57 protein-coding genes and 5 pseudogenes (2 of these 62 cut by a window edge) are annotated in these 53,366 nt (G+C 72.8%); 35 read left to right on the top strand and 27 right to left on the bottom strand.

Going from position 1 to position 53,366, the window contains the following annotated elements; translation table 11 throughout:
- A protein-coding gene (locus AB0H71_RS01435) for an LLM class flavin-dependent oxidoreductase (RefSeq protein ID WP_357013648.1) crosses the window boundary here: on the top strand, positions 1–266 show its end. The gene continues 778 nt to the left of window position 1, outside the view; 266 of the gene's 1,044 nt are visible here — the last part of the coding sequence; the start codon falls outside the window, past its left edge; the stop codon is at positions 264–266.
- Between the two features lie 34 nt (positions 267–300).
- Entirely contained in the window at positions 301–981 is a 681-nt protein-coding gene (locus AB0H71_RS01430; RefSeq protein ID WP_357013645.1) for a DedA family protein, read from the top strand.
- 97 nt (positions 982–1,078) lie between these two features.
- Here AB0H71_RS01430 and AB0H71_RS01425 read toward each other — a convergent pair whose 3' ends face one another.
- The 3 genes from AB0H71_RS01425 to AB0H71_RS01415 all read right to left on the bottom strand — a co-directional run bounded on the left by AB0H71_RS01425 (position 1,079) and on the right by AB0H71_RS01415 (position 3,275).
- Positions 1,079–1,726 carry an enoyl-CoA hydratase-related protein gene (locus tag AB0H71_RS01425; protein WP_357013643.1) on the bottom strand — a complete coding sequence of 216 codons (648 nt, stop codon included), beginning with the start codon at positions 1,724–1,726 and terminating at the stop codon, positions 1,079–1,081.
- Between the two features lie 11 nt (positions 1,727–1,737).
- Positions 1,738–2,340 carry a helix-turn-helix domain-containing protein gene (locus AB0H71_RS01420; protein ID WP_357013641.1) on the bottom strand — a complete coding sequence of 201 codons (603 nt, stop codon included), beginning with the start codon at positions 2,338–2,340 and terminating at the stop codon, positions 1,738–1,740.
- Between the two features lie 188 nt (positions 2,341–2,528).
- Positions 2,529–3,275 (bottom strand): SDR family oxidoreductase, encoded by a 747-nt coding sequence (locus tag AB0H71_RS01415; protein WP_357013638.1) that lies wholly within the window; start codon positions 3,273–3,275, stop codon positions 2,529–2,531.
- A 112-nt stretch (positions 3,276–3,387) separates the two neighbouring features.
- On the opposite strand from AB0H71_RS01415, the gene AB0H71_RS01410 reads away from it, so the two are divergent.
- Positions 3,388–4,824, top strand: a complete 1,437-nt coding sequence (locus AB0H71_RS01410) for an MFS transporter (RefSeq protein WP_357013635.1) — start codon at positions 3,388–3,390, stop codon at positions 4,822–4,824.
- Between the two features lie 4 nt (positions 4,825–4,828).
- Complete coding sequence (locus AB0H71_RS01405; protein ID WP_357013633.1) at positions 4,829–5,392, top strand: helix-turn-helix domain-containing protein; 564 nt, start codon at positions 4,829–4,831, stop codon at positions 5,390–5,392.
- Between the two features lie 8 nt (positions 5,393–5,400).
- On the opposite strand, the gene AB0H71_RS01400 is transcribed toward AB0H71_RS01405, so the two are convergent.
- Positions 5,401–5,574 carry a CsbD family protein gene (locus AB0H71_RS01400; protein WP_357013630.1) on the bottom strand — a complete coding sequence of 58 codons (174 nt, stop codon included), beginning with the start codon at positions 5,572–5,574 and terminating at the stop codon, positions 5,401–5,403.
- 103 nt (positions 5,575–5,677) lie between these two features.
- On the opposite strand from AB0H71_RS01400, the gene AB0H71_RS01395 reads away from it, so the two are divergent.
- The 5 genes from AB0H71_RS01395 (at position 5,678) to AB0H71_RS01375 (ending at position 10,594) form a co-directional block, all read left to right on the top strand.
- Positions 5,678–6,436, top strand: coding sequence for a pyrimidine reductase family protein (locus tag AB0H71_RS01395; protein ID WP_357013629.1), 759 nt, complete (start codon positions 5,678–5,680; stop codon positions 6,434–6,436).
- Positions 6,437–6,457: 21 nt separating this feature from the next.
- Positions 6,458–6,964 carry a flavin reductase family protein gene (locus AB0H71_RS01390; RefSeq protein ID WP_357013626.1) on the top strand — a complete coding sequence of 169 codons (507 nt, stop codon included), beginning with the start codon at positions 6,458–6,460 and terminating at the stop codon, positions 6,962–6,964.
- Positions 6,965–7,180: 216 nt separating this feature from the next.
- On the top strand, positions 7,181–7,726 hold the full coding sequence (locus AB0H71_RS01385; protein WP_357013623.1) for a hypothetical protein: 546 nt from the start codon (positions 7,181–7,183) through the stop codon (positions 7,724–7,726).
- 139 nt (positions 7,727–7,865) lie between these two features.
- Positions 7,866–9,299 (top strand): alanine racemase, encoded by a 1,434-nt coding sequence (locus tag AB0H71_RS01380; protein WP_357013621.1) that lies wholly within the window; start codon positions 7,866–7,868, stop codon positions 9,297–9,299.
- Positions 9,269–10,594, top strand: coding sequence for a pyridoxal-phosphate dependent enzyme (locus AB0H71_RS01375; protein ID WP_357013619.1), 1,326 nt, complete (start codon positions 9,269–9,271; stop codon positions 10,592–10,594). Before AB0H71_RS01380 ends, AB0H71_RS01375 begins: the two co-directional genes overlap by 31 nt.
- Positions 10,595–10,765: 171 nt before the next feature.
- Here the strand turns inward: AB0H71_RS01375 and AB0H71_RS01370 are convergent, their stop codons facing one another.
- The 3 genes from AB0H71_RS01370 to AB0H71_RS01360 are packed head-to-tail and all read right to left on the bottom strand — an operon-like array spanning position 10,766 to position 13,552.
- Positions 10,766–11,803, bottom strand: coding sequence for a TIGR03857 family LLM class F420-dependent oxidoreductase (locus tag AB0H71_RS01370; RefSeq protein WP_357013616.1), 1,038 nt, complete (start codon positions 11,801–11,803; stop codon positions 10,766–10,768).
- A 14-nt stretch (positions 11,804–11,817) separates the two neighbouring features.
- Positions 11,818–12,882, bottom strand: coding sequence for a phosphotransferase (locus AB0H71_RS01365; RefSeq protein WP_357013615.1), 1,065 nt, complete (start codon positions 12,880–12,882; stop codon positions 11,818–11,820).
- Between the two features lie 58 nt (positions 12,883–12,940).
- Positions 12,941–13,552 (bottom strand): hypothetical protein, encoded by a 612-nt coding sequence (locus AB0H71_RS01360; RefSeq protein WP_357013612.1) that lies wholly within the window; start codon positions 13,550–13,552, stop codon positions 12,941–12,943.
- A gap of 119 nt (positions 13,553–13,671) precedes the next feature.
- Between AB0H71_RS01360 and AB0H71_RS01355 the strand changes: the two genes are divergently transcribed.
- The 4 genes from AB0H71_RS01355 (at position 13,672) to AB0H71_RS01340 (ending at position 16,653) form a co-directional block, all read left to right on the top strand.
- Positions 13,672–14,805, top strand: coding sequence for a histidine kinase (locus AB0H71_RS01355; RefSeq protein WP_357013609.1), 1,134 nt, complete (start codon positions 13,672–13,674; stop codon positions 14,803–14,805).
- On the top strand, positions 14,802–15,422 hold the full coding sequence (locus AB0H71_RS01350; protein ID WP_357013606.1) for a response regulator transcription factor: 621 nt from the start codon (positions 14,802–14,804) through the stop codon (positions 15,420–15,422). The genes AB0H71_RS01355 and AB0H71_RS01350 overlap by 4 nt, the downstream gene beginning before the upstream one ends.
- 67 nt (positions 15,423–15,489) lie before the next feature.
- Entirely contained in the window at positions 15,490–15,918 is a 429-nt protein-coding gene (gene arfB, locus AB0H71_RS01345; protein WP_357013603.1) for an alternative ribosome rescue aminoacyl-tRNA hydrolase ArfB, read from the top strand.
- Positions 15,919–15,987: 69 nt separating this feature from the next.
- Complete coding sequence (locus tag AB0H71_RS01340) at positions 15,988–16,653, top strand: alpha/beta fold hydrolase (protein WP_357013600.1); 666 nt, start codon at positions 15,988–15,990, stop codon at positions 16,651–16,653.
- A gap of 42 nt (positions 16,654–16,695) precedes the next feature.
- On the opposite strand, the gene AB0H71_RS01335 is transcribed toward AB0H71_RS01340, so the two are convergent.
- Positions 16,696–16,824 (bottom strand): hypothetical protein, encoded by a 129-nt coding sequence (locus AB0H71_RS01335; RefSeq protein WP_357013597.1) that lies wholly within the window; start codon positions 16,822–16,824, stop codon positions 16,696–16,698.
- Positions 16,825–17,363: 539 nt separating this feature from the next.
- Between AB0H71_RS01335 and AB0H71_RS01330 the strand changes: the two genes are divergently transcribed.
- Positions 17,364–18,122, top strand: coding sequence for a MerR family transcriptional regulator (locus AB0H71_RS01330; RefSeq protein ID WP_357013594.1), 759 nt, complete (start codon positions 17,364–17,366; stop codon positions 18,120–18,122).
- A gap of 158 nt (positions 18,123–18,280) precedes the next feature.
- Here the strand turns inward: AB0H71_RS01330 and AB0H71_RS01325 are convergent.
- Positions 18,281–19,266, bottom strand: a pseudogene (locus AB0H71_RS01325) (epoxide hydrolase N-terminal domain-containing protein).
- Positions 19,267–19,420: 154 nt separating this feature from the next.
- On the opposite strand from AB0H71_RS01325, the gene AB0H71_RS01320 reads away from it, so the two are divergent.
- The 3 genes from AB0H71_RS01320 to AB0H71_RS01310 are packed head-to-tail and all read left to right on the top strand — an operon-like array spanning position 19,421 to position 23,196.
- Positions 19,421–21,814, top strand: coding sequence for an AAA family ATPase (locus tag AB0H71_RS01320; RefSeq protein WP_357013591.1), 2,394 nt, complete (start codon positions 19,421–19,423; stop codon positions 21,812–21,814).
- A gap of 52 nt (positions 21,815–21,866) precedes the next feature.
- A complete protein-coding gene (locus AB0H71_RS01315) occupies positions 21,867–22,622 on the top strand; it encodes an immunity protein YezG family protein (RefSeq protein WP_357013588.1) in 756 nt (251 codons plus the stop codon).
- The gene (locus AB0H71_RS01310; RefSeq protein ID WP_357013586.1) at positions 22,615–23,196 is read left to right on the top strand and encodes a TIGR03086 family metal-binding protein; all 582 of its coding nucleotides are present in this window, start codon (positions 22,615–22,617) and stop codon (positions 23,194–23,196) included. The genes AB0H71_RS01315 and AB0H71_RS01310 overlap by 8 nt, the downstream gene beginning before the upstream one ends.
- Before the next feature lie 197 nt (positions 23,197–23,393).
- Here the strand turns inward: AB0H71_RS01310 and AB0H71_RS01305 are convergent, their stop codons facing one another.
- Entirely contained in the window at positions 23,394–24,575 is a 1,182-nt protein-coding gene (locus AB0H71_RS01305) for an FAD-dependent oxidoreductase (protein ID WP_357013583.1), read from the bottom strand.
- A gap of 112 nt (positions 24,576–24,687) precedes the next feature.
- Here AB0H71_RS01305 and AB0H71_RS01300 point away from each other — a divergent pair, with 112 nt between their 5' ends.
- Positions 24,688–25,413, top strand: coding sequence for a class I SAM-dependent methyltransferase (locus AB0H71_RS01300; RefSeq protein WP_357013581.1), 726 nt, complete (start codon positions 24,688–24,690; stop codon positions 25,411–25,413).
- Between the two features lie 447 nt (positions 25,414–25,860).
- Here the strand turns inward: AB0H71_RS01300 and AB0H71_RS01295 are convergent, their stop codons facing one another.
- On the bottom strand, positions 25,861–26,499 hold the full coding sequence (locus AB0H71_RS01295) for a TetR/AcrR family transcriptional regulator C-terminal domain-containing protein (RefSeq protein ID WP_357013578.1): 639 nt from the start codon (positions 26,497–26,499) through the stop codon (positions 25,861–25,863).
- Positions 26,500–26,551: 52 nt separating this feature from the next.
- Between AB0H71_RS01295 and AB0H71_RS01290 the strand changes: the two genes are divergently transcribed.
- Both AB0H71_RS01290 and AB0H71_RS01285 read left to right on the top strand, forming a co-directional pair.
- Entirely contained in the window at positions 26,552–27,376 is an 825-nt protein-coding gene (locus tag AB0H71_RS01290) for a TauD/TfdA family dioxygenase (RefSeq protein WP_357013576.1), read from the top strand.
- Positions 27,373–28,191, top strand: coding sequence for an SDR family NAD(P)-dependent oxidoreductase (locus AB0H71_RS01285; protein ID WP_357013573.1), 819 nt, complete (start codon positions 27,373–27,375; stop codon positions 28,189–28,191). The genes AB0H71_RS01290 and AB0H71_RS01285 overlap by 4 nt, the downstream gene beginning before the upstream one ends.
- Here the strand turns inward: AB0H71_RS01285 and AB0H71_RS01280 are convergent.
- The 3 genes from AB0H71_RS01280 to AB0H71_RS01270 all read right to left on the bottom strand — a co-directional run bounded on the left by AB0H71_RS01280 (position 28,188) and on the right by AB0H71_RS01270 (position 32,503).
- The gene (locus tag AB0H71_RS01280) at positions 28,188–29,486 is read right to left on the bottom strand and encodes an NtaA/DmoA family FMN-dependent monooxygenase (protein WP_357013570.1); all 1,299 of its coding nucleotides are present in this window, start codon (positions 29,484–29,486) and stop codon (positions 28,188–28,190) included. The genes AB0H71_RS01285 and AB0H71_RS01280 overlap by 4 nt on opposite strands.
- 144 nt (positions 29,487–29,630) lie before the next feature.
- Complete coding sequence (locus AB0H71_RS01275) at positions 29,631–30,068, bottom strand: hypothetical protein (RefSeq protein ID WP_357013568.1); 438 nt, start codon at positions 30,066–30,068, stop codon at positions 29,631–29,633.
- Entirely contained in the window at positions 30,065–32,503 is a 2,439-nt protein-coding gene (locus AB0H71_RS01270; RefSeq protein WP_357013565.1) for a nitrate reductase, read from the bottom strand. The genes AB0H71_RS01275 and AB0H71_RS01270 overlap by 4 nt, the downstream gene beginning before the upstream one ends.
- 103 nt (positions 32,504–32,606) lie before the next feature.
- Between AB0H71_RS01270 and AB0H71_RS01265 the strand changes: the two genes are divergently transcribed.
- Positions 32,607–33,068 (top strand): phage tail protein, encoded by a 462-nt coding sequence (locus AB0H71_RS01265; RefSeq protein WP_357013562.1) that lies wholly within the window; start codon positions 32,607–32,609, stop codon positions 33,066–33,068.
- An 88-nt stretch (positions 33,069–33,156) separates the two neighbouring features.
- Entirely contained in the window at positions 33,157–33,399 is a 243-nt protein-coding gene (locus AB0H71_RS01260; RefSeq protein WP_357013561.1) for a hypothetical protein, read from the top strand.
- Between the two features lie 6 nt (positions 33,400–33,405).
- Here AB0H71_RS01260 and AB0H71_RS01255 read toward each other — a convergent pair.
- A pseudogene (locus AB0H71_RS01255) lies at positions 33,406–33,540 on the bottom strand (SDR family oxidoreductase); the annotation flags it as partial.
- An 84-nt stretch (positions 33,541–33,624) separates the two neighbouring features.
- Here AB0H71_RS01255 and AB0H71_RS01250 point away from each other — a divergent pair.
- Positions 33,625–33,735, top strand: a pseudogene (locus AB0H71_RS01250) (ATPase); the annotation flags it as partial.
- Between the two features lie 204 nt (positions 33,736–33,939).
- Here the strand turns inward: AB0H71_RS01250 and AB0H71_RS01245 are convergent.
- Positions 33,940–34,866 (bottom strand): hypothetical protein, encoded by a 927-nt coding sequence (locus AB0H71_RS01245; RefSeq protein ID WP_357013558.1) that lies wholly within the window; start codon positions 34,864–34,866, stop codon positions 33,940–33,942.
- A 194-nt stretch (positions 34,867–35,060) separates the two neighbouring features.
- Between AB0H71_RS01245 and AB0H71_RS01240 the strand changes: the two genes are divergently transcribed.
- Complete coding sequence (locus tag AB0H71_RS01240) at positions 35,061–35,852, top strand: adenylate/guanylate cyclase domain-containing protein (RefSeq protein WP_357013555.1); 792 nt, start codon at positions 35,061–35,063, stop codon at positions 35,850–35,852.
- 62 nt (positions 35,853–35,914) lie between these two features.
- On the opposite strand, the gene AB0H71_RS01235 is transcribed toward AB0H71_RS01240, so the two are convergent.
- A complete protein-coding gene (locus AB0H71_RS01235) occupies positions 35,915–37,105 on the bottom strand; it encodes a Fic family protein (protein ID WP_357013554.1) in 1,191 nt (396 codons plus the stop codon).
- Between the two features lie 114 nt (positions 37,106–37,219).
- Here AB0H71_RS01235 and AB0H71_RS01230 point away from each other — a divergent pair, with 114 nt between their 5' ends.
- The gene (locus AB0H71_RS01230; RefSeq protein ID WP_357013551.1) at positions 37,220–37,624 is read left to right on the top strand and encodes a nuclear transport factor 2 family protein; all 405 of its coding nucleotides are present in this window, start codon (positions 37,220–37,222) and stop codon (positions 37,622–37,624) included.
- A gap of 162 nt (positions 37,625–37,786) precedes the next feature.
- Here AB0H71_RS01230 and AB0H71_RS01225 read toward each other — a convergent pair whose 3' ends face one another.
- The 3 genes from AB0H71_RS01225 to AB0H71_RS01215 form a co-directional block, all read right to left on the bottom strand.
- Complete coding sequence (locus AB0H71_RS01225; protein ID WP_357013550.1) at positions 37,787–38,356, bottom strand: hypothetical protein; 570 nt, start codon at positions 38,354–38,356, stop codon at positions 37,787–37,789.
- Between the two features lie 11 nt (positions 38,357–38,367).
- Complete coding sequence (locus AB0H71_RS01220) at positions 38,368–39,516, bottom strand: zinc-dependent alcohol dehydrogenase (RefSeq protein WP_357013547.1); 1,149 nt, start codon at positions 39,514–39,516, stop codon at positions 38,368–38,370.
- Positions 39,517–39,611: 95 nt separating this feature from the next.
- A complete protein-coding gene (locus AB0H71_RS01215; protein WP_357013545.1) occupies positions 39,612–39,956 on the bottom strand; it encodes a metalloregulator ArsR/SmtB family transcription factor in 345 nt (114 codons plus the stop codon).
- A gap of 106 nt (positions 39,957–40,062) precedes the next feature.
- Between AB0H71_RS01215 and AB0H71_RS01210 the strand changes: the two are divergent.
- From AB0H71_RS01210 to AB0H71_RS01195, 4 genes and pseudogenes are all read left to right on the top strand, one after another.
- Positions 40,063–40,698 (top strand): annotated as a pseudogene (locus AB0H71_RS01210) (energy-coupling factor ABC transporter permease); the annotation flags it as partial.
- Positions 40,684–41,043 (top strand): PDGLE domain-containing protein, encoded by a 360-nt coding sequence (locus AB0H71_RS01205; protein ID WP_357016084.1) that lies wholly within the window; start codon positions 40,684–40,686, stop codon positions 41,041–41,043. The pseudogene AB0H71_RS01210 and the gene AB0H71_RS01205, both read left to right, overlap by 15 nt.
- Entirely contained in the window at positions 41,040–41,795 is a 756-nt protein-coding gene (gene cbiQ / locus AB0H71_RS01200; RefSeq protein ID WP_357013543.1) for a cobalt ECF transporter T component CbiQ, read from the top strand. Before AB0H71_RS01205 ends, cbiQ begins: the two co-directional genes overlap by 4 nt.
- Entirely contained in the window at positions 41,792–42,505 is a 714-nt protein-coding gene (locus AB0H71_RS01195; protein WP_357013541.1) for an ABC transporter ATP-binding protein, read from the top strand. Before cbiQ ends, AB0H71_RS01195 begins: the two co-directional genes overlap by 4 nt.
- Here AB0H71_RS01195 and AB0H71_RS01190 read toward each other — a convergent pair.
- From AB0H71_RS01190 to AB0H71_RS01175, 4 genes and pseudogenes are all read right to left on the bottom strand, one after another.
- Positions 42,506–43,300, bottom strand: a pseudogene (locus AB0H71_RS01190) (citrate/2-methylcitrate synthase).
- Positions 43,300–44,214 (bottom strand): methylisocitrate lyase, encoded by a 915-nt coding sequence (gene prpB / locus AB0H71_RS01185; RefSeq protein WP_357013538.1) that lies wholly within the window; start codon positions 44,212–44,214, stop codon positions 43,300–43,302. The pseudogene AB0H71_RS01190 and the gene prpB overlap by 1 nt, the downstream one beginning before the upstream one ends.
- Positions 44,211–45,707, bottom strand: a complete 1,497-nt coding sequence (prpD, locus tag AB0H71_RS01180) for a 2-methylcitrate dehydratase PrpD (protein ID WP_357013536.1) — start codon at positions 45,705–45,707, stop codon at positions 44,211–44,213. Before prpD ends, prpB begins: the two co-directional genes overlap by 4 nt.
- Before the next feature lie 148 nt (positions 45,708–45,855).
- On the bottom strand, positions 45,856–46,674 hold the full coding sequence (locus tag AB0H71_RS01175; protein ID WP_357013534.1) for a DUF3349 domain-containing protein: 819 nt from the start codon (positions 46,672–46,674) through the stop codon (positions 45,856–45,858).
- A gap of 146 nt (positions 46,675–46,820) precedes the next feature.
- On the opposite strand from AB0H71_RS01175, the gene AB0H71_RS01170 reads away from it, so the two are divergent.
- Complete coding sequence (locus AB0H71_RS01170) at positions 46,821–47,147, top strand: hypothetical protein (RefSeq protein ID WP_357013532.1); 327 nt, start codon at positions 46,821–46,823, stop codon at positions 47,145–47,147.
- 165 nt (positions 47,148–47,312) lie between these two features.
- Positions 47,313–47,477 (top strand): hypothetical protein, encoded by a 165-nt coding sequence (locus AB0H71_RS01165; protein WP_357013530.1) that lies wholly within the window; start codon positions 47,313–47,315, stop codon positions 47,475–47,477.
- On the opposite strand, the gene AB0H71_RS01160 is transcribed toward AB0H71_RS01165, so the two are convergent.
- On the bottom strand, positions 47,478–49,376 hold the full coding sequence (locus tag AB0H71_RS01160; RefSeq protein WP_357013528.1) for a long-chain fatty acid--CoA ligase: 1,899 nt from the start codon (positions 49,374–49,376) through the stop codon (positions 47,478–47,480).
- 89 nt (positions 49,377–49,465) lie between these two features.
- Between AB0H71_RS01160 and AB0H71_RS01155 the strand changes: the two genes are divergently transcribed.
- Complete coding sequence (locus AB0H71_RS01155; RefSeq protein WP_357013526.1) at positions 49,466–49,855, top strand: group 1 truncated hemoglobin; 390 nt, start codon at positions 49,466–49,468, stop codon at positions 49,853–49,855.
- A gap of 7 nt (positions 49,856–49,862) precedes the next feature.
- Here the strand turns inward: AB0H71_RS01155 and AB0H71_RS01150 are convergent, their stop codons facing one another.
- Positions 49,863–50,465, bottom strand: a complete 603-nt coding sequence (locus AB0H71_RS01150; RefSeq protein WP_357013523.1) for a carboxymuconolactone decarboxylase family protein — start codon at positions 50,463–50,465, stop codon at positions 49,863–49,865.
- A gap of 4 nt (positions 50,466–50,469) precedes the next feature.
- A complete protein-coding gene (locus AB0H71_RS01145) occupies positions 50,470–51,069 on the bottom strand; it encodes a helix-turn-helix domain-containing protein (RefSeq protein ID WP_357013520.1) in 600 nt (199 codons plus the stop codon).
- Positions 51,070–51,171: 102 nt separating this feature from the next.
- Between AB0H71_RS01145 and AB0H71_RS01140 the strand changes: the two genes are divergently transcribed.
- The 3 genes in view from AB0H71_RS01140 to AB0H71_RS01130 are tightly spaced (at most 20 nt apart) and all read left to right on the top strand, a layout consistent with a single transcriptional unit that may run on beyond the window.
- Complete coding sequence (locus AB0H71_RS01140) at positions 51,172–51,462, top strand: 2Fe-2S iron-sulfur cluster binding domain-containing protein (protein WP_357013518.1); 291 nt, start codon at positions 51,172–51,174, stop codon at positions 51,460–51,462.
- Positions 51,463–51,472: 10 nt separating this feature from the next.
- Positions 51,473–52,222 carry an SDR family NAD(P)-dependent oxidoreductase gene (locus AB0H71_RS01135; RefSeq protein WP_357013516.1) on the top strand — a complete coding sequence of 250 codons (750 nt, stop codon included), beginning with the start codon at positions 51,473–51,475 and terminating at the stop codon, positions 52,220–52,222.
- A 20-nt stretch (positions 52,223–52,242) separates the two neighbouring features.
- On the top strand, positions 52,243–53,366 hold the 5' portion of the coding sequence (locus AB0H71_RS01130; RefSeq protein ID WP_357013513.1) for an aromatic ring-hydroxylating dioxygenase subunit alpha. Its footprint extends 145 nt past the window's final position; 1,124 of the gene's 1,269 nt are visible here — the first part of the coding sequence; it begins with the start codon at positions 52,243–52,245; its stop codon lies beyond the right edge, outside the window.

Below are 53,366 nucleotides of genomic sequence, written 5' to 3'. Positions count from 1 at the left end.
CGCTGCGCGCCGCCGAGACCGTGGACGAGGTGCGCGCCGCCCCCTCCGACGAGGCCGAGCGGCGGATCATCGACCTCCAGGCGCGGAACTGGTTCATCGGCGAGCCCGGCGACGTCGCCAAGCGGCTGCGCGCCTTCGCCGCCGAGCACGGCGTGGACGAGATCATGATCTCCGCGGCCGCCGGGCAGTTCGAGTCGGAGCCGCTGGACGAGAGCACCGGCCGGATCCAGACCCTGGAGCTGCTCACCGCCGCGCTGCGGGGCTGAACCGGGCGGAGGTGTCCCGGCGCGCCGAGGGGGAATGTCCGAAACGGGCGGTTCGTCCGCCGCCCGCGACGGAAGGAGCCCCGCCATCGAATCCGCCCCACCCGACGGCCTGGCAGGCTGGGCCGTCGACCTGATGGAACGGCTCGGCGGCCCCGGCGCCGGCCTCGCCATATTTTTGGAAAATCTCTTCCCGCCGCTGCCCAGCGAGGTCATCCTGCCGCTGGCCGGATTCGCCGCCCGGCTCGGCGACTTCTCGCTGGCCGAGGCGATCGTCTGGACCACGATCGGCTCGCTGCTCGGCGCCTGGCTGCTCTACGGGCTCGGCGCGGGGCTCGGGCACGAGCGGTTGCGCCGCATCGCGGGCCGGATCCCGCTGCTCGACCCCGGCGATGTCGACCGCTCGGCCGCCTGGTTCGGCAGGCACGGCGGCAAGGCGGTGTTCTTCGGGCGGATGATCCCCATGTTCCGCAGCTTCATCTCCATCCCCGCCGGGGTCGAGCGGATGAACTTCCTGTACTTCAGCGTGCTCACCGCCGCGGGCAGCCTGATCTGGAACACGGTCTTCGTGCTGGCCGGGTACGCGCTCGGGGCCAATTGGCATCGGGTCGAGCCGTATACGGCGGTCTTCCAGTACGGGGTGATCGCGGCCGTGGTGCTCGCGCTCGGCTGGTTCGTGCTCCGCCGCCTGCGCCGGCGCCGCGCGGAGAGTTCGTGAGTGCATCACCCTCAGCCAGCGGTGCCCAGCGCGCGGACCATCGTGCGCTGATGCACCCGCTCGCCCCGGTAGCCCAACCCGGCGCCCCGCACAGTACTCAGCAGAGCGCGGCGGTGACGTTCCCGAACATGGTCGTCTTGATGCCGGCGACGGTCGCCGGGTTCTTGCCGGCCAGCGGCGTGATCCGGGCGAGGGCGGCGCCGAGCAGCTCGGGTTCGGCGGCGGTGCCGTCGACGAGCCCGGCCGCCAGCGCCTCCGCCGCGCCGAAGCGGTGGCCGGTGGTCATGGCGGTGAGCGCCGCCTGCGGGGTGAGTTTGGCCTGGATGAGCGCGGCCATGCCGGGGGTGAAGGGAATATCGATATCGACCTCGGGGAAGCAGTAGTAGCCGCGGTCGGCGCGCATGACGCGGTAGTCGTGGGCCATGCCGAGCATGGCGCCCGCGCCGAAGCTGTGGCCGTTGATCGCGGCGACGGTCGGCAGCGGGAAGGTCAGCAGCCGGGCGAGGAGCGCCTGGACGCGGGCCACGTACTCCTCGGCGCGCTCGCCATGGGCCAGCAGCCACTCGAGATCGAGGCCGTTGGAGTAGAACTTGCCGGTGCCGATGGTGATCAGGCCGCGGGCGTCGCGCTCGACGGTATCGAGGTGGGCGCCGACGGCGTCGAGCCAGTCCGGGGAGAAGCGGTTCTCGTCGGTGCCGAGGGTTAGGACGGCGATGTCGTTGTCGTAGTGCAGGGTTGCGGGCATGGCGGGGTCCTTCACGTCGGTGCGGGGGGAGTCAGGGCGAGGATCGCGCGGATGGCGGCGGCGAGGCGTTCGCGGACCGGGGCGTCCGGTTCGCGGTTGCCGCGCAGGAGCAGGGCGGTGGGGAGTTCGACGACGCAGTCGCGGATCACCGCGACGGCTTCGCGGTCGGTGCGCTCGAAGACGGCGCGGGACAGGGTGCCGAACAGCTCGGTCAGGACCCGGTCGAGGTGGCGGAGTTCGGTGGCGAGATCGCCGGGGATATCGCCCGAGCCGAGCAGGTCCTCGCGCGAGACGGCCAGCAGGAAGCGGGCCGAAGCCGGTTGCCGCTCGAGGAAGCGCGCCGGGCTGTCGGCGGCCGCGACGACCGCTTCGATCCCGCCCCGCGCACTCGCCACGGCCTCCTGCTGAAGCGCGAGGAAGCGCTGGGCGGCGCGCAGCCAGACCCGGCCGAGCAGGGCGGTCCGGGAACCGAAGGCGTGGTAGATCGCGCCGTTCGACACCCCCGCCGTTTGCGACAGGGCGCGCACGGTGACCGCGGCGGGGCCCGATTCCACGGCCATGCGCTCGGCGACGTCCATCAGTTCACCGAGGTCGTGCAGGCGGGGGCGGGGCATGCCCACACCATAACAGAGCGCGTGCTCTATTACGGCGGACTACTACCGTGCAGGGTCACGATCCCGGCTTCAGCGCTGTCGGCCACCGCCTCCTTCGTGCGGAAATCCGCGTGCTGCGAGTGTCATCGGGTGCGTACCGAGGGGTCGGCGGCCGTTCGACGGGGCGTGCCTCGACGCCGGGCAGTAGCTCACACGGCGGTCCGCCCGCCGTCGACGGGGAGGATGGCGCCGTGCACGAACGCACCCTCGGGACCGGCGAGAAACCCGATGGCCGCGGCGATCTCGCGCGCTTCGGCCACCCGCCGCGCCGGCGCCTGGGCACCCAGCGCTTCCAACCGCTGCGTGCCGTACTGCGCCGTCGTGCCCTCGGTGCGGGTCGGCCCCGGCGCGACCGCGTTCACCCGGACCCCGCGCGGCCCGTACTCCGCCGCCCACGATTTCGTCAGCAACTCCAGCGCGGCCTTGCTCGACGCGTACACCGCCGACCCGGCCGTCCCGAACCCCGCGACCATGGTCGAGACATTCACGATCACCCCGCCCCCGCGCTCGGCCATCCCCGGCGCCACCGCCCCGACCAGGAAGAACGGCACCTTCACATTGAGCGCGTGGCACGCGTCGAAGTCGTCTTCCGCGATCGCGGCGGTCGCGCCGAACACGGCGATGGCCGCGTTGTTGACCAGGATGTCGAGCGGCCCGGCGAGCTCCTCGGCGCGCCGGGCCAGGGCGCGCGCGTCCGCCGCGCCGGAGAGCGCCGCCGGCACGAACTCCGCCTCGCCACCCGCCGCGCGAATCCCGCGCACCGCCTCCGCGCCGCGCTGCCCGTCCCGGCCGGACACCAGTACGCGGGCGCCGCGCTCGGCCAGCAACTCCGCCGTCGCCCGCCCGATCCCGCTCGTCGCCCCGGTCACCAGGGCAACCTTCCCACTCAGTGACATGGCGTTAGCGTAAATCGCATACAGCGTTCTCACCCAAGTGGACCCCGAAGTCCACTTGCCCTACAGTGTCGAACTGGACCTCGAAGTCCAGTTACCGACCGAAGGTGGCGTGATGACCTCCATCGAATCCGAGCCCGGCACCGGCAGCCTGCCGATCCTGGCGCTCGCGGCAGCGGCATTCTCCATCGCCCAGACCGCGATCCTGCCCGGGATCGGCGTGCTCACCCACGCGCTGGACGCCTCGGCGGCCGATGTCTCCTGGGTGATGAGCGGCTACCTGCTCGCCGCCGCCGTGCTCACCCCGATCCTGGGGCGGCTCGGCGACATGTACGGCAAGCGCCGGATGCTGCTGATCGTGCTCGTGCTCTTCGCCGCGGGCAGCGTGGTCGCGGCGCTGGCGCCGAATGTCTGGGTGCTGGTGGCGGCGCGGGTGCTGCAGGGCGCGGGCGGCGGCATCATCCCGCTCTGCCTCGGCATCGTCAGCGATGCCTTCCCGCCGCAGCGGCGTCCGGTGGCGCTCGGCGTTGTCGCCGCCATCGCCGGGATCGGCGCGGGTGCTGGGCTGCTCATGGGCGGGCTGCTGCTCGACCACGCCTCCTGGCACTGGATCTTCTGGAGCGGCGCGGCGATGGCCGGGGTCGCGGCGCTCGGCGCGCTGCGGCTGCCCGCCGACACCGGGGGCGCGCCCGGCCGGCTCGACCTGGTGGGGGTCGCGCTGCTCACCGTGGGGCTCGTGGCGCCGCTCTTCGCGCTGACCCGCACCGCCACCTGGGGCTGGGGCGATCCGCGCACCGTCGGGCTGATCGTGGGCGGGCTGGCGGTGCTGGTGGTCTTCGTCCTCGTGGAGCGCCGGATCACCGATCCGCTGGTCGACATGCGGGTGCTCGGCCGTCCGGTGGTGCTCACCACGAATATCACCACGCTGCTCTTCGGCTTCGGCATGTTCGGGGCGTTCCTGCTGATCCCGCAGCTCGCGCAGACCCCGGAGCGGTTCGGCTACGGCTTCGGCCTCTCCGCGACCGGCGCCGGGCTGCTCCTGCTGCCCGCCTGCGTGGCGATGCTCGTCGCCGGTGGGCTCGCCGGGCGCGTGGCCACCCGGGTCGGGCCGAAGATTCCGCTGGTCACGGGGGCGGTGGTGGCTGCCGCGGGGCTGGCCGCGCTGGCCGTCGCGCACGGCAGCCAGGGGGCGGTGATCGCCTGGTCGGTGCTGCTCTTCGGTGGGATCGGCTTCGGGATGGCCGCCATGCCGAACCTCATCATGGAGGCGGTGCCGCACGAGATGATCGGGCAGGGCAACGGGGTGAACAACCTGATCCGCTCGGTCGGCTCCTCGCTCGGCTCGCAGATCGTGGCGACGCTGCTGGCGGGGAGCGTGATCGCGACCCGGCCGGTGCCGAGCGGCACCGCCTACACCCAGGCGTTCTGGATCGCGGCCGCGGGCATCGCGGTGGCGGCGGTCGCGGCGCTGCTCATCCCCCGGCGCGGCGAGACGCCGACGGCCGTCGACGGCCGGCCCCTGGCCGCGGCGCGTGCGGGCACGCCAGACTGAACCCATGTCCGCTCCCGAACACCCCGACTGGTCCGACCGGCGCGCGGACGCACGCCGCAACCACGAACGGGTCACCGCGGCCGCGCTCGCGATCTACGCCGAGCGCGGCCTGGAGGCCACCGTGCCCGAGATCGCCGCGCGGGCCGGGGTCGGGAAGGCCACCGTCTACCGCACCTTCCCGGCCAAGACCGACCTGCTCGACGCCATCGCCCGCCACCACCACACCTGGCTGAGCGAACGGATCGAGCGCGCCGCCGGCACCGGCGACGCGCTCGACGGGCTGCGCGACTTCCTCGACGACCTCTCCGACCGGCTCGCCGCCGACCGCTCCTTCGCCGAGATCCTGCCCCGCACCCTCGATCTGCACGATCGGGAACGCGCCTCCGACGTGCTGGCCGGGCTCATCCGCGCCGCACAGCGGGACGGCCACCTGCGGGCGGACGCGACCGTGCAGGACATTCACGTCCTGGTCGGCGGGTACGCCCGGGTGCTGCTCGACCTCGGGATCCGCGATCCCGCGCAGTGGCGGCGGTACGCCGGGCTGGTGCTCGACGCGCTGCGCGGCTGAGCCGGGGGTCAGTCGCGGAAGGCGTCCTTGACCTTCTCCCCCGCACCCTTGAGGTCCGACTTGGTCTGATCGGCCTTGCCCTCGTGCTCGGTGCTGCGATCGCCGGTGACCTTGCCGGCCGCCTCCTTGGCCTTGCCCGCGAGATCCTCGACCTTGTTCTTCGCCTTGTCGGTAGCGCTCATGGCCTGTCCTTTCGAAGCGGGGCTCGCCGTCCATGCCGACCGCGAGCCGTCAGGGACGCCATAGCCCGGGCGCGCGTCGGTAAACCGGACGTAGGGTCGGGATATGGCTGTGCGGCGACTCGACTCCCGGGCTCTCGACCCCGTCCTCGACGATCTCGCGCTCCGCGAGCTCTATGCCCATCCCCCCGGGCTCACCCGGCCCTCCGTACGGGTCAACTTCGTGAGCAGCATCGATGGCGCCATCACCGACGGCGACACCGTCTCGTCGCTGACCACCCCGGCCGACAAGGCGCTGTTCTTCGCGCTGCGCGCCGTCGCGGACGCGGTGCTGGTCGGGGCGGGCACCGTCCGCGCGGAGGACTACGGCCCCGCCGGGGGCAGTGCGGAGGTGCAGCGGTGGCGCGCCGAGCACGGGCTGGCGCCGATTCCGCCGGTGGTCGTGGTCTCCGGCTCGGCCGGGATCGAGCCGGACTCCCGGCTGGTCACCGCCGCGCGGGTCGCGCCGGTGCTGATCACCTCGGCCACGGCCGACGCCGGGCGGGTGGCGGCGCTGGAGCGGGCCGGGGTGCGGGTGCTCCGGTGCGCGGGGGCCGAGGTGACCAGCGCCGAAGTGCTCTCCGCGCTCGCCGGGCTCGGATTGCTCCGGGTGCTCTGCGAGGGCGGCCCGACCCTGCTCGGGCAGCTGCTCGCCGACGACGCGGTGGACGAGCTGTGCGTCACCACCTCGCCGCTGGCCCTCGGCGGACAGGCGAGCCGGATCGCGCACTCCCGCACCGCCGCTCGCCGCCCGATGCGCCGAGGGCATACGCTGGCGGACGACGACGGCACGCTCATGGTGCAGTGGATTCGCGACCGCTCCTGAGCCGCGCCACGAAGGGACACCATGACGGACAGCATCAGTGCGGCGGGCTCGAGCTGCGAGGCGGTGATCGCGGCCGCGGACTTCCCGGTCTTCGTGGTCACCACCAGGGCGGGCGACGAGAACAGCGGCTGCCTGGTCGGTTTCACCGCCCAGGTGAGCATCGACCCGCTGCGGTTCCTGGTCGGGCTCTCCCAGCGCAACCACACCCACGCGGTCGCCGCGCGCGCCGACCGGCTCAATGTGCACCTGCTCGGCCGGGACCGGGTCGAGCTGGCGGCGCTCTTCGGCAGCGAGACCGGCGACGAGATCGACAAGTTCACGCGCTGCGCCTGGCACCCGGACCGGCACGGGCTGCCGGTGCTCGACGAGGCCGCGGGCTGGTTCGGCGGGGCGATCCTGGAGCGGCACGACTTCGGCGACCACACCGTGCTGCTGCTCGCCCCGGACACCGGGGCGGCACCGCCCGCGGACATCTCGACGCTGCGGTTCCTCATGGTCGATCACCTGGAGCCCGGGCACGACGCCTGAACACGGCGCAGGGCGAGCGGGGTGATCGCGGGTAGCTACCCGCCCATTCCAGCGCCACCCGAGCGGTCGTGCGCGCGGTGGCGACCAGCGCGCCCGGGCGAGCCTGCCCTGACCCGTTCACCCGCAACGACATTGCAGCCACCCCGGCGCGACCGCAACGGGGCGCACCGGCCTACGCTGACCCCGGAAACCGTCCGGCAGGGGGTGGATGCGGCGATGACGTCCGGCGCGGGAGCGCTGCCCGCCGTCCGGCTGTGCCGGTCGGCGGTCTTCGCCCTGCTCTGCGTGGCGCTCGCGGCCGCGGGGCACGCGTATGCCGCCGGTGCCGCGGTGCCGTTGGCGACGCTGGTCTCGGCGCTGCCCGCGGTGGGGGCGGCGGCGTGGGTGGTGGCCGATCGGGAGCGGGGTCCGGTCGCCATCGGCGGGGGGATGGTCGCCGGACAGGTCGTGCTGCACCTGTGGTTCGGGGTCGAGCACGGCGCGCACGGGGGCGGGGCGGGAATGCTCGCCGCGCACGGGCTGGCGGCGGTGCTCTGCGGTCTCTGGCTCCGGCGCGGGGAGCGGGCGCTGTTCGCGCTGGTGCGCGCGCTCTACACCCGGGTGGTGCTGCCGGTGCCGGTCGCGGTGACCGTCCCGCCCGGTGCCGCCCCGGTCGAGTGCCGGAGTCCGGCGCCGCTGCGCGGGGTGTGGCTGCGGCACGCGCTCTCCCGGCGCGGGCCGCCGGTGGGCGCGGAACCGCCGAGAGAGCTCGCCGTCCGCTGACGTAGGCGGACCGGTGAGCGCCGTGCACCGTCGCGACGGTGTGCGCTGCCCCGGCCGGTGCGCGGCTGCGCGCATCCGGTCTCACCCGAACCGAGAGATACGCCGTGACTTCCGTGTGTCCACTCCGTCCCGAGCCGCGATGGTGACCCCGCCCGCGGTCCCCGCTCTGCTCGACCCGCTGGTGCGCGCGTTCATCGACACCGCCCTCCCGGCGATCGCGCGGCGCCACGGGACTCCGCTGCACCTGGTGTTCCCCCAGGTCTTCGCCCGCAATGCCGCGAACCTGCGCGCCGTGCTCACCGCCCGCGGCATCGACCACCGGCTCTGCTACGCGCACAAGGTGAACCGCTCGCACGCCTTCGTGCGCGAGGCGCACCACCGCGGCCTCGATATCGATATCGCCTCGGCCGGGGAACTCGACAGCGCCCTGCGCGCGGGCTTCCCCCCGGCGCGCATCGAGGCCACCGGCCCCAAGGGCGAACGCTTCCTGCGGCGGCTGCTCGACGCGGGCACCGTGATCAATGTCGACAACCGCTGGGAACTCGACCGGATCATCGCCCTCGCCGGACACCCCGTGCCGATCCTGTTGCGGGTCAGCGGGTTTCCCAGCACAGCGGCAAGCCGCTTCGGCATGCCACCGGACGAGATAGCGCGGCTCTGGCCGGTACTGGCGGCCAATCCCGAAAGGGTGGAGCTGCGCGGAGTCTCGTTCCACCTCGACACCGGCGAGCACCGCGACCGGCTGCGCGCGGTCACCGGCTGCCTCACCCTGCTGGAGAGCGCATGGGCGTCGGGCCTCTCCCCCGACGTCCTCGATATCGGCGGCGGCCTCCGCCAGGTCTTCACCGCCGACCCCGACGCCTACGACACCTACACCCGCGCCCTGCGCGCTTCCCTGCTCGACCCTCGATCGACTATGGCGTGGTCCGGCGCCACCTTCGGCTACCGGGTCGGCGACACCGCGGCGCACGGCATCCCGGTCTTCCACAAGTACGCCAATACCGTCCCCGCCACCACGGCGCTGGCGGCCCTGCTCGACGCCGAGCTCCCCGGCCACCACCGCTCCCTGGCCGCCGTCCTCACCGACAACCTGCTGCGGCTCTGGCTGGAGCCGGGCAAGGCGCTGGCCGACCACGCCGGGATCACCGTCGCGGCGGTGCAGTTCACCAAGGACCTGCCCGACGGAACGGTCCTGGTCAACCTCGACCTCAGCCGCGACCAGGTGACCCCCGCCGACCAGGAGAGCCTCGTCGACCCGCTCCTCGTCCCCGCGGAGCCGCGGCACCCCGGACCGCTCGGCGCCTTCCTCGCCGGACACCTCTGCCTGGAGCGCGACATGATCAGCACCCGCGCGATCCGGCTCCCCTTCCGCCCGCACCCCGGCGACCTGCTGGTCTTTCCCAATACCGCCGGCTACCACTCCGATCTCTCCGCCGGCACCGCGGCCATGCACCCGCTGCCGCCCCGGCTCGCCGTCACCCGGGATCGGTCCACCTTCAGCACCGGCCCCGACGCCGGCTACCGCCCCACCGAGGAGGGCCCGTGCGCGCCTACGACGACATCACCGAACTGATCGGCGGCACCCCCCTGCTCCGCCTTGATCCCGCCGTGCACGGCCTCGCGCGGGTGCGGCTCTACGCGAAGCCGGAGTCGCACAACCCCTTCGGCTCGGTGAAGGACCGCGCCGCCTGGGGCATGATCCGCGACGACCTGCCCGAGCTGCACGGCCGCAGCTTCCTGGAGGCGTCCAGTGGCAATACCGCCAAGGCGCTGCGCGTGCTCGGCGCCAGACACGGCATCGGGCTGCGTGCGGTGACCAATCGGATCAAGGTCGAGGAGGTGCGTGACATGCTGCGGCTGCTCGGCACCGAGATCGTGGAGCTGCCCGGGCTCTCCGAGTGCCCCGACCCCACCGCCCCCGACGACGTCGCCGCGGTCATCGCCGCCACCTTGGCCGGGGAGCCGGGGAAGTGGTACCACGCCTCGCAGTACACCAACGAGCGCAATGTCGAGGCGCACTACCGGGGCACCGGCCGGGAGATCAGGGAGGCGCTCGCCGGGAGCGGCATCGACCGCGTGGACTACCTGATCGGCGGGCTCGGCACCACCGGCTCCACCCGCGGCACCGCCACCGCGCTCGCCGAGCACAACCCCGGGCTGCGCACCATCGGCGTGGTCTCCGCGCGCGACGACTTCATCCCCGGCATCCGCTCGGAGACCGAGATGTGGGATGTCGGGCTCTTCCGGCCGGACTTCTACCACCGGATCGTCGCGGTCGCCGCCGAGCACGCGGTCAGCGGCACGCTGCTGCTCGCCCACCGCTACGGGGTGCTCGCCGGGCCGACCTCCGGCGCCGCCTACGCCGCGGCACTCGACGTCCTGCGCCCCGCCGCGGCGGAACTGCGGCCCGGCGACCCGGATCTGGTCGCCGTGCTCATCGTCTGCGACCGGCTGGAGCCGTACCTGTCCTACCTGCGGGCCCGCCGCCCCGAGCTCTTCGACGACCCCGCCCGCCCGGCGCCGCCGCACCCCGCCGAGCTCGCCGCCGTCCCGCTGCTCACCCCCGCCGGGCTCGACGAGCTCGACCGCGGCACCCGGATCACCATCGTCGACACCCGCGGCGCCATGGCCTACCGGGTCGCGCACATCCCCGGCTCGATCAACCTGCGCGACGACCTGCTCGGTGACCTGCACCCCGGGCAGCTGCCGTTCTGCCGCTCCCGCCCGCTGGTCTTCGTCTGCCCGGTCGGGCGGGTCTCCCGGCACTTCGCCGCGCTCACCCGCCGGGCCGGGTACGACGCGCACAGCCTGGCGGGTGGCGTCGCGGCCTGGCGGGATGCCGGGCTCCCCCTGGAACGCGGCCGGTGAGGGGCCGGCGCGCAGCTGGGTTCAGTCCGTCGGCGAGCGCGCCGTCCGGCGGTCCAGGAACACGAGGGCCGCGCGCATCATGCGCCGCCGGGCCCCGGTGATCTCGCTCACGACCTCAGCGCGGCCGGAACCGCCGCGCGGCGCGCGGATCGTCCGTGCAAGACCTTGCCGTCAGCCTTTTCTCGGCTGGTACGCGGTCAGGATGGGTTCGAGCTCGGCGGGGGTGGCGCCGTGCAGGATGACGCGGTCGGCGCCGTGGTCGAATTCCTGACGGATCCGGGCGACGCACTGCTCGGGGCTGCCGGTGGCGGCGGGCTCGAGCCATTCGTCCGGGATCAGGCCAGCGATGTGTTCGATCTGGTCCGGGGTGGCCTTGTGGTCGATGCCGCCGGGTACCGAGGTCACCACGGGGTCCTGCCGGAAGCGGGCCAGCACGGCCGGGTCCCAGTCGTTGGTGCGCACCATGAGGTCGCCGTAGCCCTGCAGGTAGGTCGCGAGCCGGGCCACGGTCTTGCGCAGCCGCAGCTGTTCGGGGAGGTGGTCGCCGACGGTCGCGAAGCACGACCACACCCGCACCTCGGCGGGGTCGCGGCCCGCCCGCTCGGCGGCCTCCTTGACGATGCGCACGCTGCGCCGCAGGGTCTCCGGGGTGAAGAAGGTGTGCAGGATGACGTCGTCGAAGGCACGCCCGCCCAGCGCCAGGGTCTGCGGGCCGAAGGCGACCAGGGCCAGCCGGATGTCCTCGCGGAACTCCGGGTCGAGCACCAGCACCGGGTAGTCGCCGATGGGGCCGGTGTGGTTCACGATCACCTCGCCCCGCCACAGCCTGCGCATGACCTGGGCGAAGTCCTCCATCTGCGCGGTGGTGACCGCGGGGACGCCGAAAGCGTTGTAGATCGCGGCGATCCCGCGCCCGATGCCTAGGGTGAACCGCCCGCCGGAGAGCCGGTGCATGGTCGTCGCCCAGGCCCCGGTGATCAGCGGATGCCGGGTGTTGTGGTTGGTCGCGGCGGTCGCGATCCGCATTCGCTCGGTGACCGCGCAGGCCGCGCCGACCAGCGAGGACGCCTCCTTGAGATTCCACCGCTCGGAGATGAAGGCGGTGCCGAGGCCGAGCGCCTCACCCTGGCGGGCCTCGTCGACCAGGGTGCGCGGATCGCCCGCGCCCGCGAGCAGGTAGTAGCCGAGTTCATCGAAAGTGCTGGTCACGGTGGGATTCCTTACTAGTCACATTCACTCGCGATCAGGTCGAGGGTGCCGAGTTCGCTGATGGCGCGGCAGCCGCGGTCGAGCATGGTGGCCACCATGTCGTCGCCGCGGTCGGTGGCGGCGGCGAAGGCGAAGCCGAGCGCGGTGAGCACCGGGATCTGCAGCATGCCGATCCGGTAGTCCTGCCAGCAGGTCTCCGCGGTGTAGCCGGTGACGCCGTGGCCGGCGAGGGCGCGGTGGTAGCGGGCGACCAGGTCGCGTTCGCGCTCGGCTCGGACCGGGGGGAGCAGGCTGGTGCCGAGGAAGTAGGCGAGGTCGCGGGCGGGCAGCCCGACGCTCACCGTCTGCCAGTCGACCACGGTGATCCGGGCATCGCCGGGGTGGAAGAGCAGGTTGTCGACGCGGAAGTCGCCGTGCAGCACCGAGAAGCGGTCCGGGGCGTAGAGCAGCCAGCGCTCGGTCAGGTCGGCGACCCGCTCGAGGGTGGCGCGGTCGGCGAGCCGGTCCCCGAGCCTGTCCAGGGTGATGTCGAGGGCGGTGCGGGTGATCGCGGCGAGCCCGGCGGCGAGGTTCGCGTCCGGTTTCGGCATGGCGGTGCCGGTGAAGGTCAGCCAGGCCGGGTCGCACCAGCGCGGGCCGTGCAGCCCGGCGAGCGCGGTGACCGCCGGCGCCGCCTGCTCCGGCGTGCACCCGGCGAGCTGGTCGCCCTGGGCCGCCGGGGCCAGGTCCTCGAGGAGCAGCACGAAATCGGTGGCGCTCTCGGTGATGGCGCAGTGGTGGATCGCGGGCAGCGGCACCGCGACCGAGGCGGCGACCTCGTCGTAGAATGCGCACTCGGAGCGGTAGCCGAGCGCGCAGCGCTCGCGGATCGCCGGGTCCTGGGCGGGGAGCTTCGCCACCAGCGTCGGCGGGAGCCTCGACTCCGGCGGGGCGGTGGGCGTCACGCGGTAGGTGGCGCCGGTCTGGCCGGTGCCGATGGGCTCGACGCGGACGGCGTCGACCGGCACGCCGAGCACATCGGTGAGCCACTGCGCGGTGATGTCCTGCGGACCGGACGGGATCGAATGGGGGTTCGGCATCGAGACAAGCGTCCTTGCTTTCGCGATCGGTGATCCGATCACGCTACCCATTTCGTGATCAGCCGTCCAGACAGGTGTCCATTTCATGTCCGAGAGGCCGGGACCGCCTCGATGCCGCGGCCGCGCGCCACAGGGTGAGCGCCAGCCACACCATGCCCGCGCCGCCTGCGATGTGTCCGAGTCGTACGATCGGTGCCGGCAGCAGGAAGGTGAGGCACAGCGCCGACAATCCGAGCACGTACAGCGCGACCGCCGCCTTCGGCACCGCCCCCGCCCGCCACATCGCCGCCCCGAACGCGACCGTCCCGGCCAGCGCCAGCAGCGCGGTGGCGAGGAAGGCGAGCCGGGATGGCCCGTCGAGAAGGGCATCGAGCACCGGTTCGTCCAGGTAGACCAGCACCGCATTGCGGGTGTAGGCGATCCCGGCGAAGTAGCCGAACCCGAGGAATTGCAGCACGAAGGCGACCAGGCCGAAGCGTCCGGCGGCACCCCGCTGCCACAGGTACAGCCCCACCAGCAGCCCGAGCCCGAAAGGCACCGAGGCGCCGTTCAGTATCTGGGTGACCCCGACCTTGTGCCCGATCGCCGTCTCCAGTGCGCCCGCCAGCGCGATGGCGGCGCCGCAGATGATGCCCGCGGCCGCACTGAGCCGCAGCAGTGATGTATCCATGGCGCTCACGCTAGGAAGCCGTCCGGCACCGGCGGAAGTGCCGCGCGACCCATGACCTTCGGCCTGTTTCCACCCGCTCACCTGCCCCGAACCGGCACTCCGGCTCTACGCTCGGGTGCATGATCCGACCGCGCGCGCTGCGCTGGGTGGCGTGGTTCCTGTACCTCTCGGTGCTGCTGGCCGGGCTCGCCGTCACCCTCACCGACGGCGGTGGCTGGCCGCGGTTCGCCGGGTTCGCGGCCGGGCTCGGCGCGGCCGCGGCGCTCGAGCCGCTGCCGCTGCCGGAGACCAGGCCGGTCGCGGTGGCGGCGCTCGCGGTGCGGGCGGGGCTCTTCGCGCTGCTGGTGGTGCTCGACGGGGGCGGGATCGCCAGGGTGCTGTTCGTGCTGCTGCCGCTCACCGCCTACTTCACCGTCGGCCGCCGGACGGCGTTCTGGCTCGGCGGCGCCGAGGTCGCCGGGGTGGCGCTGCTGGTGGCCGGGCACCCGGATGCCGAGGCGGTCACGGATGTGGCCATGTTCGCGGTCGGGATCGTCTTCGCGCTGGTGCTCGCGGTGCTGGCGGGGCGGGAGGAGGCGGGGCGGCGGCGCGCCGAGGAGCTGCTGGCCGAGCTCTCCGACGCGCACGACCGGCTGCGCGACTACGCCGACCGGGCGGTCTCGCTGGCCACCGTCGCCGAGCGCACCCGGCTCGCCCGCGATATCCACGACACCGTCGGCCACCACCTGGTGGTGACCGCCATCCAGCTGGAGAAGGCCGCCGCCTTCCGCGACCGGGAACCCGCGACCGCCGACCGCGCCCTGGCCGACGGCCGCGACGCCACCCGCGCGGCGCTGCGCGAGGTGCGGCACGCGGTCGCCGCGCTGCGCGCCGACGGCAACGAGTTCGAGCTGGCCACCGCGCTGCGCGCCCTCGCGGCGCGGCTGCACGACCCGGCCTTCGCCGTCAGGCTAGAACTCGACGGCGAGAGCGCCGCACTCGGCGAATCCGCCGCGCTCGCCCTGTACCTCGCGGCGCAGGAGGCGCTGACCAATGCCCGCCGCCACGCCGGCGCGAACACCGTGACCATCCGCGCCGACCTGACCGCGGGCACCCTCGATATCCGCGACGACGGCGGCGGCTTCGCGCCGGGCACCGTCGAGGGCAACGGCCTGCGCGGGATGCGCGAGCGGCTCGCCACCGTCGGCGGGGCGCTCACCGTCACCAGCGGCCCCGGCGGGACCCGGCTGCTCGCGGCGGTGCCGCGGCGATGAGCGTCACCGTGCTCGTCGTCGACGACGAGCGGCTGGTCCGCGAGGGGATCGCCGCGCTACTCCAGCTGCAACCGGGCATCGAGGTCGTCGCCACCGCAGCGGATGCCGAGACCGCCGCCGACCTCGCCGCGCGGCACCGCCCGCAGGTGGTGCTGCTGGATATCCGCATGCCGGGCACGGACGGGCTCGAGGCCGCGGCCCGGCTCAGCCCCGCCGCCACGGTGCTCATGCTGACCACCTTCGACGACGAGGACTACCTGATCCGCGCGCTGGCCGCCGGGGCATCGGGGTACCTGCTCAAGGACCTCCCCGCGCCGGAGCTCGCGCAGGCCGTCCGGCTCGCGCACGCCGGGGTCGGGCAGTACTCGGCGCCGCTCGCCGCACGGCTCGCCGCCCTGGTCCGCCCGCGCCCGGCGGCCGCGCCGATCGCGCTGACCGAGCGCAAGACCCAGGTGCTGCGGCTGCTGGCCGCGGGCGCGGCGAACCGGGAGATCGCGCGCAGTCTTCACCTCAGCGAGGGCACGGTGAAGAACCACGTGTCGAGCATCCTGAGCCGGCTCGGGGTGCGCGACCGCACCCAGGCCGCCATCTACGCGCACCGCCGCGGGCTGCTCTGAAATCGGCTTGCGCAGTTCGCTATGGGCCGGTTTCCTGGGGGTACCCGACGCGGAGAGGAGGCGGAGCATGGCAACGGACCTGGCGGTGACGCGGGCGCTGGTCATTCCCGCGTCCGAGCTGCGCGAACGGTTCTCCCGGGCCTCCGGTCCCGGCGGGCAGGGGGTCAACACCACCGACAGCCGGGTGGAGCTGTCGTTCGACCTCGCCGGCTCGCCCTCGATCCCCGAGTGGCTGCGCGCGCGGATGCTCGAGCGGCTCGGCTCCCGGCTGGTCGGCGGGGTGCTCACGATCGCCGCCGCCGAACAGCGCGCGCAGCTGCAGAATCGCGCGGCCGCCCGGGAGCGGCTGGCCGCGCTGCTGCGCGCGGCCGCCGCCGCGCCGCCGCCGGTGCGCCGGGCCACCAAGCCCTCGCGCGGGTCGCAGGAGCGGCGCATCGCGGCGAAGAAGCGGCGCGGGGTGACCAAGCGCAATCGCCGGGCGGCGCTCGACGACTGACCGGCGGTGGTTGCCGCGCCTGGTGGTACCGGCGCAGGCTGCTGCCGCGCATCCCGTAGCGTGCCAGACGTGGACATTCTGACCCTCGGCCCGGAGGCCCCGCACCGGGTCGTCCTGTTCGCCACCGGCGCCGGCGGCGACCCCACCCGCTACCGCCCCCTGCTGGAACGCCTGGCGGACGAGGGCTGCCGGGTCGTCGCCCCGCACTTCGGGCAGTTCCGCGTCCCGGGCCGGCCGTCCGAGTCCGAGCTGCTCGCGCGCCCGCGAGGACTCGTGGAAGCGCTGGCCACGCAGGCGGATCCGGGGACGGAGGTGGTGGCGATCGGCCACTCCATCGGCGCCTGGGCCGTCCTCTGCCTGGCGGGTGCGGTCCCGCAGGGGCCGGACGACACGCCGCTGCGGACGGTCCGGGAACCCCGGATCCGCCGCGCCGTCCTCTACGCCCCCGCCGCCGGGCGCTTCGCCGCCCCGGGCGCGCTGGACGCGCTCACCATCCCGCTGCTGGTACTCGCGGGCGGAAAGGACACGGTCACCCCGCCGGAGCAGGCGCTGCACCTGCGGACCGCCCCCGCCGAGGTCGAGGTGCGCGTCCTCCCCGACGCGGGTCACTTCGCCTTCATGCACACCCCGCCACCCGGGATCACCGAGGCGCCACCGTCCGACCCCGCGCAGCTGCTCACCGAAATCACCGAGGCCACGGTGCGATTCGTCAGCGGACACCCAGAAGCACGGTAAGCGCGCGTCCTGGGACCGCTCCCGGCCGGGCACACCGGCGTATTACCCGACGGGCTCGCGCACCGGCGCCTCGGCCGCCACCCGCTCGATGGCGCCATCGAACGCGACCTGCAGCGGGACGTGGTCGCGCGGCACCCCGGCCACGAGCATCCCGCCCTCGTAGGCGGTCACGATCACCAGCGCCGGCCGGGCGACGTCGGCATCGGCGCGCAGCTCGCCCGCGTTGACTGGGTGCTCGCCGAGAACTGGAGCCAGACTGGCATGTACCGCACAGCAAGCCCACCGCGCTCGCCTTCGGCTACGCCCTCGCCCGCCGCCGGACCGGGCGTTCCAGGACGCCGTCATCGACGCCACCCGCCGCTACGTCGGTGACGCGCCCGCCCTGGTGCGTCACCCCCGACCGCTACGACGACGGCGCCCTCGTGCACACCGCCGCGCCGTCGAACTGGCGCTGGCCGACGGCCCGGCCAGGGCCACGCTCACCACCACCGACGCGGTGCCGACCGGGGAACGCCGCGTCGGGGTGCTGCTCACCTTCGCCGGTGGGCAGCCCGGTCGCGCTGAGCCGCGCGGAGGCGGAGCACGCGGGCGCGGTGCCGGTGCGGCTCGCCCGCACCGGGAGCCCGCGCGGGCTTGACCTTCTCGTAGCGGCAACTTCTACCGTGGCACCCGAGGCCGGAGGGACCGGCCCGCACCGAGGAGGAACCGGAATGAGCTGGTCGATCGCCGAGGTGGCGAGGCTGTCCGGCGTCACCGCCCGCACCCTGCGCCACTACGACGACATCGGGCTGCTCGCCCCCGCCTCGGTGGGCGCCAACGGCTACCGCTACTACGGGGACGCGCAGCTGCTGCGGCTGCAGCAGATCCTGGTGCTGCGCGAACTCGGGCTCGGGCTCGCCGAGATCGGGCGGGCCATCGACTCCGAGCCCGACACCATCGCCGCCCTGAAACGCCAGCACACCCGGCTGCTCGCGGAGCGCGCCCGGCTGGGGCGGGTGGCCGACACCGTGGCGCGCACCATCGCCGAACTCGAGGAGAGGACCGACATGACCGTCCCCATCAACCGCCCGGAGAACCTGTTCGAGGGCTTCGACCACACCCGCTACGCCGACGAGGCCGGCGAGCGCTGGCCCGCCGAGGCCGAGCAGTCCCGGCGCGCCGCCGCGGCCATGGGCGCCGACGACATCGCCGCCATGCAGCGAGAACTCACCGCCGCCATGATCCGCATGGCCGAGCACATGGCAGCGGGCACCCCGGCCGGGGACCCGGCGGTGCAGGCCGAGATCCACGCCCAGTACGGCTGGATCTGCCGTTTCTGGACCCCGGATCGGGAGGCGTACCGGTGCCTCGGGCAGATGTACGTGGACGACGAGCGGTTCCGGGTGAACTACGAGCGCATCGCCGCGGGGCTGGCCGAGTACCAGCGCGATGCCATGGCCGTCTACGCCGACGAGCGGCTCGGCGGGTAGATCCCCGATCAGAGCCGTGGCCGATCACGCGTCCGGGGAGCGGCACTCGGATATGACCGATCGTTCCACGATTCCAAAGGCTCATCAGTTACGGGACTGCGTGATCCGGACGCAGGAAGGGATGGGTTCGGGATCCTCGAGTCCATCGTTATCGCAGATCATCCGCGGTACGGGTCCAGCGGAGCGGATTCGTGTTCCGGCGGGGTCAGGACGGCCGCGAGCCCCCTTCTCAAATCCGTTACGAAATACCTGGGCACTTCGAGGGACGGGAAATGTCCCCCGGCATCCGGCGTGTTCCAGCGGACGAGCCGCCGGTACCGCTGCTCCGCCCAGGGGCGCGGGCACTTCTCGATATCGCGCGGATACATGGTGATCGCCGCCGGGACGTCGACCCGGAGTTCGGGGTCGAGCGCATTGTGGCTCTCGGAGTAGATGCGGGCCGCCGAGGCGCCGGAGCGGGTCAGCCAGTACAGGGTGACGTCGTCCAGGATGCGGTCGCGCGAGATCCGTTCGAACGGGCTGTCCTCGGTATCGCTCCACTCGGCGAACTTGTCCAGAATCCAGGCGAGCAGGCCGACCGGGGAATCCACGAGCGAGTAGCCGATGGTCTGCGGACGGGTCGCCTGCTGCTTCGCGTAGGCGGCGCGGTGCTTCCAGAAGTCGCGCGTTTCCTCGGCCAACGCGCGTTCTTCCGCGGTCAGCCCCTCCGTGCCCAGCCCGGGCGGTCCCTCGGCGAAGGTCGAGTGGATACCGCCGGATCGGCCAATTCTTCGATCACGTCGACGAATTCGGCGATACTGCCCGGCCAGCCGTGCGTCATGAGCAGTGGCGTGGCATCCGCGCGCCGCGACCGGCGGTGCAGGAAGTGAATCCCCAGGCCGTCGAGGACCGTGCGGAACTGCCCGATCCGCTCCAGCCGCTGCTCGAATGCCCGCCAGTCGTAGCCGGTGCGCCAGTACTCCACGAGATCGATGAGGTCGGCGAGCGGAACCCCCTGCCCCCACCGCTCCGGCCCCGGTGCGGCGCCCCGCACCGTCTCCGCCTCCGGAAGCCGCGCCGCTCGCAACCGCGCACGCAGGTCGTCGAGCTCGGCATCCGCCGCGTGGGCGCGGAAGGGATGCACGTCGCTGCCGGATAGGGGCATAAGTCCTTCTGGCCATCGGGGAATCGGTCGCTCTCGCGAGCATCGCACCGCCCACCGATACGAAACGACGCCGCGAGATTTGGGGGGTCGCGACGTGACTTCGGGGGTCCCCGGTCCGTGGTAGGAAACGGAGGACGGACCGAACCGAGAGGTCGTGGCAGTGCACACAGGCACCTTCCCCACCGCGGGCGCCTTCGTCGGCCGGGAGCGGGAGCTGGAGCGGCTCGCGGGGCTGCTGCGCTCCGCGCCGCGGCTGATCACCCTGATCGGGTCGGGCGGCATCGGCAAGACCCGGCTTGCCGCCGAGGCGGTGCAGCGCTGGCACAGGGCGCGCCGGGTGCCGATCCACTGGGTGCGGCTGGCCCGCGTCCCGGTCGGCGCGGACGCGACCGCGGTGGCGGACGAACTCGCGCGCTCGATCGTCGAGGCCGACTTCTCCGACCGCTCGAGCTGGGACGCGCTCCGCGACACCCTGCTCGGCGGCGCCCGCTCGACCGTCCTGGTGCTGGACAACTGCGAGCACGTCCTCGACAGCGCCGGTCAGGTGATCACCGAACTGCTGGCGGCGGTGCCGGGGCTGACCGTGCTCGCCACCAGCCGCGAGGCGATCGGCTGGGTCGACGAGCAGCTGGTGCCGGTGCCCGCGCTCACCCGCGAGCAGGCGCTGACCCTGTTCCGCGCCCGCGCCGAGCTGACCGGGCACCCGCTCGCGGGCGAGGACGATGCCGCCGTGGCCGCCTCGATCTGCCGCCACCTGCACCACCACCCCCTGTTCATCCGGCTGGCCGCGGCCCGGCTGACCCGGCAGCCGCTGCGGCGCATCCTCCGCGATCTCGGCGACGGTGACCGGCGGCTGCGCTGGTCGCCCGGCCCCCGGCTCGGCACCGACCGGCGGCACTGGCGGATCGCCGACGTCATCGCCTGGTCCTACGACCTCTGCACCGACGGCGAACGGCTGCTCTTCGAGCGCATGGCGGTCTTCGCCGCCGGCTACGACGACGAGCACGGCCGCGACGCCGGCGCCGAGCTCGACGCGATCGAGGCGGTGTGCGCGGGCACCGGTCTCGCCGCAGACGAGATCGAGGGGCTGCTGGAGCGGCTCGCCGACCGATCGCTGCTCGAGCTGCACCGGACGCCGGACACGGTCCGGTACTCCCTGCGGGAGACCCTCCAGGTCTTCGCCCGCCAGCGACTGGACGGCGCCGAGTACGAGCGGCTCGCCGCCCGGCACCGCCGCTACTACCGCGACAGGACCGTGCGCGCCGCCGCCGCCTGGTTCGGCCCCCGCGAACTGACGCTGCTCGACTGGGCCCGCGCCGCCTGGGACAACCTGCTCATCGCCATGGAGACCAGCCTCGCCACCCCCGGCGAGGCCGTGGTCGGGCTGGAGATCGCGACCGGATTGATCGCGCTGCGGGTGCCGTTCTTCATGGGTTCGCTGCGCGAGTCCCGGCGCTGGACCGTGCGCACGCTGGCGGCGACCCGGGCGCTCGACCCGGCGCCGGTTGAGCTGCAGATCTCCGCCATGGCGCTGATCGCCTGGCTCACCTCGTGTCAGGGTGCGCCCGAGGACGCGGCGCCGATGCTCGACGAGTGCGTCGCGGCGTGTGGCGTCGCGGCGACCTGGCGGGACGACCCCGCGGCCGATCACGGCCTCCCGGCCCCCGTCGAAACCGCCTGGGGCACCGAGCTGCTCGTCGCGGGCGATCCCCGCGCGATCGTGGTGCTCGCGCGGGCGCGGGACCGGTTCACCGCGTCCGGTGACGAGGGTGGTGCCGCCATGAGCGAGATGTTCCGCGCCCTCGCGGCCGGGCTGCTCGGCACACCGGCGCAGGCGTCGGAGGCGACCCGTGCGTACCTCGATCGCACGACCGGGTCGGGCGCGGCCTGGTCGCATTCGTGGGCCGAGCTGGCCGCCGCGATCGCCCTGGCCAAGCACGGCGACCCCGCCGAAGCGGCGACGGTCGCGCGGAGCGCGCTGCGCGGCCAGCTCGCCATGCGCGACCAGTGGGGTGCGGCCTGGGCGGTCCATATCCGCATGTGGGCGCTGGCCGCCGCGCCGCGCGGCGACGTCGCCAGGGAGATAGCGGTGCTCGCCGGTGGCGCCCGCACGGTGCGGCAGCGCCTCGGCGTGAACCTCGCCAACCTCGGCCCCTTCGCCGCCGAGACCGACCGCGCCGTCGCCGCCGCCCGCGCCGCGCTCGGCGCCGAAGCCTTCACCGCCGCGGAACGCGAGGGCGCCGCACTCCGCCCCGAACTCGACGAGCCCGCGCACTTCGCGCTGGGCACCCTGCCGGCGCGGAGGCTCCCCGCGCAGCGCCCCTCCCGCTGGAGCACCCTCTCCGCCGCCGAACGCGAGGTGGCCGTGCTCGCCGCGGCGGGGTGGGCCAACACGGCCATCGCCGCGGCCCGCGGCAGCTCGTTCCGCACGGTCGACGCCCAGGTCGCCGCGGTCTTCACCAAGCTGGAGATCAACGCGCGCGCCGCGATCATCACCCACATCCCGCCCGAGGCCAGGGAGCGGGTCGCCCGCGCCGACCGGCGATAGGTAGCCCTACCGATGCCGGCGGCCTACCTAGTGGGACAGGCTCGGACACGTCATGGAACTCAGAACACTGCTGTCACCGATCGAGCAGCACGGGCTGCTCTCCGAAATCGCCCGGCTCCTGCTCACCGTCATGCCCGAAGACTTCCGGACAGCCGAACTGGACGGATACGTGCTCGCGGGCACCTCCGGTTACCGGCTGCGGGTCGACGCGGGCGATCCGGAGCAGATGCGGCGGGTCACCATTCCGCACGGCCTCGACGCGGCCATGCGGGAGCTGCGCGCCGGAATGTACGACCCGCGGCGGGGGTCGTGGTACAGCCTGACCCTCGAATTGTCGGGTACCGGGAAATTCTCCGTCGCCTACAACTACGACCGGCGGCCGAGCACCTCGATCCTGGACGAGGAATTCTCCCGGGACCTGAGCAATTTCCCCCGAGCCGAGGAATTCATCCCGGACTGGTTGCGCGACGTCATGTCCACCGCGGCCAACACTTTCGGGTCTATTCTCGCCACTCCGAGCCTGCCCGACCCGCACCGGATCGCCCGTGCTTTCCGCGCCGCGGGATGGGATGTCGAGCCCGCCGCCGACGCCGAATACACCTTCACCACCGGCTGGGCCCGGCTGACCACCATGAACGGCTACCCCATCGTGCGCTTCGCCGGCCGCACCGACCTGTCCCGCAGCGCGGAACTCGAAGCCGTGCTCGCCACGCTGGAATGGCACGCGGAATTCGAGACCTACGACGATCGCGCGCGACTCCTGGACACGATCAGGGTCGCCCCTCCAAAAGGAAACCCCCATGCCTGAAACCCGCTGGCCGATCCTCGACCAGGCCCACGAAGCCCTGCGCACCGCCGTGCGCGGCACCTCGGACTGGCAGGCGCCGACGCCGTGCGACAAGTGGAACGCCACCCAGGTCCTGCAGCACGCCGTCGGCGACCAGATCGCCTACGCCGCCGCCCTCACCGGCGGCGACGGGCCCACCGATGACCCCTTCGCCCCGTCCGGCACGCTCGACGCCGCGCCCGGAGTACTGCTCGAGCAGGCGCTGACCCGCACCGCGGCCGCCTGGGCTCAGGTCGCCCCCGACGCGGGCGACGTCGAGGTCCCGGTGCCCCCGAACACCCTGCCCGCCCCGGTCGGCGTCGGCGCCTGCGCCCTCGACGCGGCGGTGCACGCGTGGGACCTGGCCGTCGCCGCCGGTCTCCCCTCCCCGCTCACCGCGGCGCTGGCGGCCGAGCTGCTGCCGGTGGCGCGGCAGATCGTCGAGCCGCTGCGTACCTACGGTGCGTTCGCGGCGGCGCTGCAACCGCAGGGCGGTGACGACGAAGCCGACGCGCTGCTGCGCTACCTGGGCCGGCGGCCCGACTGGACGTCCTGACCGGGCGCCTATTCGAAACGCTGCGCCGGATCGCGTGCGGGTCATCGGTCACGAACGGCCTCCTCGCGGGATGCCTCGATGCTGTCGGGGGCGAAACGCCGCTGGCGCATGAGCACGGGAAGTTCGGTGGTTCCGGGCTGCGGTGCACGAGTAACCGACCGGCACCCCACCGTCGCCGCGCCGGACGACGCCGCAGGTCAGTTGTTGGCGCGGTAAATCGCGCGCTGGACCAGACCGCGGATGCCGGGCAGGGCGATGGCGCGGAACATGAGCTCGCTGAGTACGACGTGGGCGCGGGTCGGCGGGGCGAAACGGCTGATTCCCCTGCGCGCCAGCGCTTGGCGTTTGCGCACCTCCGGGCGGAGCGCGGTCTCCCAGGCGGCGAGGGCCGCGGTGATGTCGCCGCGGTGGGTGGTGAGGGCGGTGCCCAGCCGGTCGGCGCCGTCGAGGGCGAGGGCGGCGCCGTAGCCGGCGAAGACGGTCACGCACCAGGCGGCGTCGCCGAGCAGGACTATCCGGCCCTCGCTCCAGCGGTCGGTGACGACCTGGGTGACCGAGTCGAAATACCCACCGCCCTGATCGGTTTCGAGCTGGGCGAGCGCGTCCGACACTCCCCCGCCGAGGTCGCCGAAGGCACGGGTGAGGGCGGGTGCGGGGCCGAGTGCGAGGTCGGCGGCGGGGTCGGGGCTGCGGTAGGCGAAGAATGCCGAGGCGCGGCCGGGGCCGAGGTTCATGACCGAGGCGGTGCGGCGAGGTCCGAGGAAGACCGTGCCGACACCGTCCGGCACGTGCTCGGGGACGTGGTCGAGCGGGAAGGCGCCGACTACGTGGCCGAGGTCGACGACGTGCCCGGCCTCGGGGCCGAAGGTCAGGCGGCGCACCCGGGAGTGCACGCCGTCGGCGCCGACGAGGAGGTCGGCGTGCACGGTGCTGCCGTCGGAGAGCGTGGCCACGACCTCATCGGCGCCCTGCGTGACCGCCTCCACCGTTGTGCCGAAACGGATTTCGGCGAGTTCGGCCACCGACTCGTACAGCACCGACTCCAGATCTCCGCGCAGCAGGGTCAGCGCGCGGACCCCGACGGCGGCCTCCGCGACGGCGGCGGGCAGCCGGAGCTTCTCCCGCCCGTCGGCGTGCACCAGCACCGAGGTGAAGAACCCGATATCGCGCGGGGTGAGCGCGGGCAGCAGTCCGAGCCGCTCGGCGGCGTCGTACCCGGGTCCGTGCAGGTTCACCAGGTACCCGCCGCTGCGCCGGGCCGGTGCCCGCTCGATCACGACGACCTCCCAGCCGGCGCGGCGCAATCGCAGTGCGGTCGCCAGTCCGGCGATTCCCGCTCCCACCACCAGCACCCGCCCGGTCTTCTCGACAGCGCTCACTCGCCACTCCTCGTCCTCGGCGAGAACCACTCCCGCGTCGCCGTCAACTAGTAGTTGACGACTAGGCTGGCGTCAACCTAGGGTTGACGGCGTCGCGTGCCAGGATCGAACGATGACCGATCAAGCACCGGCCAATTCCTACGACAGCTTCGCCGAGGGGTACACCGCCGAGAACGAGACCGGCCTGCTGAACGCGTACTACAACCGCCCCGCACTACTCGACCTCGCCGGCGACGTCGCGGGGCGCCGAATCCTTGACGCCGGGTGCGGCTCGGGTCCGCTGTTCGCCTCACTCCGTGAGCGCGGCGCCACCGTGACCGGCATCGACGCGAGCGCCGGAATGCTGGAGCAGGCCCGCCTGCGCCTCGGCGCCGACGCCGACCTCCGGCTCGCCGACCTGGCGGACCCGCTACCGTTCCCCGACAACACCTTCGACGATGTCGCCGCCTCCCTGGTACTGCACTACCTGCAGGAGTGGGGCCCCACCCTGGCGGAACTGCGCCGCGTTCTGGTGCCGGGCGGCCGGCTCCTCGTTTCGGTCGAGCACCCCTTCGCCAATTTCCTGCAGCAACGCCTGACCGGTGAGGAGACCAACTACTTCCGAACCCGCCACCGCACCGAGGAATGGACCATGGGCGGTCGGACCGCCCGCCTGAGCTTCTGGGATCGCCCCCTGCACGCCATGACCGATGCCTTCACCGCCGCCGGTTTCCGCATCGCCGTGCTCAGCGAACCACCCGCCCTGCCCGGCGCCCGCGACCTGTTCCCCGACGGTTACGACGAGCACACCGGCATGCGGTTCCTGTGCTTCCTCTTCTTCGTCCTGCACGCCGGCTGACCCGCACGTCAGGGCTGGACGAACTCGCCGCCCCTTGACGCCCGCGGAGGCCGAAGCGGTGCCCGGCCTGTTCGCGGACGCCGCGGCGCGGGCCCCTGCGGGCCGGGCTCCAAGCGGTGCATATCAATGCCGCGCAAAGGTACCTGCCGCACTCCTTCCTCTCCCCGCCGAGCAACCACCGGCCCGATGTCTTCGGCGTCGACCGGATCCGGCCGGTGCGCGAGGCGTGGCCCGCCGTGATCGATGCCGGACCGGGGCCGTCGTCGGCACGGTCGGGTTGTCCGAGGAGGCGGTCGACATCGCCCGGGTGCTCGGCGGGGGCTCGGCGGATGCGGCGCCGGACGGGCGGGCGACGCCACATGACCCGAACTGGGCCCGAAAGGTCCGGCGGGAGAGCCCGTACCCTGGCCCCGGCAGTACGCATGGCGGCTCGGCGCGAGGGGTTGACTACCGCGCCAGCACCCCACGCAGGAACAACTCGACCGCGTGCGTGAGATGCCGCTCCCGGTCCCCCGCACTGCGGAAGACGCCGAAGTCGGCGAGCCGGGCGGGCAGGATCTCCACCATGGCGATGAAGTGCTCGGCGGTGAGCTCCAGGTCGTCGATGACGAGCGCGCCCGCCTCGGCGTGCTGCCGCAGCACCGCCATCACCTGCTGCTGCCGCTGCGCCCAGCCGAAAGAACCGGCGGCCGCGGCGAATTCCGGGAAGCGGTGCGATTCGGCGCGGGCGATCCGGTGCAGCCGGACGATATCCGGGTCGAGCGCCTGCTCGACGGCGGCGCGGCCGATGGCGAGCAGGGTGGCGCGCAGGTCGCCGTCGCCGTCGGCGAGGTCGGGTTCGGGGCGGACGGCGCGGCTCAGCGCCCACGGGATGACGTCGAGGAAGACCGCGCGCTTGTCGGGGTAGCGCGCGTAGACGGTGGCCTTGGCGACCTCGGCCGCCTCCGCGATGGCGACCATGGTGGTCGCGTCATAGCCATGGGCGAGGAAGGTCCGGACGGCCGCGGCGCGCAGCCGCTGGTGCAGGGCCGCCGCCTCGGCCTGCGTGGGGCGGCCGCCCCGGCGCGGCGATCCGTTCGACGTCACGAACCGACTCTAAGCCCCGCGCAATAACTAGACACCGATGTATAGTTACCGCATGATCGACGCGCTGCTGCCGACCACCGAGCTGACCCCCCGCATCGCCTCGGCGGTGCACGCGGACAAGGAGGCGCTGCTCAGCGGCGTGCACGCGGCCGAGCTGCGCGAGCTGCTCGAACAACGCGGGGTGCTGGTGTTCCCGCGCATCGGCTTCACCGACGCCGAGCACATCGCCTTCACCCGCACCCTCGGCACCTTCGCCCCGGAGCGCAGCGGCGAGGAGGTCTACAGCGTCACCCTGGACACCTCGGTGAACCGGCAGGCCGAGTACCTGAAGGGGTCGCTCTTCTGGCACATCGACGGCACCATGAACGAGGTGCCGATCCGGGCCTCGCTGCTCTCCTCGAAGGTGCTGGCCCCCACCGGCGGCGAGACCGAGTTCTGCACTACCTACGCCGCCTACGACGACCTTTCCGACGACGACAAGCGGCAGCTCGAAGACCTGCGCGTCATGCACTCGGCCTGGAACACCCTCTTCTACTACGACCCCGAGCCGGACCACCGGACGCTGCGCCGGATGATGGCGATCGGCGACCGCGAGCTGCCGCTGGTGTGGACGCACCGCTCCGGGCGCAAGTCGCTGGTGCTCGGCTGCACCGCCCGGCACATCGTCGACGCCGGTTTCCGCGAGAGCGTGGAGCTGCTGGTGCGGCTGCGGGATTGGGCCACCGGGCCGCAGTTCGTCTACCGGCACACCTGGTCCGTCGGCGACCTCGTGATCTGGGACAACACCGGGACCATGCACCGGGCCAGGCCCTATGACCCGGAGTCGGGGCGGCTGCTGCACCGGACGAAGCTCGCGGGCGAGGAGCCCTTCGCATGAGCGAGTTCCGGCACCGCTACGGCCGCTGGGCCGTCATCGCGGGCGCCTCGGAGGGGATCGGCGCCCGGTACGCCCGCGCCATGGCCGAGCGCGGCCTCGACCTGGTCCTGCTCGCCCGCCGCCGCGACGCGCTGGAGCGGCTCGCCGCCGAGATCCGCGCCGAAACCGGTGTCGAGGTGCGGGTGCTGGTCGCCGACCTCGCCGAGCCGGAGGCGGTGCCGGACATCGTCGCGGTGACCGCCGGACTCGAGGTCGGCATGCTGCTGTACTGCGCGGGAGCGGACCCGGAGTACGCGCCGCTGCTCGCCGGGCCGGTCGAGCCCACGCTGGCGCTGGTGCAGCGCAACTGCGTGACGCCGCTCCGGCTGTGCCACCACTTCGCCGGTGCCATGGCGGAGCGCGGGCGCGGTGGCATCGTCGTGCTCACCTCGGTCGCGGGGCTGTACGGCGCGCCGAACATGGTCGCCTACTCGGCCACCAAGGCCTTCGACCTGGTGCTGGCCGAGGCGCTCTGGGCGGAGCTGCGGCCGCGCGGGGTCGATGTGCTCGCGCTGGTACTCGGCACCACCGACACCCCCGCGCTGCGCCGGGCCCTGGTGCGCCGCGGCGCGCTCGACCCGTCGGACCCGGCCCCGCTGCCCGGCGCGGCGACCGCGGACGAGGTGGTCGCCGAGGCCATCGAGAACCTGCCGAACGGCCCCACCTGGTTCGTCGGCGACGGGCTCCGCGAGTTCGCCCGCCGGCTGGGGCTGCGCACCCGCGGCAAGGCCGTGGCCACCCTCGCCAGGCACAGCGACGCGGCCGGAACCCGCTAGAAGCGTTCGCGCAGCGGGCGATCGGCGGGGGTGGGCCGGTAGATCCCGCGGTCGATGAGCCGGGGCACCACCTCGTCGATGAACTCCCTGATGGCCGCCACCCCCGAAGAGAACATGAGGTTGAACCCGCCGACGGTCCCGTCCGCGTGCCAGGCGGCGAGGTCGTCCACGAGATCGTCGTAGCTGCCGACGAACTTGCGGTGCGTCGCGCCGCCCCGGCCGACCGCCTGGGCCACCACCTCGCGCACCGTCACCCCCGGCCGCTCGTGGATCCAGTTGTAGAGCCCCACGTAGTTGCCGAAGGTGCTCTTGATGGTCGACTCCACCTCCGCCGGCCGCGGCAGCAGGTGCGCGGGGAACGGGTCGCCCAGCTCGCCGAGCGGCACCTCCAGCCCGAATTGACCGATGGCGGCGGGCGCGAGCGGTGCCCAGTCCACGTGGCCGTCCAGCTCGCGCAGCTTCTCCTCGGCCTCCGCCGCGGTGCGGCCGAGGTAGGGAATGAGCCCGGGAATCGGCGGCACGGAGCCGGCGGCGCGCCCCTCTTCGACCAGCGCCTTGTCCAGCGTCTCGCGGTAGGCGGCAGCGCTCTCCCTGGTGGCGGAGTTCGTGAACACCATCTCGGCGTGCTTGGCCGCCACCCGGATCCCCGTGCCCGACCCGCCCGCCTGCGCGATCAGCGGCCGCCCCTGCCTGCTCGGCGCGATATTCAGCGCCCCCGCGACCTGGAAGTGCTCGCCCCGGTGCTCGATCGGCGCGGCGTGGAACCGCAGCGTGCCCTCGGCGTCCCGGCGCAGCGAGCGGTTGTCCCACAGCGCGCGCAGGACCTGGAGGAACTCGTCGGCGCGGGCGTACCGCTCCTCGCGGTCGAGGTGCCGGTCCATGCTGTAGTTGAGCGCGAACCTGTCGGTCACGGAGGTGACGGCGTTGTACCCGGCGCGGCCGTCGGAGGCCTGGTCGAGCGAGGCGAGCAGCCGGGCCAGGTTGTACGGGTCGTAGAAGGTGGTCGAGGCCGTGGCGATCAGCCCGACGTGCCTGGTGTGCTGGGAGATCGCGGTCAGCGCGGTGATCGGCTCGGCGGGGCCGCCGTCGAAGGCGGGCGAGCCCTGGGAACCGGCGATATCGCCGACGAAGAGCGCCGTGAAGAGCCCCTCGTCGCCGAAGCGGCCGTACTCGAGCAGGCGCTCGAAGGCGCTGCGGTCGGGAATGCCGTTCTCCCGTTCGTATCGGCGCACCCCCTGGTGCAGGTTGAGGTCGTTCGCCACCAGGTTCAGGTGTAGGTACCGGCGCTCCGCCATGGAAGAGGCTCCTGTCGTCAATCCGCCTGTCCGACAGGCTGTCAGCGCATCGTGGCACAGAAACCGGTCGTGGTGGGGCGGGAAGACATCGCCGGAAATGCATTCTCTAAATTAGAAATAGCATTTCCGCATGATTATTTCCGGCTAGGGGGTCACCACGATCTGGGCGGCGCTCGCCTTGATGTGGGCGTTGGCCCAGCGCAGCTGGCGGAGGGTCTGCGGGTGGCAGCGCTGGACGGTGGCGAGCAGGCCGGGATCGCGCAGGGCCTGGGCGGCCTGGGCGAGGATCTCCCAGTCGACCGAGACCCCGGCGGCGGCGGTGTGGATCTCGCGCAGGTCGCGCAGGAGCTGGTAGCGGCCGGGCGGTTCGCTGTCCTGTGGCCGGGCGGTAGCGACGGGGTCGAGGTCGCGGCCGAGGCGGGCGAGCTCGCGGACGTGCTGGCGGGACCAGCGGGCCAGGTCGCGGCCGACGTGGAAGATCTCCTGATCGGCCCGGTGCCGCTCGGCGACGAGCAGGAGCAGCGCGGCGAGGTCGTTCTCGGCGCTGTGCAGTTCCCGGATGACGCGCCCGACCTGGTTCACACCGCACCTCCGATGGTCTCGCGGACGGTGCCCGCCGCACCGCCCTCGGTAGCCGGAATATCGCCGGTGACCGGGCGCGAACCGGTCGTGGTCGGCGCGGGAGCGGGCGTGCCGTCCCCGGCCTCGATCCGCGTGACCCGGGCGGCGCCCGCCTTGAACAGCGGCTGCTTGGAGGCCGGGTCCCAGTCGGTGGGGGTCAGTTCGTTGGCGGCGCGACCGTCTTCCCCCGGCGCGTCCCAGTACCCGTAGTGGAAGGGAAGGAACAGCACGCCGTCCCGGATGCCGCTGACCCGCAGCCGGGCCCGCACCTCCCCGCGTGCGGTGCGCACCGCGAGCAGATCACCCTCGGCGAACCCCTCGCGTGCCGCGTCACCGGCCGACATCTCCACCCAGACCTCGGGCGCGGCGGCCTGCAGCTGCGGCGTGCGCCCGGTCTTGGTCCTGGTGTGGAACTGGTACAGGGTGCGGCCGGTACTCAGGTGATACGGGTACTCCGCCGAGACCGTCTCGTGCGGCGGCAGGTACTCGGCGGCCTTGATGATCGCCTTGCCGTCCGGGTTGAGCGCCTTGTACTCGACAGGTTCGAGCGGAGTGCCGGTGACGAGGTCGCGGCCGTAGTTCTCGCACATGTCCGGCGCGCTGAAGAACTGCCCGTCGGCGTAGAGCCGCTCGGTGCCGTCCGGATGCTCGGCATTGCAGGGCCACTGGATGCCGCTGCCGCCGCGCAGCTTCTCGTAGGAGAGCCCGGTGTAGTCGCAGGGGCGTCCGGCGGTGCACCGCTTCCACGCCTCGAATGCCTCCTCCGGGGTGCGCCACTTCACCAGCGGCGCCCCGTCGCGGTCGGTGAGGCCGAGCCGGTCGGCCAGCTCGACGAAGATGTCGAGATCGGGCCGGGCCTGCCCCGGCGGCTGCACGGCCTGCTCCGAGAGGTGCACGGTGCGATCGACATTGGTGAAGGTGCCGGTCTTCTCGCCCCACGCGGCGGCGGGCAGCACCACATCGGCCAGCTGCGCGGTCTCGGAGAGGAAGATGTCCTGCACCACCAGGAAGAGCCGCTCCTGGCTCAGGATCCGGCGCACCCGGGCCAGTTCGGGCAGCGAGACGGCGGGGTTGGTGGCGCTGACGTGCAGGAAGCGCAGCGAGCCGTCCTCGGCGTAGCGCAGCATCTGCATGAGGTGCGTGGGCGCGGTGAAGTGCGGAATCCGCATCGGGTCGACATTCCAGACGCGGGCCAGCTCCTCGACATGGGAATCGTTGGCCCAGTTGCGAAACGCCGCCATATCCCCGTCGGCGCCGCACTCGCGGGTGTTCTGCGCGGTGGGCTGGCCGTTCATCTGCAGGATCCCGGCGCCGGGGCGGCCGAGCATGCCGCGCACCAGGTGCACATTGTTGACCTGCACCGCGGCCGCCGTCGCCTGGTGCGACTGGTAGAAGCCCTGGAGCACGGTGGAGAGCAGCCGCTCCGCCCGGCCGAGCAGCCGGGCGGCCGCGCGCAGCTGCGCGACCGGGACATCGCAGACCTCGGCGACCCGCTCGACCGGGTAGGCGCCGAGCTGCGCGCGCAGTTCGGCGAAGCCGACGGTGTGCGCGGCCAGGTACTCCTCGTCGATCCAGCCGTTGGCGACGATCTCGTGCAGCAGCCCGTTCATGAGCGCCACATTGGTGCCGGGGCGCGGGGCCAGGTGCACGGTCGCGGCGGCGGCGACCGGGGTGGCACGCGGGTCGACGCAGAGCAGGGCGGGCGGGTTCGGCCCGGCGAGCCGGTCCAGGATGCGGCTCCACAGCACGGTCTGCGATTCGGCGACATTGTGGCCGTAGAGCGCGATCACGTCGGCGTGGTCGATATCGGTGTAGGAGCCGGGCTGGCCGTCGCAGCCGAAGGTCTCCTTCAGCGCCTGGGCGGCGGTGGCGGTGCAGAGCCGGGTATTGCCGTCCATGTGGTTGGTGCCGATGCCGCCGTGGCCGAGCACGCCGAGGGTGTAGTACTCCTCCAGGAACAGCTGCCCGCTGGTGTAGAAGCCGATCGATCCGGGGCCGCGCTCGGCCAGCAGCTCGGTGATCCGCCCGGCGACCAGCGCCATGGCCGTCTCCCAGTCCGTCTCGACCAGCTCGCCGCCCCGGCGGACGAGCGGAGTGGTGAGCCGGTCCGGGGAGGCGTTGGCCTGCCAGGCGAACAGGTCCTTGGGGTCGAGGCGGCCGCGGTTGACCCGGTCCACCGCCCGCCCGCGCACCCCGACCATCCGGCCGTCACGCACCGCGATATCCAGGCCGTCGCCATTGGAGTGCAGCACCGAGGCCGACTGCACCCACGCGTCGACATCGTCCTCGGTGGTCCCCGACTCCAGGTAGCGGTCCACCCGGACCGGCCACTCCTGACCGGGGCCGTACGGGGTCCGGGTGCCCCACGGCTCGGCGATGCGATCGACATCCGTCACACGCGCGCCGTGCCCGAGCGAGACGAGTTCAAACCGAATCGGCGGACGCCGCGCGGTAGAGTCCGGAGCGCAGTGACTTCGACGATTCATCGAGGAGTTCGCTATGCCCCACACCGTTGATTTCGGCACCGTCTCCACCGCCGGGCTGGAGAGCTCGCCGGTCGCGGCGGCGCTGGCCGGGCTGCGCGCCAACGAGGCCCGCTACTTCCGGAACAAGTACGACCACGTCTTCACCGTGGAGCCGGCCGCCGAGGCGCGGGAGACCGTGGACTACGTGCAGCGCATCCTGGCCGAGGAGCGCGGCATCACCCTCGCCGCCCGGCCGCTGGAGGCCACCGCCTTCGAGGTGGCCGGGATCCGCTTCGCCTACGTCTTCTACGAGGACGGGCTCGCGGTCAATGTGCTGTACACGCTCGCGGAGGGCGGTAAGCGCGCCGTGGGGTTCAAGCTCTCGGACGGGATGGAGATCCCGGAGGAGCTCGGCGCGTTCAAGTTCGCCCGGCAGAAATCCAAGCTGGCCGGGACCATCCGCGGCTCCTACTTCGTCATCAAGAACGCGTACTGAGCGCGGCGGGAAATCGGCGGCGCGGCAGCGTTTCCCGTGCCGTGGACCGGGCATTGCCGAACCAGTCCACCCCAGCTCAGGAGTCGAGATGCCCACCTTCGCCCGCCGCCGCCCCGCCACCCGCAATACCAGCCTGATCGGTGTGATCGTGCTGGTCTGGCTGCTCATCGGTGTGATCGCCGGAGCGCAGCGCAACTACTACGACAGCGCCCCGACGAACTGCGCGAGCACCGGCACCATCGCGCTCACCATCATCGCCGGGCCGCTGAACTACCTGGGCGCCAACCCCAAGGCCGACTGCGACGTCGACCTGCCCCAGCCCAGCCAGTAGCCCCTGCTCGAGCGTGCTGCCGGCATCGACGGTGAGCGGCAGCCCGGTCACGAAGCGGGACCCGTCGGAGGGCAGGAACAGCACCGCGTTGCTGATGTCCTCCGGCTCGGCCCAGCCGACCGGTTCGGCGGAGCGCCACCCGCCCAGGTACTGCGCGACCACGACGGTCAGCTTGTCAGCGCCGAGTCCAGGGCGAGCCAGCACTCGCGCGCGCTGGTCGGCGAGATCACCGCCGCCGACCCGCCCGCGCTGCTCGAATTCACCTTTAACACCGACGTCCTGCGCTGGGAACTCACCGAAACGCCGGACGGTACCCGGCTGCGCCTCACGCACCGCCTCACCGACCCCGCGACCTCGGACATGGCGGCCGCGGGGTGGCACGTCTGCCTCGACGTGGCCGAAACGCTGCTGGCGGGCACCCCGACACCGGGCAGCGCGCGCTCGACCACGGCTGGACCGAGCTGCGGGCGCGCTACGCCGAGCAGCTCGGGCTCGATTCACCGCCGCGGTAGGCGACGTGCGCGGGCGCGGCCCCACCCGTCAGGGCGCGGCGGGGTCGAAGCCGCCGGGGATCTCGTAGATCGCGCCGGTGAAGGTCGCGGCGAAGAGCCTGCCCGCCGAGAAACCACCGGTGCCGCGGCCGTAGGTGACCACGCTGGTGAACGGGTTCCCGCTGCTCAGCACGCAGTACCGCTGGGGCGCGTCGATGCGGACCACCTGGCCCGCGGCGTTGAACGGGACCACCGGGCGCTGTGCGGAGTCGAGGGTCAGCCCGTCCGGTGCGGCGAGCGCGTCGGCGCCGCCGAGGTCGAGCAGGGACTGCGGGGCGCCCGGGTTCGCCACCGGGATGCGGCTCACGCCGGGGTTGCTGAAGGTGCGGCCGACGTACAGGTACTCGTCGGCGCGGTCCAGGACGGCGCCGTTGGCGCTGGGGAAGCGGGCCCAGTCGGGCTGCACGGCGCCGCCGGGGGCGACGCGGCCGACGAGGCTGCCGAAGTCGTTGGTGGCGTAGATGGTTCCGTCCCCGGCGACCGCGAGGCCGTTGGCGGCGCTGAGCCCGGTGGCGACCGGGGTGGTGGCGCCGGTCTCGGGGTCCATGCGGACGATGCCCGCGGCGCGCAGCGCGTCCCCGGCGAGCACCCTGGCATCGGCGCCGTAGCCGACGAGCAGCCCGCCGTCCGGGGTCCAGGCCAGCGCGCCCGCGCCGCCGCTCGGCACGGTGCCGATGGCGATCGGGGCGGCGCCGGGCGCGTCGATCCGGTACACCCGGCCGGTCACGATGTCGGTGGCGAAGGCGCGGCCGCGGGCATCCACGGTGAGCCCCTCGAGCGCGCCCGCGATAGCGGCGGCGGGCACCGTCGGCTGCCCCGCGCCCGCGCAGACCGGGGCGGCCTGCGCCGCCGGCGCGACCACCACCGATACCGCCGCGAGGACACACGCACCGAGGAGGATCGCCGCTCTGCTCATGCCCCCATTCCACACCGTCGGCGGCGGCACCGCGCCGGAATCGGGCGATGGCCGCCATCGGGGGCGGGCGGGTCGTTGCCGGTCACAAAGCCGCCTCCCGATGCGTGGGAGTCCTCACGACGTGCCGGGACGGGTCCGGCCAGCGCACACCGCTAGGGTCGGAGGCGTCCGCGCCCACCTCGACCCGCCGGCGGTTGCCCGTGTCGCTCGCCCTCGCCTTCGCGCTGCTCGCCGCCCTGGAGGCGGCCGGGCTGATCGCGCTCGGCGTGCTGCTCGCCCGCACCCGCCGCGACCTCGCCGAGGCGCGGCGCCGGGCCGACGCCAGGCAGGCCTGGGTGAGCGGCTCGCGGGAGGCGGTGAAGACGGTCTGGGGCGCGGCGAGCCTGCTGCGGCGCAAGGGCTTCCGCGGCGCGCTGCTCAGCTCGATCGAGGATCTGGCGGGCTGGGCGCAGGTCGAGCGGCCGGACCTGGCCACGCTCGCCCCGGACGGCCACGTCGCGATCGCCTTCTCCGATATCGAGGGCTCGACCGCGCTCAACGAGCGGCTCGGCGACCGCGCCTGGGTGCGGTTGCTGGCCAGGCATGAGCGGCTGGTCGGAAAGCAGGTCGCCGCGCACGGCGGGCACGTGATCAAGAGCCAGGGCGACGGCTTCATGATCGCCTTCGCCGAGACCGCGCAGGCGGTGCGCTGCGGGCTCGACATCCAGGCGGCGCTGGCCCGCGGCACCGAATCCGCGGAGCGGGTCCGGGTGCGGATCGGCATCCACATGGGCACCTCGGTGCGCCGCGGCGACGACCTCTTCGGCCGCAATGTCGCGATGGCGGCGCGCGTCGCCGGGGCGGCGGGCGGGGCCGAGGTGCTGGTCAGCGCCGAGGTACGGGCGGCTATCGCCAAGATTCCCGGGATCGTGGTGACCGGGACGCGGGAGGTCGCGCTGAAGGGGTTCGACGGGGTTCACCGGCTGTCGACGGTGGAGCGGGGCTGATCCGGGCGCAGGTTCGAGAGGCCGGGCGAGGCGCCGGGGCCGACCAGCCGCAGACCGATTCGCTACAGGTGTTCCGCGGTGCGCTTGCCGATGGCGGCGCTCAGTGCGTCGAGTTCCGCGAGGACGTCGGTCGCCGCCCAGATCCGGTCGCGCTTGCTCGCGGAGAGCGGTTCGAGCACCCCGGCGTCCACGAGCCGGGCCAGCGCGCGGTAGGTGCTGGCATCGGTGGTGCCGGCGATCCGCTGCGCCGTGTCGGCATTGAGAATCGGCGTGCCGAGCAGGGCGGCGATGATCTTCGCGTCAGCGGAATTGCCGCGCGGCCTGGCCATGTCGCGCCAGTGGCCGGGCAGCTCCGCGAGGGCGCCCGCGGAGTCCCGCGCGGCCTCACTGGAGACGATGGCGGCGCGCGCGAGGTAGTCGACGAACCCCTCGGCGTCCCCCGCCCGGTACCGGGTCAGCCGGTCGAAGTAGCGGCGCACGTCGGCGAGCATGACCGAGGCCATCGGGACGGTGACGCGCCGCGTCAGGCCGCGGCGGCGCAGGATCGCGCTGATCAGCGCCCGCCCGATCCGGCCGTTGCCGTCGGTGAACGGGTGGATGGACTCGAATTGGGCGTGCGCGATGGCGGCCTGGGCGAGGATCGGCAGGTCGGTGCGGTTGGCGAAGGTCAGCAGGTCCGCCATGAGCGCGTCGACCGACTCCGGCGGCGGGGGCACGTAGAGCGCGTCGAGCGGGGTGTAGTGGCTGCCGCCGATCCAATTCTGCACGTCGCGGAACGCGCCGGAATCGCGGGCGGTGTAGAAGTCCGGTGCCATGAGCAACCGGTGCGCGTCGAGGAGCGAGCGGAGTTCGATGGGCCCCGCACCCGCGGCGTCGACCATGGCGATCAGCGCCTGGACGGCGGCGAGCTGGGACTCGGCCTCGGCACTGGCCTTCCCGCCGGCCAGTGCCTTGCCGAATGCCCGCCAGCCCGCGTCGATGTGTTCGATCTTCGACGAGGCGACCGATTCGCTGCGCAGCAGGAAGTCGGACAGGGGTGCCAGGTGTCCGCCGCATCCCGCCTCCAAGCGGACGACAGCGATGATCGCCTCCTCGTGCACCCGGGCGACCTCGCCGGTCAGCTCCACGGGCAGGGCGCCGATCAGCGGCGGAACCGATACCGTCACCGTTTTCAGGGTGCGGTCGGCGCGCGAACTTTGCCGGGTGCGCGGGCTCCACTCTCGGGTCTCCGCGCGGTGCGGCGGCCAGCTCACAGCGCCCCTTTCGGCCGACGAAACGCGAGCAGTGCGAGCGTTACTATACTTTAGGGCGTGCAAACGTAGTCAAATCCGCGCCTACTGTATCTTTTGCTACAACGAGGAGGTCCGATGCACCCATTCCGCGCGGCGGTCGAAGCCCGCGACACCGCGGCCATCGAGGACCTGCTGGCCGACGAGGTCGTGTTCACCAGCCCGGTGGCCTTCAAGCCGTACCCGGGCAAGCCGGTGACGGCGGCGATCCTGCGCGCGGCCATGCGGGTGTTCGAGAACTTCCGCTACGTCCGCGAGATCGCGGATGCGAACGGGCGCGACCACGCCTTCGTCTTCGAGGCCACCGTGGACGGCAAGCGGATCACCGGGTGCGACTTCGTGCGGGTGAACGCGGCGGGGAAGATCGACGACTTCATGGTGATGGTGCGACCGCTCTCGGCGGCGCAGGCGCTGTCGGTGCGGATGGGGGCCGAGTTCCCGCGGATCGCGGCCGAGGCCGCCGGGGAGGCGCCGCAGGCCTGAGGCTTGAGGCCGGAGGTCGCGATGCTCGCGCGCGAGCGCCGCCCGAGACAAGCCGCGCTGCTGGACCCGCCCACGGGCGACGCACCACGTCCGGACGATCGTGGTATCGACGTTCTTCACCGCGGCCCGGGCGCGATCGTGCAGTACCCCGAGATCGGTTTCTCAACCGGTGCGGCGCCGCACCCGCTGCCCGGCGGCGCGGGCGGTGCGCGCGGCGAGCACGCCGCCCGCGATCCACGGCCCCGCGACCAGCAGCGGATCCAGCCACTGGTGGTTGCGGTCGATGCGCCCGCTGCGCGAGCGCAGGCCACCGTGGGTGAACTCGGCGCGGATGCCGGTCTCGGTGATCGGGTTGTCGGGCCGCGTGCTCGCGAACGAGCGCAGGTGGCTCTCCCAGGCGTCCACCCGGTCGCCGAGGACGAGCAGCAGCCAGTGCGCGGCCCTGGCCTCGCTGTACCGCCGGTAGGCGTGCCGCCGAATCTGCCCGGAGAGCCCGCGCAGCGGCACCGAGGTGCCGAAGACCGGGGTGAGCATGGCGTGTTCGATGGAGCGTTCGCGCGGGGTGGTCTCGGGCTGGCGGTCCGGGAAGTGCCAGTGCGCGCCGGTCTCCTCGGCGCGCAATTTGGGGACCGCGGGGCGGTCCCTCGGGTCGAGGTCGGCGCCCCAGCCGGGGATGCGGGCGCGCAGTTCGTCGGCGCTCGGCACGGGCGGGTGCTCGCTGGTGTAGGTCACGGGGGGCTCCTTCAGGCGGCGTCGGGCACGATGACCGGCTTGAGGCAGTTGTCGAGCTTGGCGGAGAAGATGTGGTACCCCTCGGCGATGTGCTCCAGCGGAATGCGGTGCGTGATGATCTCGCTGGGGTTCAGGTAGCCGTTCCTGATGTGCGAGAACAGCCGCGGCCACTGCCGCTTGGCCGGGCACTGGTTGGTGTTGATGGTGAGCCCCTTGTTCATGGCGTCGCCGAACTTCACCGCGCTCTGGATCGGGCCGTAGGCGCCCATGACCGAGATCGTGCCGCCCTTCCGCACCGAGTCGATGGCCCAGTTCAGCGCCACCGGGGAGCCGCCCTGCAGTTTCAGCTTGGCGGCGGTGACGTGCATGAGCAGGTTGCCGTCGGCCTCGGCGCCGACCGCGTCGATGGCGACGTCGGCGCCGAGGTGCCCGGTGGTCCGCTTCATCTCGACCACCACGTCGGCGCAGTCGGCGATATTGATGACCTCCGCGTGCGCCATCTGCTTGGCCTTCTCCAGCCGGTACTCGAGGTGGTCGATGACGATCACCCGGCCCGCGCCCATGAGCCAGGCCGACTGCGCCGCGAACAGCCCGACCGGGCCCGCGCCGAAGACCGCGACCACATCGCCCTCCCGGATATCGCCGAGCTGGGCGCCGAAGTAGCCGGTGGCGAGGGCGTCGGTGCACAGCAGCGCGTCCTCGTCGCCGAGCCAGTCCGGGATCTTGGCCGGCCCGACGTCGGCGAAGGGCACCCGCACGAACTCCGCCTGCCCGCCGTCGTACCCGCCGCAGGTGTGCGAGTAACCGTAGATGCCGCCGACCGCCGTCGCATTCGGGTTGACATTGTGGCAGTTGGAGTACAGCCCGTTGGCGCAGAACCAGCACGAGCCGCAGTAGATGTTGAACGGCACCATCACCCGGTCGCCCGGCACCAGCGAGCGCACCGACCCGCCGACCTGCTCGACCACGCCGATGAACTCGTGGCCGAAGGTGCTGCCGACCCGGGTATCCGGCATCATCCCGTGGTACAGGTGCAGGTCCGAGCCGCAGATGGCGGCGCGCTGCACCCGCACGATCGCGTCGTTGGGGTGCTCGATCGCCGGAATGTCCTTGTTCTCCACGCGGATCTTGTACGGACCGCGGTACACCATCGCTCGCACGGCTCTCCTCCTTCGGGTCGGCCCCGCGCTACCCGTGCCGGGGCGGGCGAAACCGAATTCGGCCGTCGGCCGGTTGCAAGCGGCAGCGGGCGGGCTCAGTGCGGGCGCGGGGCGGGGGCGTGCGGGGCGCCGATCCAGTGCAGCAGCCGGTGGATGGTCTCGTCGGTGAGCCGGTAGCGCATGATCCGCCCGGTCCGGGTCGCGGTGACCCAGCCCTGGTGCCGCAGGATGCGCAGCGCGTGCGAGGCGGCGGTGGCGCTCATGCCGACGGCGGCGGCGAGCTCGGTGACGTTCTGGTCCGGGGTGTGGTGCAGCCACACCAGCAGCCGCAGCCGGTTGGCGTCGGCGAGCAGTTCGAAGCGCTGCGCCCAGCCCGCGATCCCGGTGCTGTCGAGGCCGGGGACGGCGGGCTCGGAGCCGAGCGAGGTGGGGGCGGGCACGGCTCCACTCTGCCGGTCCGGGGGCGGCGGGGCCAGCCCGGATATCGGTCTGCATGTTCAGATATTCCGAGTATCGTTTCGCCGGGTGAACGTCAGCACCTCCGCGATGCACATGAGCGACGGCATCGTCGACGCCCCCACCTCCGCGCTCTTCGCGGTGCTCGCCGTCGCCGGGCTCGCGGTCGCGGCGCGCCGGGCGCGCGCCGAGCTGGACGAGCGGGCCGCGCCGATGGCCGGGCTGGTGGCGGCGTTCATCTTCGCGGTGCAGATGGTGAACTTCCCGATCCTGCCCGGGGTGAGCGGGCACCTGCTCGGCGGCGCGCTCGCCGCCATCCTGGCCGGCCCGTACGTGGGGGCGCTGTGCGTGGCGATCGTGCTGGTGGTGCAGGCGCTGCTCTTCGCCGACGGCGGGCTCAGCGCGCTGGGCACGAACATCACCAATATGGCGCTGATCGGGGTGGGGGCGGGGTACCTGGTGGCGCGCGGGCTGCTGCCGGTGTTCGCGCGGCGCGGCGGGATCGGGGTGGTCGCGTTCGCCGCCGCCTGGATCGGAACGCTCTGCGCAGCAATGGGTTTCGTACTGGAGTACGCGATCGGCGGCGCCGCCGGGTCGACGCTCGGCGCGGTGACCGGGTACATGCTGGTCACGCATGCGCTGATCGGCGTCGGCGAGGGGCTGATCACCGCGCTCACCGTGGTGGCGGTGGCCAAGGCCAGGCCGGATCTGGTGTACCTGCTGCGCAGCACCGGCGCGCCGCGAGTTTCGCTGAATGCCTTCCTGTTCGGCTTCGCCGCGGTGGCGATGCTGGTGGCCGGGGCGCTGTCCTACCTGGCCAGTTCGCAGCCGGACGGGCTGGACGCCACCACCCAGCGCGGCTGCACGGTCGTCGCCGGGCAGCTGGCGGGCGAGTGCGTCGCGCAGCGCGCCGAGGACCACGACCTGGTGGACTCCCCGCTGGCCGACTACACGATCGGCGGCGACGCCACGCTGACCGGCATTGCCGGGATCCTCGGGGTGGCGGCCACCTTCGCCGCGCTGTTCGCCCTGGTCCGCGTGCTGAAGCCGAGCCGGAGCCGCGCGGGGTGAGGGCGGACCGGCTCTACCTGCCCGGCGACTCCGCCCTGCACCGGGCCCCCGCCGAGGTGAAGATCGCCGGGGCGGTGCTGCTGGTGCTGGCCGTGGTGGCGACGCCGCGCGACACGGTCTGGCCGTACGCCGTGTTCGCGGCCGGGCTGCTCGCGCTGTGGGCGGCGGCGCGCATTCCGCTGCGCTGGATCGCGCCGCGGCTGCTCATCGAAGTGCCGTTCCTGGTGCTGGCGCTGCTGCTGCCCTTCGCCGCCGGGGAGCCGCGGACGGCGCTGCCCGGGCTCTCGCTCTCCACGGCCGGGCTCTGGGCGGCCTGGGGTATCGCGGTGAAAGGGACGCTCGGCGTGGGCATCTCGCTGACGCTGGCGGCGACCACCGCGGTGCGCGAGCTGCCGGGCGGGCTCACCAGGCTGCGGGTGCCTGGGCTGATCGTCACCATCGCGGTGCTCATGCTGCGCTACCTCGACGTCATCGCCGACGAGGCCGCCCGCATGCGGCTGGCCCGCATCTCACGGGGCGACGACCCGCGCTCGCTCGCCCAGTTCGCCGCGACCGCGCGCGGGGTCGGGGCGCTGTTCCTGCGCTCCTACGAGCGCGGCGAGCGGGTGCACCTCGCCATGCTCTCGCGCGGCTTCACCGGCAGCGTCCCCGCGCTCGGCACCGAGCCCGCCGCACCCCGCGACTGGTTCACCGCGGGCGCCGTGGTGCTGGTCGCGGCCGGTGTCTGCGCCTGCGCCTGGATCGCGCGATGAGCGCCGGAGCCGCGGTGCGGCTCACCGGCCTGACCTTCGCCTACCCGGACGGCACCCGCGCACTGGACGGGCTCTCGCTCACCGTGCGGCCGGGCGAGCGAGTCGCCGTGCTGGGCCCGAACGGCGCCGGGAAGTCGACGCTCATGCTGCACCTCAACGGTGTGCTCACGGCCAGCTCCGGCGAGGTGGTGATCGGCGGCACCCGGCTGGAGCGCGCGACCGTGCGGGAGCTCCGCGGGCGGGTCGGGGTGGTGTTCCAGGACCCGGACGACCAGCTCTTCCTGCCCACCGTCGCCCAGGACGTCGCCTTCGGGCCGCACAATTTCGGCGTTCGCGGCGCCGAGCTCACCGCGGCCGTGGATTTCGCGCTCGACGCCGTCGGGATGGCCGACCGCGCCGGCCGCTCCCCCGCCCGGCTCTCGCTGGGCGAGCGCCGCCGCGCCGCGCTGGCCACCGTGCTCGCCTGCCGCCCCGAGGTCCTCGTGCTCGACGAGCCCGCCGCCAACCTCGACCCGGTCGCCCGCCGCGAGCTCGCGGAGATCCTGGCGACGCTCCCCGCCACGCTGCTGCTGGTCACCCACGACCTGCCGTATGCCGAGCGGGTGTGCTCGCGCGCGGTGATCCTCGACGGCGGGCGGATCGTCGCCGACGGGCCGATCGGCGAACTCCTCGCCGACCACGAGCTGCTCACCCGGCACCGGCTGCGCTGATCAGGCCACGACCGGGCGCTGCGGCACGCCGACGTACTCGCTCAGCGGCCGGATGAGCGCATTGGATCCGCCCTGCTCGATGATGTGCGCGGTCCAGCCGGTGATCCGGCTCATGACGAGGATCGGGGTGAAGACCTCGATATCGAAGCCGAGCAGGTAGTACGCCGGGCCGGTCGGGAAATCCAGGTTCGGCGCGATGCCGGTCGCCTCGGCCATGGCGCGCTCCAGAACGTCGTACATCCGCACCCACTTCTGCCCGCCGGTGGCGGCGGCGATATCCACGAATGCCCGCTTCATGGTCGGCACCCGGGAATCCCCGTTCTTGTAGACCCGGTGGCCGAAGCCCATCACCTTCTCGTTGTGGTCGAGCCGGGCGCGCAGCCACTCCTCGGCAGGTGACCACGCGGGCGGCGAAGGTGGAGGCATTGAAGCTGTGCTCGGCGTAGAGGATGAGCGAGATCTCGAACGCCCGCACCAGCTCGCGGGCGGGCGCCGTCCCGAAGCACATGGTCAGGAAGTTCTCCGCGTACCCGAGGTGCGAGTGCGGGGCGATCGGGTCCTGACCGCGTCTGCGGCGGTGGTCGGCGGCGACGATGGTGGGCAGGATCGCGAACATGCGCAGCGCCTTGGCGCGATTGGCGCGCGGCGAATTGGCCTCGGCGGCGGCGTCTTCCGCGCCCAGATAGCTGATGGCGGTGCGCACCACGCCCATCGGGTGCTGGTCTCGGGGACCACCTTGGAGATCGCGGTGGTGTCGACGACGACGCCGGCCAGGCCCTTGTGGGTATCCGGCATCACCGGTTCCTTTCGAGCGGGAAAGTGAAGATATCGGAGTCGAATTCGTTGTAGCGCTCGTATCGCAGGAGTTCGTAGAGCCGGGAGCGGTGCTGCATGCGGTTCAGCAGCCCCGATTGCGTTCCCGCGGAGAAGATCTCGCGCAGCCCCTGCTCGGCGGCGAACATGGCCAGTCGCAGGGTGGTCACCGGGTAGATCACCGCGTTGTAGCCGATCCGCTCCAGCACCGGGGCCGGGACGAGGTCGGACTTGCCGAACTCGGTCATATTCGCCAGCAGGGGAATGTCGACGGCGGCACGGAATTTCTCGAACTCGGCCGGGGTGCGCAGCGCCTCGGTGAAGACGAGGTCCGCGCCCGCCTCGGCGTAGGCCCTGGCGCGGTCGATGGCGGCGTCGATTCCCTCGATCCCGGCGGCGTCGGTGCGGGCGCAGATCACGAAGTTCGGGTCGCGCCGGGCGGAGACGGCGGCGGTGAGCCTGCGCAGCATGTCCGGCACCGGAACGACGGCTTTGCCGTCCAGGTGCCCGCAGCGCTTGGGGTTGACCTGGTCCTCCAGGTGCAGCCCGGCGAGCCCCGCGCCCTCGAGCACGGTGACCGTGCGGGCCGCGCTCATGGGCTCGCCGAACCCGGTGTCGGCGTCGATGAGCACCGGCAGGTCGGTGACCCGGGCGATCTGCTGCCCGCGCCCGGCGACCTCGGTGAGCGTGGTGAGGCCGATATCGGGCAGCCCGAGCTCGGCGGAGAGCACCGCGCCGGAGACGTAGACGCCCTCGAACCCGATCTCCTGGATCAGCTTCGCGACCAGCGGGTTGAAGGCGCCGGGGAGGCGCTGGGTCTTTCCGGAGGTCAGTCCGGCGCGGAAGGCGATCCGCTTGTCCGCGGCCGAGGTGGTCGCCGCCAGCAGGCCGGTCATCGGAAGAGCCCCTTCGGCGAGCGGGGAAGCACATCCGCCGAGACGGTGACGGTGAGCTCCGGCAGCTCACCCGGGGCGAGTTCGCCCGCGCGCTGGGCCACCTCCAGGAAGCGCTCCTGCTCGGCGGGCTCCACCACGCCCTCGGCGAGGGTGCGGAACTTGGCGAGGTACTGCTCGCGGGCGAAGGGCCGCGCGCCCAGCGGGTGCGCGTCGGCGACCGCGAGTTCGTCGATGATCACCTCGCCGCTCGTCAGGGTGACCTCGGCGCGGGCGCCGAAAGCCCGCTCCGCCGGGTCGGCGGAGTGGTAGCGGCGCGTCCACTCCGGGTCCTCGGCGGTGCAGATCTTGTGCCACAGCGCCACGGTGGACGGGCGCTGGGCGCGCTCGGGGGTGTAGGAGCGCTCGTGGTGCCAGGTGCCGTCCTCCAGCGCGACCGCGAAGATGTAGGGCACCGAGTGGTCCAGGGTCTCCCGCGAGGCGGTGGGGTCGAACTTCTGCGGATCGCCCGAGCCGGTGCCGATCACCACGTGCGTGTGGTGGCTGGTGTGCAGCACGATCGAGGCGATCCGGTCCGGATCGCCGATCCGCTCCCGCAGGCGCCGGGCCAGGTCGATGGGGGCCTGGCTCTGGTACTCGGCGGAGTGCTCCTTGGTGTAGGAGTCCAGGATCGCGCGCTTGGGCTCGCCGGGGCCGGGCAGCGGCACCGAGTACTCGATATCCGGGCCGCCGAGCAGCCGGGCGATCACGCCGTCCTCGCCCTCCCAGATCGGCGCGGGCGCGCCCTCGCCGCGCAGGGCGCGATCGACGGCTTCCACGGCCATCTTCCCGGCGAAGGCGGGGGCGTACGCCTTCCAGCTGGAGATCGCGCCCTTGCGCGACTGCCTGGTGGCGGTCGTGGTGTGCAGCGCCTGGCCGATGGCCTGGTAGATCACCGCGGTGTCCAGTCCGAGCAGGGTGCCGATACCCGCCGCGGCCGACGGGCCGAGGTGGGCCACGTGGTCGATCTTGTGCCGGTGCAGGCAGATGGCGCGCGCCAGGTCGATCTGGATCTCGTAGCCGGTGGCGAGGCCGCGGATCAGGTCACGGCCGGAGCGCTCGGCGTGCTGGGCGACCGCGAGGATCGGCGGGATGTTGTCGCCGGGGTGCGAGTACTCGGCCGCCAGGAAGGTGTCGTGGAAGTCGAGCTCGCGCACCGCCACACCATTCGCCCACGCCGCCCACTCCGGGGAGTAGCGGCCGCCGACACCGAACACCGTCGAGCCGGGCTCGTAGGGGTGCGCGAGCGCCTGGGCGCGGGCATTGGCCACCGGGCGCCGGGTCAGGGATGCCGCCGCGACCGCCGCATTGTCGATGATCCGGTTGACGATCATCTCCTCGGTCTCCGGCGCGACCTCGACCGGATCGGCGGCCACCTCCGCGATCCGCCACGCCAGATGCTGCTCGCGGGGAAAGTCCTCCGCCGAACGGTGGGTGCGAACGAAATGAGTCTGCACGGGCCGATGCCTCCGGGTCGTCGCGGAATGCTGCTTCGTTCCGAACGCTACAAGTGGGGGCGGCCGCGGAAATGCGTCGCATCCGGCGACTTCTGCGGAGGCAGAGCTGCGAATCCGCGTAGTTTGCGGAGAATTCTCCCGGGCCCGGTCAGCGGCGCGCGGCGAGCGCCGCCGGACGCGCGAGCGCGGCGGCGTGCTCGGCGAAGCGCGCGTAGCGGCGGGCGACCGCGGCCAGCTCGGGTTCCGCGCCGGCCAGCTCGGCGGCGAGCGCGCACACGGCCTCGTACCCGTCCGGCAGTGCGGCACCGCGGCCGGGATCGCCCGTCGCGAGCACCTCGGCGTCGGCGGCCGCCATCGCCACCCCGAGCCCACCCAGCCGGACCAGCGCGGGCCGCGCCCGCTCGACGGCCGGGTGCCGCCACCGCGCCGCCTCGGCGATCTCGGCGGCCAGCGCCGCCATTCGCCACAGGTGGATCCCGGCGCGCAGCGCGGCGACCACCGGGCCGAGCTCACCCGGCCTCCCGCGCACCAGCGACCCCACCGCCTCCCGCTCGGCGCCCGCGCGCAGCACGGCCACCTCGGCCGCCAGCTCGACGGCGACCCCCGCCTGCCGCGCATCCCCCGCGACCAGCGCGATCGTGGCGGTGGCGAGCACCGAACGCGCGCGCAGGCACATGGTGTGCAGCCGCCGGGAGGGCGTCTCGCGGCACCGCAGGCGAACCAGGGCGATATCGGTCTCGCTGGGCAGCTGCCCGGTCAGCCGGGTGATGGCGGCGGCGGTTTCGGCGCGGTCCACCGGCGCGCCTCGGGTGGCCAGCTCGGCGGCCACCCGCTCGACCTCGTCCGGGCCGAGCCGGGGCCCGAGCAGGGCGAGCAGCGGAACCCGGTGCGGCGGCGGGTCGTCCGGTTCCCCGGCGCGGAGCCAGGCGACGACCTGCGCCGGGACCCGCGGCCATTCGACGTACACGCCCCCACCGTGCCCACTGCGCGCCGGCTCAAACCTCGGGGCACGACCGGCCCGAGAGCGGGGTCACCGCTTACCGCACCCCATCCCGGGGTACTAGATAACGACGAGTGTGCGGGCGGGTGATCCCGCCCTGGAAGGTGGTAGCGATGTCGTGGCGCGATCGGGTGGCTGCGTTGGTGTTCGGGGCCGCGGTGGGCGGCGGGCTGGTGGTGGCGCCCGCGGCCGGCGCCGACCCGCTGATCCTGCCGACCTACAGCTGCCGGCTGCTCGACCAGAACGTCACCGGGGTCACCACCGGCCGGGAGAACTGCACCGCCTCCGACGGCGCGCCGTCGGGCTCGGTGCGCCAGCCGCTCCGGCTCGAGTTCCCGGCCGCGCGCACCGTCTTCACCTGCAAGGAGGGGGTGGTGCGGCTGCCCGACGACGTGCAGGGGCTGCGCTGCGTGCAGACCGAGGGGCCGTGGGGCGGCTGAACTCGGCCGCACCGCTCGGGCTCGGCAGTCGCCAAGAGATTGCCGGATTCGAAACGTAAGTACATTTGCACAGTTCGGACCGACCAGTCGGCGTCAGAAAAGGATTTGCTGCGAACCCTGCGAAGCGCGTCCCGGCGCGCCACGAAATGTGTTGTGCTGAACGCGATGAGCACTGCACTGGAGATCCCGATGATTCTGGTGGGCCGCGTCGACCCGTGCGGCGACTACGCCCCCGACGCCACCGAACCCACCGCCGCGCAACCGGATCCGGAACCGGCGGCGAGCCACCGGCTGCGCTGGGCGCGCGCCCGCGACACCCCCGAGCCGTAGTCAGGCCGAGCGTGGCAGCCGCCGGATGCCGGAGCGTCGCCGGCGCGGCTCCTCCGCGGCGGGGACCTCGGTGACCAGGTGCCGGTCCGGCGCCTCGGTGTAGAGCGATGCCAGCAGCTCCGCGTAGCGCCGGGCGACCACATCGCGGCGCACGGTGAGCTTCGGGGTGAGCTCGGGGCTGCCCGGCTCCCAGACGTGGTCGAGCAGCACGAAGCGCTTGATCTGCTCCGGCCGCGAGACCCTGGCATTGCCCTCGCGCACCGCCTCGGTGATCCGGTGCCGGATGGCGGGGCGCCCGGCCAGGATGGCGACGTCGGCGGCGACCACCCCGTTGTTCGCGGCGTCCGCGGCGATGGCGGTGGCGTCCAGAGTGATCAGCGCGGTCAGGAACGGGTGCTGCTCGCCGAAGACCACCACATTGCCGACCAGGAACGAGGCCGCGCGCACCGCGTTCTCGATCCGGGACGGCGCGATGTTCTTGCCCGAGTCGTTGATGATCATGTCGCTGCGGCGGCCGACGATGCGGTAGTTGCCCGCCTCGTCGCGCTCGCCGAGGTCGCCGGTGCGCAGCCAGTCGCCGCGGTAGAAGGCGCGGCGGGTGCGCTCCGGGTCGCGGTGGTAGCCGCGCATCACCATCGGGCCGCGCACCAGCAGCTCGCCATCGGCGGCCAGCCGCACCTCGGCGCCGCGCAGCGGTTCGCCGACGGTGCCGAGCCCCGGGTTCCCGGCGGTGGTCGTGGTGGTGACCCCGGCCGCCTCGGAGAGCCCCCACACCTCGGTGAGCCGCACCCCGAGGCCGTGGAAGTACTCCAGCACCTCCGGCGGGATGGGCGCCGCGCCGGAGGCCGCGAAGCGGATGTGGTCCAGCCCGATCCCGGCGCGAATCTTCCGCAGCACCAGCCGGTCCGCGAGGCGGTGCCGCAGCCGCAGCACCGGGTTCGGCCTGCCGCCGGCAAGCTCGGCCCTGGCGTGCGCGCTGCCGGTGCGCACCGCCCACCCGGCGACCGCGCGCTTGGCCCGGCGCGGCTCGGCCTCGATGGCGGACTCGATCCCGGCCCGCGCCTTCTGCCACACCCGCGGCACGCCGAAGAGCACGGTGGGCCGCACCTCGGTGAGCACCTCGCCCATCCGGGCCGGGTCGGCCAGCGAGGTCACCTGGATGCCGCGGGTCATGGCGGCGTAGTGCGCGGTGATCCGGTCGGCGATGTGCGCGGCGGGCAGGTAGGAGACGATGCGGTCGTCGAAGTCGGCGGGCAGGTGCTCGCCGAGCGCCACCAGCTGGGCCAGGATATTGGAGTGCGTCAGCTCCACGCCCTTGGGTGAGCCGGTGGTGCCCGCGGTGTAGGTGAGGGTGGCCAGGTCGTCCGGGCGCACCTGCTGCCAGCGGGCGTCGAAGTCGAAGTCCGGGTCGGCGTTCTCGATGAGCCGCGCCAGCGAGATGGCGCCCTGGCCCGGCTCGTCGACGCAGATCACGGCATCGAAGTGCAGGCCGGTGCGGGCCAGCCGGGGCAGCAGCGCGCGCTCGGTGATCACCACGCGGTTGCCCGCATTGCCGCAGACCTCGGCGATCTGCTCCGGCGCGGCGGTGTTGTAGAGCGAGAACGGCACCGCGCCCAGGTGCAGCGCGGCGGTGTCGACCAGGTGGAACTCGGGGCGGTTCGCGAGCAGCAGCGCGATCGTCTCGCCGCGCGCCACCCGCAGCGCGGCCAGCCCGGCCGCGATATCGCGCACCGCGTCGCGGTACTGCGCCCAGGTGTAGCTGCGGGCCGGGTCGAGCCCGCGCAGCGCGACCGCGTCCGGGCGCACGGTGACGGTGGCCTGGAAGGCCTGCGGCAGCGTCGACACGTGCCTGCCCGAGCAGTGCGGAAAGCTGACGAACGGGAAGCGGCTCGGGTACATCAGTTCTCCACTCTCGACGTCGAGGCAGAATCAACGGTAACTTATGAGCCCTGGTTTCGACCTGTTCTTCGTGATCGGAGCATGTTCCCATGTCAATCTCCCCCGAATCTCCCAGCAACATCGCCGTGCCCATCTTCGACCGGATTGGCGGCTACGAGGCCCTGGAGGCGGTCGTCGCCGACTTTTACACCCGGGTGCTCGCCGACGACCGGCTGGCCGGGTTCTTCACCGGCGTGAACCTGAACCGGCTGCGCGGCAGGCAGGTCGAGTTCTTCGCCACCGCGCTCGGCGGCCCCGACCCCTACACCGGCGCCCCGATGAAGCAGGTGCATCAGGGCCGCGGCATCACGCTGGCACACTTCGGGCTGGTCGCGGGGTACCTCGCCGACGCGCTCACCGACGCCGGGGTGCCGCGCGCGCTCACCGAGGAGATCATCGCGGCGGTCGCACCGCTCGCGGGCGATATCGCCTCGGGCTGAGCCCGGCTCAGCCCTCGAACGCCAGCCCGGCGGGGAGCGGCTCGGCGGCCGGGTCGGAGCGCAGGTCGGCGCTGTTGGCCACCAGGGCGAGGCAGAGGTAGGAGCCGGCCACGAAGAGCAGCTCCAGCAACTCGGCGGCATCGTGGTGCGCGGCGAGCTCGCGCCAGGTGTCGTCGCCCACTCGATGCCCGGCGAGCAACTCGTCGGCGGCGCGCAGCAGCAGCCGCTCGTGGTGCGGCCAGAGCGCGGCCTCGGGGCCGTGCTTCACCGCGGCGACCTCCTCCGGGGAGAAGCCGTGGCGCAGCGCGATCCGGACGTGCTGCTCCCACTCGTAGCGGCAGCCGGTGCGCCAGGCCACGCGCAGGATCAGCAGCTCGCGAATGCGCGGGTCCAGGGTTCCGCGCTCCAGCAGCAACCCGTTGTAGCCGAGCCAGGCGGCGGCCAGCTCGGGGTGGTGGCCGAGCACGCCGAGGATATTCGGCAACGGCGGGGCATCCGGGGCGCCGGAGAGGTAGCGGTCGGCCATGCCGACCCGGCCGCGCAGTAGTTCGCGGGCGCTGTCGCTCCACTGCTCGAGCGGCAGCGGGGGCAGCCGGGGATCGCTGGGCACCCGCTCAGCGTAGCGGAGGAACGCGCTCGCCCTCGACGGTGCGCAGGAAATCCTCGATGACCGCGACGGTCTCGGCGTGCCCGGTGTCGATGTCGAAGAACTCCTCCATCCGGAGCAGCCGGGAGACGCTGGACATGAGCATGACCACCGTCGTCGCCGTCCACGGCGCCGGCACCTCGGGGTACCCGGCCAGAATCCGCCCGACCTCCTCGAGCTGCAATTCGCGGAACCGCCGCGACGAGTCGGCGATCTCGGCCCGGATCGTCTTGCGGTGCCCGGCCATCGAGATGAACTCCATGGTGAGCGCGGTCCGCGACTGCTCGTGGATGGCCTCCCACAGCCCCCACAGCGGCTGCGGGTCGGCGAAGACCTCGCGCTGCCGCCGGTAGCTGTGCTCGGCCCCGCGCCGGAACAGCTCGACGAAGAGGTTGTCCATGGTGTCGTAGTAGTAGTACACCAGCCCCGGATTCACCCCGGCCCTGGCGGCGAGCCGGCGCGAGCTCACCGCCGCGTACCCCTCGTCGAGCATGATCTGCTCGGCCGCGTCCAGCAGCGCGACCCGGGTGGCCGCGCCATCGGCCCTGCTCGCCCGTTCGGTCTTCACCGCCACCTCCGTCGACCCTTGACATCCCGCTCCGGCCAACCCTATAACTTTAACCACCCGATCAATTTAACCGGGTGATCAAACTAGCCGAACGGAGACGCGATGGCACCCGGCACCCCGGCGACGGTCACCGTCCGCTGCGGCAGGCGCACCGCCACCGGCGAGCACCGGGACGGCAGCACGGTGCTGCAGATCGCCCGCACGCTCGGGCTGAATCCACCGTCCTCCTGCGAGATGGGCAACTGCGCGACCTGCATCGCGCGGGTGACCGAGGGCAGCGCGGTCATGCGGATCAACGACGCGCTGACCGAGGACGAGGTGGCCGAGGGCTGGGTGCTCACCTGCCAGGCCGTGCCCGCGACCCCGCTGCTGCGGGTCGACTACGACGATTAGGAGCCAACCGATGCCCGCACCCCACACCTCCGTGGTCACCGGCGGCGCCTCCGGCATGGGGCTGGACATCGCCCGGCGGCTCGCCGCCCGCGGCGACCGGGTGGCGATCCTGGACCTGGACGGCGCGGGCGCCGAGCGCGCCGCCGCCGAGATCCGCGACAAGGGCGATTCCGCGATCGGTTTCGCCGCCGATGTCACCGATCGAGAAGCCGTCGACGCCGCCCTGGGCGCCACCCGCGCGGCCTACGGCCCGGTGGACGTCCTGGTCACCAGCGCCGGGCTGGTCGCCTTCGAGCCCTTCACCGAGATCTCGCTGGAGTCCTGGAACCGCGTGGTCGAGGTGAACCTGACCGGCACGTTCCACTGCGTGCAGGCGGTGCTGCCGGACATGCTGGCCCGCAGCTGGGGCCGGATCGTCACCATCTCCTCCTCCAGCGCGCAGCGCGGCTCGCCCGGCATGGTGCACTACACCGCCTCCAAGGGCGCGGTGATCGCCATGACGAAGGGGCTCGCCCGCGAATACGCCGCGCGCGGGATCACGGTGAACACCATTCCGCCGTCCGGCATCGACACCCCGATGTCGCGCGCCTCGCAGGCCACCGGCCACCTGCCGGACAGCGCCACCATGGCGAACGCGATCCCGGTCGGCTTCCTCGGCTCCGGCGACGATATCGCCGCGGCCTGCGCATTCCTCTGCTCCGACGACGCCCGCTACATCACCGGCCAGGTGATCGGCGTCAACGGCGGCACCGTCATCTGACCCGACGAAGGAGTACCGCGATGACCGATTGGCCCAAGCCCGCGGCGGGCAGCTGGACCGAGCACTACCCGGACCTCGGCACCGGACCGATGTCCTTCGAGGACTCGGTCTCCCCCGAGTTCTACGAACTCGAGCGCACCGCCATCTTCGAACGCGCCTGGCTCAATATCGGCCGGGTGGAGCAGCTGCCGAAGGTGGGCAGCTACTTCACCAAGGAGATCGCCATCGCGCGCACCTCGATCCTGGTGGTGCGCGACCGTGAGCAGCAGATCCGCGCCTTCCACAATGTGTGCCGGCACCGCGGGAACAAGCTGGTGTGGAACGAGTTCCCGCGCGCGGAGGTCAAGGGCACCTGCCGCCAGTTCACCTGCAAATACCACGGCTGGCGCTACGGCCTGGACGGCGGATTGAGCTTCGTCCAGCAGGAGGGCGAGTTCTTCGACCTGGACCGGGGCGAGTTCGGGCTGGTGCCGGTGCACTGCGAGATCTGGGCCGGGTTCGTCTTCGTGAACCTGGCGCCGGAGCCGCCGCAGCCCCTCACCGAGTTCCTCGGCCCGATGGTCGGCGCGCTGGCCGACTACCCCTTCGACCGGATGACCGAGCGGTACGACTTCAAGGCGGAGAACGCCAGCAACTGGAAGCTCTTCGCCGACGCCTTCCAGGAGTACTACCACGTGCCGGGGCTGCACTCGCAGCAGGTGCCCGGCGCGGTGCGCAAGCCGGACAGCGGATTTACGTGCGCGCACTACCAATTGGACGGCCCGCACCGCATGGTCAGCACCGGCGGCGCCCGGCGCTGGACGCTGCCCGAGGAGTTCATGTACCCGATCGAGCGGGTCACCCGCAGCGGCCTGGTCGGCCCGTGGGAGTCGCCGGACATCGGCGAGCTGCCGCCCGGGATCAACCCGGGCCGCATCGATCCGTGGGGTATCGACAATTTCCAGATCTTCCCGAATGTCGAGATCCTCTTCTACCGCGGCTGGTACCTGATCTACCGCTACTGGCCCACCTCCCACAACACCCACACCTTCGAGGGCACGCTCTGCTACCAGCCCGCCGACTCGGTGCGCAAGCGGATCGAGCACGAGGTCTCCTCGGTGGTGTTCAAGGAGTTCGCGCTGCAGGACGCGGGGATGCTCACCGG

Source organism: Nocardia sp. NPDC050697, from assembly GCF_040654395.1.
Classification (GTDB): domain Bacteria; phylum Actinomycetota; class Actinomycetes; order Mycobacteriales; family Mycobacteriaceae; genus Nocardia.
This window is presented reverse-complemented; position numbering and strand designations above follow the sequence as displayed.

What these genes read in the sequence shown, in the direction of transcription:
- AB0H71_RS01390 (WP_357013626.1), top strand. Translation starts at nt 6,458, where the DNA reads ATGACGGACAGCATCAGTGCGGCGGGCTCGAGCTGCGAGGCGGTGATC.
- AB0H71_RS01140 (WP_357013518.1), top strand. Translation starts at nt 51,172, where the DNA reads ATGGCACCCGGCACCCCGGCGACGGTCACCGTCCGCTGCGGCAGGCGC.
- AB0H71_RS01280 (WP_357013570.1), bottom strand. Translation starts at nt 29,486, where the DNA reads ATGGCGGAGCGCCGGTACCTACACCTGAACCTGGTGGCGAACGACCTC.
- AB0H71_RS01365 (WP_357013615.1), bottom strand. Translation starts at nt 12,882, where the DNA reads ATGCCGAACCCCCATTCGATCCCGTCCGGTCCGCAGGACATCACCGCG.
- AB0H71_RS01355 (WP_357013609.1), top strand. Translation starts at nt 13,672, where the DNA reads ATGATCCGACCGCGCGCGCTGCGCTGGGTGGCGTGGTTCCTGTACCTC.
- AB0H71_RS01265 (WP_357013562.1), top strand. Translation starts at nt 32,607, where the DNA reads ATGCCCCACACCGTTGATTTCGGCACCGTCTCCACCGCCGGGCTGGAG.
- AB0H71_RS01285 (WP_357013573.1), top strand. Translation starts at nt 27,373, where the DNA reads ATGAGCGAGTTCCGGCACCGCTACGGCCGCTGGGCCGTCATCGCGGGC.
- AB0H71_RS01315 (WP_357013588.1), top strand. Translation starts at nt 21,867, where the DNA reads ATGGAACTCAGAACACTGCTGTCACCGATCGAGCAGCACGGGCTGCTC.
- AB0H71_RS01260 (WP_357013561.1), top strand. Translation starts at nt 33,157, where the DNA reads ATGCCCACCTTCGCCCGCCGCCGCCCCGCCACCCGCAATACCAGCCTG.
- AB0H71_RS01415 (WP_357013638.1), bottom strand. Translation starts at nt 3,275, where the DNA reads ATGTCACTGAGTGGGAAGGTTGCCCTGGTGACCGGGGCGACGAGCGGG.
- AB0H71_RS01245 (WP_357013558.1), bottom strand. Translation starts at nt 34,866, where the DNA reads ATGAGCAGAGCGGCGATCCTCCTCGGTGCGTGTGTCCTCGCGGCGGTA.
- AB0H71_RS01160 (WP_357013528.1), bottom strand. Translation starts at nt 49,376, where the DNA reads ATGTACCCGAGCCGCTTCCCGTTCGTCAGCTTTCCGCACTGCTCGGGC.
- arfB (WP_357013603.1), top strand. Translation starts at nt 15,490, where the DNA reads ATGGCAACGGACCTGGCGGTGACGCGGGCGCTGGTCATTCCCGCGTCC.
- AB0H71_RS01300 (WP_357013581.1), top strand. Translation starts at nt 24,688, where the DNA reads ATGACCGATCAAGCACCGGCCAATTCCTACGACAGCTTCGCCGAGGGG.
- AB0H71_RS01195 (WP_357013541.1), top strand. Translation starts at nt 41,792, where the DNA reads ATGAGCGCCGGAGCCGCGGTGCGGCTCACCGGCCTGACCTTCGCCTAC.
- AB0H71_RS01170 (WP_357013532.1), top strand. Translation starts at nt 46,821, where the DNA reads ATGTCGTGGCGCGATCGGGTGGCTGCGTTGGTGTTCGGGGCCGCGGTG.
- AB0H71_RS01380 (WP_357013621.1), top strand. Translation starts at nt 7,866, where the DNA reads ATGGTGACCCCGCCCGCGGTCCCCGCTCTGCTCGACCCGCTGGTGCGC.
- AB0H71_RS01405 (WP_357013633.1), top strand. Translation starts at nt 4,829, where the DNA reads ATGTCCGCTCCCGAACACCCCGACTGGTCCGACCGGCGCGCGGACGCA.
- AB0H71_RS01165 (WP_357013530.1), top strand. Translation starts at nt 47,313, where the DNA reads ATGAGCACTGCACTGGAGATCCCGATGATTCTGGTGGGCCGCGTCGAC.
- AB0H71_RS01230 (WP_357013551.1), top strand. Translation starts at nt 37,220, where the DNA reads ATGCACCCATTCCGCGCGGCGGTCGAAGCCCGCGACACCGCGGCCATC.
- AB0H71_RS01155 (WP_357013526.1), top strand. Translation starts at nt 49,466, where the DNA reads ATGTCAATCTCCCCCGAATCTCCCAGCAACATCGCCGTGCCCATCTTC.
- AB0H71_RS01425 (WP_357013643.1), bottom strand. Translation starts at nt 1,726, where the DNA reads ATGCCCGCAACCCTGCACTACGACAACGACATCGCCGTCCTAACCCTC.
- AB0H71_RS01290 (WP_357013576.1), top strand. Translation starts at nt 26,552, where the DNA reads ATGATCGACGCGCTGCTGCCGACCACCGAGCTGACCCCCCGCATCGCC.
- AB0H71_RS01420 (WP_357013641.1), bottom strand. Translation starts at nt 2,340, where the DNA reads ATGCCCCGCCCCCGCCTGCACGACCTCGGTGAACTGATGGACGTCGCC.
- AB0H71_RS01310 (WP_357013586.1), top strand. Translation starts at nt 22,615, where the DNA reads ATGCCTGAAACCCGCTGGCCGATCCTCGACCAGGCCCACGAAGCCCTG.
- AB0H71_RS01350 (WP_357013606.1), top strand. Translation starts at nt 14,802, where the DNA reads ATGAGCGTCACCGTGCTCGTCGTCGACGACGAGCGGCTGGTCCGCGAG.
- AB0H71_RS01400 (WP_357013630.1), bottom strand. Translation starts at nt 5,574, where the DNA reads ATGAGCGCTACCGACAAGGCGAAGAACAAGGTCGAGGATCTCGCGGGC.
- AB0H71_RS01360 (WP_357013612.1), bottom strand. Translation starts at nt 13,552, where the DNA reads ATGGATACATCACTGCTGCGGCTCAGTGCGGCCGCGGGCATCATCTGC.
- AB0H71_RS01330 (WP_357013594.1), top strand. Translation starts at nt 17,364, where the DNA reads ATGAGCTGGTCGATCGCCGAGGTGGCGAGGCTGTCCGGCGTCACCGCC.
- AB0H71_RS01430 (WP_357013645.1), top strand. Translation starts at nt 301, where the DNA reads ATGTCCGAAACGGGCGGTTCGTCCGCCGCCCGCGACGGAAGGAGCCCC.
- AB0H71_RS01135 (WP_357013516.1), top strand. Translation starts at nt 51,473, where the DNA reads ATGCCCGCACCCCACACCTCCGTGGTCACCGGCGGCGCCTCCGGCATG.
- AB0H71_RS01395 (WP_357013629.1), top strand. Translation starts at nt 5,678, where the DNA reads ATGGCTGTGCGGCGACTCGACTCCCGGGCTCTCGACCCCGTCCTCGAC.
- AB0H71_RS01385 (WP_357013623.1), top strand. Translation starts at nt 7,181, where the DNA reads ATGACGTCCGGCGCGGGAGCGCTGCCCGCCGTCCGGCTGTGCCGGTCG.
- AB0H71_RS01410 (WP_357013635.1), top strand. Translation starts at nt 3,388, where the DNA reads ATGACCTCCATCGAATCCGAGCCCGGCACCGGCAGCCTGCCGATCCTG.
- prpB (WP_357013538.1), bottom strand. Translation starts at nt 44,214, where the DNA reads ATGACCGGCCTGCTGGCGGCGACCACCTCGGCCGCGGACAAGCGGATC.